The organism is Mongoliibacter ruber, assembly GCF_003003005.1.
Taxonomy (GTDB): Bacteria; Bacteroidota; Bacteroidia; order Cytophagales; family Cyclobacteriaceae; genus Mongoliibacter; species Mongoliibacter ruber.
The window spans coordinates 1-57,671 of sequence record NZ_PVTR01000017.1; the positions used below are offsets into that span (position 1 = coordinate 1).

The following is a 57,671-nucleotide window of genomic DNA, read 5'->3' on the forward strand; positions in this document are numbered from 1 at the left end:
ACACCCACAATCCACCCAACTTTTAACATTTTTAACCTTTAACACCAAAATTGTAGATTGTAGATCTTAGATTTTAGATTGGGGTTAATACTGAGTTTAAGGTTTGGTGTACTGATCTCGGTTCGTCAATTCGTCAGTTCATCAATTCATCAATCCCCCACACCCACAATCCACCCAACTTTTAACATTTTTAACCTTTAACACCAAAATTGTAGATTGTAGATCTTAGATTTTAGATTGGGGTTAATACTGAGTTTAAGGTTTGGTGTACTGATCTCGGTTCGTCAATTCGTCAGTTCATCAATTCATCAATCCCCTACACCCACAATCCACCCAACTTTTAACATTTTTAACCTTTAACACCAAAATTGTAGATTGTAAATCTTAGATTTTAGATTGGGGTTAATACTGAGTTTAAGGTTTGGTGTACTGATCTCAGTTCATCAATTCCCCAGTTCGTCAGTTCATCAAAAACCCCACACCCACAAGCCACCCAACTTTTAACATTTTTAACCTTTAACACCAAAATTGTAGAGTGTAGATCTTAGATTTCAAATTGGGGTTAATACTGAGTTTAAGGTTTGGTGTACTGATCTCGGTTCGTCAATTCGTCAGTTCATCAATTCCCCAATTCATCAATTCCCCAGTTCATCAGCTCCCTAAAATCCCCCTCGTATAGTCTCAGCTATTTCAGCCAATTCTTCCTTGCTGAGTTTTAATTTTTCTCTGTTGAAATTGATATCATCCATGCTGCGCAGGGGTACAAGGTGCACATGTACATGAGGCACCTCCAAACCAATTACTGCCACTCCTACCCTTGTACACTTGATGGTTTTGTCAATAGCCTTGGCTACTTTTTTGGAAAAAACATGCAAACCCGACAACACCTCGTCTTCAAGGTCAAAAATATAGTCGACTTCTACCTTTGGAACGACCAAAACATGCCCTTTCACCAAAGGCATGATGTCCAAAAAAGCAATGTAATTGTCATCCTCTGCTACAATGTGAGCAGGAATTTCTCTATTGATGATTTTTGTAAATATGCTTGCCATAGCGCTAAAAATAAAAAATCCCGATTGGGAATACCAACGGGATTGAAGAATTTAATAGGATATTTCCAAAACTTCGAACTCCAACGTTCCTGCAGGAGCTTTGATTTCGGCTACATCACCTACTTTCTTACCCAATAGACCTTTGCCAAATGGCGAGGCCAAAGAAATCTTACCTGCCTTAAGGTCAGCTTCTTCTTCTGACACCAAGGTATAGGCTACCGTCATTTTATTTTTGAGATTTTTGATCTTCACTGTACATAGAATCCCTACTTTGGAAGTATCCATTTTGGAATTGTCCATTACACGGGCATTACCTACCACACCTTCAAGTTTGGCTATTTTCAACTCCAACAAACCTTGAGCATCCTTGGCAGCATCATACTCTGCATTTTCACTAAGGTCACCTTTGTCTCTCGCTTCAGCGATCTGCTTGGCTATATCAGACCTACCTTTGGTCTTCAACTCATGAAGCTCATCTTTCAGCCTCTTTAATCCTTCTTCGGTGTAATACTGTATCTGACTCATGCTTTATTTTATTTGCTATGGCTATGAAAAATAAAAGAACGGTCTCATTGCTGAAACCGTTTCTTTGTCTTTGTTTTATATGTAACTCTACAAAAGTAACAATTCTTATCACACAAACCAATCAATAAGGTTTGAAAAGATTATTTTACCGAAATGCCTATTTCCATCTTGTGAATTTTCCACTAAACTCTCCAAAACCATAAATTTTATCTAAAATTTCAAAACCGGAGGAAGGTATTTCGCAACTAAATCTTCATAATAAGGCATTAATGCTTTGACATTAGGTTTTTCCGGAAGTTTGGAATAAAGATCATATGGATTGAATTTATCAACCCATTTAAACATCTCCCGGTCCTTTTTATTTAGAAAATGTCCATAAGCCCCTTCCCTGTGTTGGGCATAAAAAGAATGGTAGCGAATCATGTAAAGTGCCTCCTCAGGAAGATGATCCTTGACCATCTGATAAAGGTATTCATCATGTCCCCAAGACATCTTTATATTGTCAAGACCGCAATGTGGTTCATAGATACCGTATTTGGTATTATACCTTTCATCTTTGCTGTCAGGATTCAAATCAAAAAACTCAGGAAATACTATTTTTTCAGCGTGCTGACAACCTACCGGAAAAGTATCTCCAACTACTGCCCATTGGGGTTCTCCAAACAAGCAAAGTACTTTACCCAAATCATGGATAAAGCCTGTCAGCACAAACCAATCAGGGTGTCCATCCCTTCTGATCGCCTCTGAAGTTTGCAATAAATGTTGGAGTTGGTCCAAATCCGTATCCGGATCGGAATCGTCTACAAGAGTGTTCAGAAACTTGATCGCTTCCCAAAAGGGCATTTCCTTTTTATCGAACTTTAAAAACTCTTCTTCCTTGTTACAGACAAAATCATAAGTTTGATAGGTATGATTGAGCTTATAAAAATCCCTCACCGTATCGACCCTTTCTGTATTGCTGTAATCTCGATATTCCTTCTTGGTTTTTGAACTTTGAGTTTTTGGTTCAGGATATCTTTGTAACAAGTCATCCTCCCAATCTTCTAGAGATGACAATGGAGAATTGATATTTGATTGCGATTTTGATACCATGATTTCTGTCGACTTTACTTCAAGTTAAGCATTATAAGGTTGAAAGAAAAAAACAGGGTATCGAAATGGTCTGTTGAGTTTTACTCCTCGAAAGCTTTCCTTATTTTCTCCACCAAGACCTCATTGATTTTTTCATAAGACTGAAAAGTCCAACCCGCAATATGTGGGCTAAAGATCACATTGTCTCTGACTGCCAATTTCTCAAAGGCTATTTTCTGATCAGCTGTGAAAGTTGCAAATTTCTCATTTTCCAACACATCCAAAACCGCTCCTTTAAATATCCCTCTATCCAAAGCCTCATTCAAGGTATCAAAAGAAATGATCTCCCCCCTTGCTGTGTTGATAAAGTAGATGGGTTTTTTGAACCTTTCCAACAAATCGAGATTTAGAAAATTTCTCGTTTCCAAAGTCAATGGCACGTGCATACTCAGGATATCAGCTTCTTCAAGTACCTGCCCCAAAGAGGCTTCTCTGACGTGAAAATTCCCGAAACCGGATTTGTACTTATCATAGGCCAGAATATTAACATCAAATCCAGCCAGTTTCTTGGCAAAGGATGATCCCATATTTCCATAGCCAAAGATCCCTACCGTTTTACCAATCAACTCTTCTCCTCTGTTTTCTTCTCTTTTCCAGACACCTTTTTTTACTTCAGCATCAGCTTTGTTGATATGGTTAAATAAGGCCAAGAGCCCTCCGACCGCATGTTCTCCCACCGCGTCCATATTGCCTTCAGCTGCATGGAAAAGCTTGATGTCATGTTGGACCAAGTAATCCAAGTCAATCTTGTCCAAGCCCGCTCCTGCCCTTCCAATAAATTTGAGCTGTTTGGCCTTGAGCAGCAATTCCCGGTCAATAGGAGTTTTGGAACGTATGATAATCCCTGTGTACTGATCAATTTTGTCTAAAATTTCACTTCTTTTTATCTCCGGGTGATAATCCACCACATATCCTTCTTTTTCAAGAAGAGGGATGATAGAAAGGTGCATTTCATCAATAATAAGTACTTTATCAATCGGCATAAATGGGGGTGATTTTGAAATTTATAGATTATTGTTTCTAACATTGGGGTTGATCTGTGATTTTCCCTTACTGGCAAAAACGCAGGTAATCATATCTATCAGGTTTAAAGATTAAGTAAGTACATGGCGACGCCAAAGTATACAGCCAAACCCAAAAGATCATTTGCTGTGGTGATAAAAGGGCCGGAGGCAATTGCGGGGTTGACGCCAAACTTATCCAGCACCAATGGGGTCACAGTCCCCATAAATGAGGCCATCAATACCACGAAAAACATGGACAGACCAATGGTAAAGCCAAAAATAGAATCAAATCCATAAATGAATTTTACCACCGAAAAAACAAAAAGTCCAAGTACTATCCCATTGACTAAGGCAATCAGCAGACCTTTGACAAATCTCTGCCATGGAGAGTCATCAAAAACAGACTTTGAGGCTAGTGTCTGCACCACAAGGGAAGAAGATTGAATCCCTACATTCCCACCAGTTGCCGCCACCAAAGGTATAAAAGAAGCCAAGGCAATGTATTTGCTGAGCCCTTCTTCAAAAAAGGTGATGATCTGTGCACCCATCAATCCTCCCACAACACCGATGATCAACCAAGGCAAACGGGCTTTGGAAATTCTCCAAATACTGTCAGATTCCTCTACATCTGCCGAGATACCGGTCATTGCCTGAATATCCTCTTCCGATTGTTCGCGGATCAAATCAAGGATATCATCCACCGTAATTCGCCCTACAAGCTTATTTTTGGCATTGACCACCGGCACAGATTCCAAATCGTATTTTCTCATGATTTCTGCCACCTCTTCCCCTTCCATATGAGTAGGAACTGAAATGAGTTCGGGCTCATAAATATCCATGATCTTTGTATTGGAAGCGGCTAGAATGATTTTCTTCAGAGAAACTCTTCCCAGTAGGTGTTGCTTGTTGTCTACTACATAAATGGAGTATATTTTCTCAACATTTTCCGCCTGCCTTCTGATTTCCTCAATTGTCTGTATGACGCTCCAATTTTGGTTGGCCTTGATATATTCTTTGGCCATCAGACCACCTGCAGAATCTTCATCATAGCGAAGAAGGTCTAGGATGTTGGCAGACTTTTCTTTTTCCTGAAGGTGACTGATGACATCCTCTCTGTCCTTGGAAGGCATCAATATCAAAATATCAGCAGCATCATCAGAGTCCATCTCATCGATAAGGGAAGCCAGTTCTATGGCTTCCATTTCCCGGATGACTTTGTTGACAGAGACTTCATCTAACTCTATCATGATATCAGCTGCTGTCTCATGTGACAACAACCTCAAGACATATATTGCTTCTTCTAGGTTTAGCTCATCCAGCAATGCAGCGATATCAGCCACATTGACTCCCTCCAGAGATTCCAGAATAAAATCATTCTGTTGCTCTTCGATACCGATTCTAAAGCTCTCCAGGTACTCTTTGGATAATTCAAATGTTTTTATTGGTTCCAAGATTCCTGTATTTTATTGGTTAGTGAAATAAAATCCTGCACATCCAGTTGTTCGGCCCTCAAGTCCAACATAGGGTCTTCGTGCAGTCCATCTTTAAGCCCCATCCCTTTCATACAATTTCGGAGCGTTTTTCTCCTAGTACTGAATGCCTGTTTGACCACCTTGAAAAACACTTTTTCATCACAGGCCAATTCATTGACAGTGTTTCTGGTTAAGCGGATCACTCCCGAATTGACTTTGGGAGGAGGATTAAACACATCAGGCGGGACAGTAAAAAGGTATTCAATATCATAGAATGCCTGAAGCATGACAGAAAGTATCCCATAGCTTTTATTTCCCTTGGGTGAAGCTATACGTTCCGCCACTTCTTTTTGCAGCATGCACACAACCTCTTTGACTGAATTTCTTTCCTCCAAGACTTTGAAGAAAATCTGTGAAGAGATATTGTATGGGAAATTACCCGCCACTATGTAAGGCCCTCCCATGATCGGTGCAAAGTCTTTTTTAAGGTAATCAGCCTCAATGATTTTTTCACCCAAATCAGGGTATTTATTATGTAGGTAGGCAATAGATTCTTTGTCTATGTCTACAAGATACAAGTCTCTTTTTTCCTGTAAAAGAAAATCAGTCAATACCCCCATTCCAGGACCTATCTCCAAAACCTTGTTAATCCCCTCATGTCCAGTTACAGCCTTTGCAATTTTTTCGGCTATACTAAGATCAATTAAAAAATGTTGTCCAAGGTGTTTTTTGGGTTTGACCTTCTCCATATGCTTTCCTTTGATTATTTTCTATAAATTGCATCTCAAAATTAAGAGAATTATCACAAAGCACTATAAATAATTCTAATTCCCTGGAAAGCGTGAGGAAGAGGACAATAAAAAAGTCGGTTTTCTAAAGTTTTGTTCACTGAGGGATGAAAGAAGTGGTATACCTCTTAAAATTCTTGTCATTTTGAATAAGTTAACTTAATGAATCAAAGAAAAAATAAACCCGTCATCGGAATCAGTATTGGAGATATCAACGGAATCAGCGCGGAAGTCACCATCAAAGCACTTTTGGACAATAGGCTTCAGCGTCTTATCACACCGGTAATATATGCACATGGTAAAGCACTGACTTTTTACCGCAAACAACTGGAATTGGAAGATTTCAATTTCATGCAGATCAAATCCATTGACGAAGTTCACCACAGAAAAATCAATCTGATCAATGTGGTAGAAGAAAGTCCTGAGGTGATTCCTGGGGTAGAAACCCAAGAAGCCGGTAAAATGGCCTTGGCAGCACTGGAGCATGCTATAAATGACCTGAAATCCGAGAAACTGGATGCTTTGGTCACGGCTCCTCTCAATAAAAACAATATCAATACCCCTGAAAAGAAATTTATTGGTCATACTGAGTTTTTGACAGCAGCATTCGAGGTAAAAGAAAGCCTTATGTTTTTGGTGGCAGAAGACATCAGGGTAGGATTGGTTACTGGTCATATTCCTATCAAGGAAGTTTCACAGAAAATCAATCCCGAGAGTGTCAGAAAAAAGCTGCAATTGATGTTGGACTCACTTCAAAATGATTTCGGTATCAACAAGCCTAAAGTAGCTGTTTTGGGACTTAACCCTCATGCCGGTGAAGATGGATTATTGGGTGATGAAGAAGAAACAATCATCAAGCCTGTAGTAGCAGAGTTTAAGGAAAAAGGTCATTTGGTATTTGGTCCTTACCCTGCTGATGGCTTTTTTGGAATGTTGCACCACAAAAAATTTGATGGTGTATTGGCTATGTATCATGATCAGGGATTGATTCCATTCAAGACTTTGGCGTTTGAAACCGGGGTCAATTTCACAGCTGGTTTGCCAATTATCCGTACCTCGCCGGACCATGGAACTGCATACAATATTGCTGGAAAGAACCTGGCCGACGAAGGATCCATGCGCGCTGCCATCATGCAAGCCTATGATATCGTCCGAAGCCGCGGAGCTTGGGAAGAGGAAGAAGAGGAAGGATGAGGGGAAGGGAAAGGATGAAAGCCTGTCCCGAAGTATTTCGGGGGAGTAGCGAGTTTAGAGATAAGATACAAGATACAAGAGACAAGAAACAAGAATTAAGATGGGTTGATGTTGACCTTTGGGGCTTCCAAAACGCCGAAGATTCTTTTCAGTAAAAAAGCCTTTTATTGTTTCTACTTTTTCTGACAAAAAAACCTTCGAGGTTCAAAAAAGACCTCAAAGGTTAGCAGTCCCTGACCTTTGGGGTTTTCAAAAACCCGAAGGTCTCGATGGAGGCAAAGAGTGATGAAGAAATATAGTGGAAATAGGATAGAAATACAGGAGAAATATAATGGGAATAGGGCTTAGAACTCAATAGAAATGAGGGTATCTTTTTTAATTAACGGCCCAAAAAAACCATTAATTGGTAAAGTTGGTGCGATATCCGAAGGTTGCACCTTCGGATTTATGATTCTTGAGCTTGTAGCTCAAAAAGGTATTAAAAGTCCGTTTACGACAGTACCACATCCACAATCCGCCCAATCACAATTAATCGATTCTACAATCATTAATACCCTCACCCCCGACCCCTCTCCCTTAATGGAGAAGGGAGAAACCCTCTGTTTAGAGTTCTTTTGTAGTTGGAAATACAACAGGAATAATCTCTAGGGAATAGATTATCTGAGACCCCAAAGGGGTCAAATGTTAATAGCCTCGGGTTGAAACCCGAGGATTATGGTTGATAATTTGATTTTGGTTTTTGGCCGCATTATGCTTGCTATTGAACAAAGCTTTCCGCCAAAAACAGGGATGTGGAAGGATCATCTATCACAAAATTCAGGAAAAACCGAAATGTCAATGGCATGAGTTAACATTCACAGTGGTGAAGAAATATAGGAAATATGATTGAAATCGAAGTGTAACGTAGATCCCGAAAACGAAGAGAATCGGTATAAAATTAAGAACCTAGCGTATTGAAGGTTCCGAACGCTTAAATGGCCATGAGTGGGGACACTCAAGGCGGGGAAAGAAATAAAGTAGATACATTGTGGAAATACAGTAGAAATACAATAGAAATAAGTCTAAGGAATAAAGCGAATTGATGCTCTCAATGCTTTTTGTTTTTTATTTTAGACCCTTAAAATTCTATTTATTGTTAAAGGTGGTGCGATATCCGAAGGTTGCACCTTCGGATTTATGATTCTTGAGCTTGTAGCTCAAAAAGATATTAAAAGTCCGTTTACGGCAGTACCACATTCACAATCCGCCCAATTACAATTAATCGATTCTACAATCACTAATACCCTCACCCCCGACCCCTCTCCCTTAATGGAGAGGGGAGAAATCCTCTGTTTAGAGTTCTTTTGTAATTGGAAATACAACAGGAATAATCTCTAGGGAATAGATTATCTAAGACCCCAAAGGGGTTAAATGTTAATAGCCTCGGGTTGAAACCCGAGGATTATGGTTGATAATTTGATTTTGGTTTTTGGCCGCATTATGCTTGCTATTGAACAAGGCTTTCCGCCAAAAACAGGGATGTGGAAGGACTACCTTCCTCAAATTTCAGGAAAAACCGAAATGTCAATGGCATGAGTTAACATTCACGGTGGTGAAGAAATAGGATTGAAATCGAAGTGCAACGTAGATCCCGAGAACGAAGAGAATCGGGATAAAATTAAGAACCTAGCGTATTGAAGGTTCCGAACGCTTAAATGGCCATGAGTGGGGACACTCACGGCGGGGAAAGTATTTATTTCCCACAGATATCGCAGATGAACGCTGATAAGCTTCGCTTTTGACACAACAATTGTAGAGTGTAGATCTTAGATTTCAGATTTCAGATTGGGGTTAATCCTGAGTTGAAGGTTTGGTGTTCTGGTCTCAGTTCGTCAGTTCATCAGTTCGTCAGTTCATCACTTCCCCAATTCATCAGTTCCCCAGTTCATCAATTCGTCAGTTCGTCAGTTCGTCAATTCCCCAGTTCATCAATTCCCCAGTTCGTCAGTTCGTCAAAAACCCTACACCCACAATCCACCAAACCTTTAACTTTTTAACCTTTAACAATCTAGTCTCCAGTTCATCACTTCCCCGGCGTCAATACAATTTTTCTAAACTCCACAGGTCCGTGGTCTCCCTGCAACATAAGAGGACCGGCTTTTCCCTCGTGGCTATCCAATGCTCCTCCTGTAATTCCAGGAATGATCTGATCACAGATAATTGTTTTCCCATTCGCTACTATGGTGAGTCTTCTGCCTACCAAGGTAATGTCAAAAGTCTGCCATTCCCCTGCTGATTTGGCTACCATCTCATTTGGTGTCAAAAATCCATAAATCCCCCCAAAAAGCACCGAAGAAGGTTCTTTCCCCTTGTCATCCTGGATCTGCACTTCATACCTACCTCTCAGAAACAGTCCACTGTTACTTCCTTCTGGATAACGGAATTCTACATGAAGTTTGAAATCATCATACTTTTCGTCAGTGATCAAATTGGCTCCTGAAACTTCACTTATGAGATTACCATTGACTACTTTCCACTGATTTTCATCTTTGTCCGCATGCCAACCATCAAGGTTACTTCCATTAAAAATATTGATTGGTTCAGCCCATTGAGGCGCTTTATCCCTAACCAAAGAAGGAGCCCTTTCACCAACAAATTGGTATTTCTCTCCCATTGGATGTTGAATGGTGCCTACAAGTTTTCCATTCTGAACCATTCCCTCAAAGACCAAATCCTGTTCTGTGTTTTGCCACTGCGGAGGAATAGTAAAGGATACCTTTCCATTGTCAAAATGAACCTTGGATACAGGTCTTGCACTGCCGTCATCCCCGACAAAATACCCAACCAAAACTTTAAACCCCGAAAGTTTAACTTCAAGCCAAGAAGGAGCTTCTTTTCCATTCTTGTCTAAAGTGAGGTTCCACCGCCCAATGATCTCCTCAGATTCGGGAGTACTCATTTGGGTAGTATGGGGGCTGGGCTCCTCAACTTGAAACCCAACCCTCATATTGCTTACAGAATTCCAAGTGTTGTTGACATCTTCCCCTTTTTCAGGGTAAGCTTCGGACTTCAGTTCTGAATAACTCTTTTTTGCTTTTGTCTTTACTTTTTGGGCATTGGCTTGAGGTTGCATGTGCAGAAAAAAAGTGCTTGCAACTAAAAGTACTACCCCAAACTTCAAAGTGCTATTGATTCCTATTTTCATCATTCTTTGGTTATTTCATGTGTTAATTTTTCAAGTTAGGAAAATCAACTCAAAATCGAAATCAAATTTCAGATAATAGAGAAAGCAAACAACTTAGCTTTTACTTAATACTATAATTTTAAAACCACTCCAAGGTTAAGCCAAGCCCAGGTGTTGCCAATCTCACCATAAGCCCCAAATTTTTCTGAAAAATAATACCTGGCACCGGCATGAAAAGACGGGAATAAGCCACTATTCGAAAAGATTATCCCATCAAAATTAAAGTTTCTGTAATACAGTCCAATTCCACCATACAGGTCTAGGTTATCTTGTTCTAGATCTAAAAGCTCTGCAAAGTGATAAGAGCCTCTAACGCCGAAAGTACTGACTGAATAGAAATTGTAACTGGCATAACCAAATTCCGCCCCTACTCCGATGACACCTTTTTCAAGGGTGGCAACACCGTATTCAGCTCCCACTCCCAAAGGAAGTCCAAATCCACCACCCCATCCAGCAGCAAATGTACTTCCTAGACCTAAACCACCATTAAGCACCAGGTCTTTTTCTTTAAATACCTGCCCTTGCACCTGCGATGCCATAGCAATTAAAAAACATAAAATAAGACTGAATTTTAGTAGATGTTTCTGTACCATGATTAAAATGTTGATTGAAGTTTAAAATTGATTTTATTAAAAATTGGAACAATATTAATTCAAATATAAACCAATATTTATTGTGTAAAAAATAGATATGTGTAAATAAAAAACCGTATTATGCTAATATCCGCAATCAATAACTTAAACCCATTGAATTCTCGCCTATCTTCGACCAATTCTAATTAAGCTCCATTCTTAAATTTTTTGTTCTATTTGTGAAAATCCAATTTTTCTCCAAACAAAAATGGAATTAATACTTGAAAAGTAGATCTAGATTTTTCAATCATAATTTTTTGCCCAATCATCTATTTTTAACTTGCGAAACCCGATTAATTTTAGTTGATTAAAGAAATATTTATCTTATTTGAAATGAAGTAAGCACCATACTCCTGTCCCTAAATTCATTAATTACCAAGTAAAATGTACCTCCGACTTTTTTTCTTGTACTTGATATCAGTTTTTATTCATTTTTCAGCCTCTGCCAATTCCGATTTGGATAGCCTGAAAAGTGTCATGAATCTGGATATCAATGATTCTAGCAAAATTAGAACTGCTATGTATCTATCAAGGCAGATCCACAGATTGGATCCGGCTGATAAGGACGATTTTCACTATGCCGAAATTGCCTTGGAGTTGGCAGAAAAGCACACTGACACTTTACTATTGGCAGAAAGTCTGGATAACCTTGGCCTCCTTTACAGGTATCACTCCCGGTATGCCAAGTCTACTCCCCTTCATGTAAGAGCGCTTGAACTTATAAAAAACCGAAATGTAGATCCTTATTTCAAAATGCGATTTGCAAACAATGCCGGCGTGTCGGCAAGGTATGATCAAGCCTACGATTTGGCTGTAGAACATTACCTGTATGCACTGAAGATTGCTGAAGAGGAAGAGGATTTAAGGAATATCGCTATCGCCTCCAATGGCTTGGGCAATTCCTTGAGCTATATGGAAGGTAAGAGCGAAGAGGCTTTGCAGTTTTACTTGAAAGCATTGAAAACCGAAGAGCAACAAGAGAACACACTCGGTATGGCAATGAATTACCTGTCCATAGCGAGTTACTATTCGAGAAAAAAAGATTATCAGACTGCTAGAAAGTACCTTGACGACCTCCTGATCATCAATAACGAAAGAAAGGATCAACACGGTATTGCTATGACTTATGAATATTATGGACATTCATATTTGGAAGAAGGGCAAGACCTTGAGTTAGCACAAAATTACTATGAGAAGGCTATTGATATTTTCAAAGAGATAGATCAGCAACATAAGGTTGCGAGTATGATGATTGCACTCGGAGAAGTCAGCAAACAAAAAAATAACCTGACTAAAAGTTTGAATTATTTTCAACAAGCCTTTACCCTCTCTAGGGAAGTCAATAACAAGGCCTTGATAATGGAAAGTGCACGTTTGATGTCTGACACTTATGAGCGAAGAGGAGATTTTGGCCAAGCTTTGACCTACTTCAAAACCGCCAGCGCATACAAAGACAGTCTTAGCCTGATTGACCAAGAAGCAACCATTGAAGGCTTGCGAATGGAATATGATTTTGAAAAACAAGAAGCTGAGCTCAACTTACTTCAGGCCGAAAAAGAAGTGCAAGAACAACAGTTTTTATTGTCTGAGGAAAGGTTCAAAAGGGAACGCACCATTCTTTTCGGTTTGATCTTAGCCATATTAGCCATCACCTTGGTGATCATCTTGAGTCTAAGAAACCTCAACTTGAAAAAAAATCTGGCTATACAGCAAGAAGAGCAGAAGAGAAAAGAGCTTGAATCTGCATTTCAAAATGACTTGTTACAGGCCGAAATTCTGGCCACACGTATGCAGATGAATCCGCATTTTTTATTCAACTGCCTCAATTCCATAAAATTATTGATTCAAAAAGAACAGAAAAAAGAGGCTATCAAATACCTCACTACCCTGAGTAGGTTTGTAAGGGATATCCTTCAAACCAGTAAAATGCCCACCGTCTCATTGGAAGAGGAACTTGAACTGACAAAAAAATACATCATGCTCGAGGAGAACAGGTTTGAAGAAAAACTAGACTTTGAAGTTTGTCTCAATCAAATGGCAGATGAGGATCTCAAAAACATCAAAGTACCACCAATGATTTTACAGCCCTTTGTAGAAAATTCTATTTGGCACGGCCTGCTGCCAAGTAATTCCGAACTCAAAAAACTCAGTATTTCCATTGCAAAAGTTGAAGAAGGTGTGACCATTTCTATCAGGGACAATGGTGTGGGGAGACAGCCAAAACCCGCACATCAATTAAACGGTCATAAAAGCATGGGAGTCACCATTACCCAGCAAAGAATAGACCTATTCAACAAAATAACCAAGCAGAAAATGAACCTGACCACTCTGGACCACAAAGATGAAAATCAAAAGCCTCGAGGAACAGAAGTGCAGATTCAATTGGCATAAGCCTTTCACCCCATAAAAACCAAAAAACATGAACATAGCCATTGTGGATGACGAAAAACACTGTATTGAGAGCCTTGAAATGGATCTTGAAACTTTAGAACTCGGCCATCACATTATTTTTAAAACATCGAAACCAATGGAAGCCTTACTTGAATTGCCAAAACTCAAGGTGGACATACTGTTTTTGGATGTGGAAATGCCTCTACTTAATGGGTTTGAGCTGTTAGATCAATTGGACAAAATTGATTTTGATGTCATATTCACCACAGCATACAGCGAATATGCCCTTCAGGCATTCAAAAATAAAGCCTTCAATTTTTTACTAAAGCCTGTAGATATCGATGAATTAAAAGATGTGTTGGAAGATTGGAAAAAGGAACAACAAAAAAGGTCCTACCTATTGGATGAAACAGCAGTAAAAGACTTACTGTCCAAGATAAAAAATGAGGGATTTGTAAAAAGTAAAATTGCCATCCCTACTGTTAATGGGTTTGAGTTTCTCAAAACGGAAGACATTCTGTATTGTCAAAGTGAAAACAATTACACAAAAATTTTCTTACAAACAGGCGAAAGCAAACTGATCAGCAAAACGCTAAAAGACGTGGAAAAAACGCTATGCAATTATTTGTTTTTAAGGATTCACCAAAGTTATCTCATCAACCCTAAATACCTCAAGCAATACAATAAAACCGATGGAGGCTATGTCATCATGGATAATGGAAACTCACTACCGGTAAGCAAGCAAAAGAGACATTTACTCATTGAATTTTACGATATCATCAGTAGAAACTGATCAGTTCTGATATTCAGTTTACTTTACCTCTATTTGAAAAAGGCCAAATTCTAATCCGAAGTACGGCTACAATAACCTTCTGTTTCTAACAAGCGATCTATTGCGCAATTTGTACTAGAATTCAAATTAATCAACTATATTGTAATTAGATTAAAAAACAGAATTTTACTTATTGAAATATTTGATTTCAAACTTAATCAATAAGTAAATTGCGTAAAACAAATTTTATCATCTTAAATTTTCAATTTATGAAAAGTACATTTTACAGTTTTCTCTTTGCAGGTCTTCTTATGATCAGTACGAGCTCATGTTACACGTATCAATTCAGTGTAGGAAATGGTGCTCAAACTGGTGCTACTGTAACACAAAAGAATCATTATCTTATTTATGGATTGGCTCCTATAGGAACTTCTGATCCAAAGTCAATGGCAAATGGTGCTGCTGATTACGATGTGCACATTCAACACACTTTTGTGGATGGGTTACTGAACATGATTACATTTGGTATCTACACACCTACCACTACCAAAGTCACAAGATAATTAAAGATCGGGGGAGCCCGTACCTCCCCCTTTTCTACATTTTCAATGAAAAACCTTTTACTCGGCTTGGCCCTCCTGATGCTTACCATCGGATTGTTTAATTTCATTAAATACGTCGGTCATTTTGAAGAGCTAAGTGCATACGGAAAGGGCTATCTAACTGGCAGTTTAGTGTTTATTGTAATTGGTTTTGTAATATCGTACATCATCATTCGTCAGAAAGTCCGCTCTTCCAAAATTTCAGAATAAATCCTTCGCTTTAGCTTTGGATTACATAAAAGATTTCCAAAAAGAAGCCTTAAGGGGACTTCCATTTCAAAAAATTACAAATGAAAAAGTACTATTTTAAATTCTACATATCACTTTTCTGTTTACTCTCATTTTCTATCCTGACTTCATGTCTGGAAGACGATGGAGACTCGGGAAATGCATTGACATCCAATACAAGTTTTGAAGCAAGAGATGCCATCACAGGAGAGTTTGAAGCTACAGGTGAGTTCGTTACGCAATACATTTCCGAGTTTGAACTTCATGTCGCAGGACTTGACATCTGGGACAGTTCAGACCCTGTCAATCCTCAATTTCTTATCGGCATTCAAATGTATGATGAAGAAGAGATTGAATTGACTACAGGACTTTACACGCTGAGGGATTCATTTTTGGCTGGAGGAGATCTCGGAAGGTTTGGTGTAGGTCTCACTTGGTGGGATGAAAGCCGAAATGCCACTATTTTCTCAGAAGTAGAACAGGGTTTTATAAGGATACGTGATATAAGCGAAACAAGGATAAGGGGTGAGTTTGCTTTCGATGTCAAGTCGCCTGCGACCGGCGAGAAGATCGTCGTCAGAGAAGGAAACTTCGACATCAGAAGGTGAACGATTTTTTCAAACATAGTGAGGTCGGAAGACCTCGCTATTTTTTTGCTTTCATCATTTTTCAATTCAGCCACAATAGTTATGGTTTTGCCTAATTTTTAAACTATAATTACCCTATGGCTTTTTATTTAAGAAAAGGAATAAATTTTGGGCCCTTGAGGGTAAACCTATCCAAGAGTGGGCTTGGACTTTCTGCCGGGGTAAAAGGAGCAAGGATTGGTATCAATTCCCGAGGCCGGTCATATGTTCATGGTGGTAGACATGGACTCTATTATAGAAAAAATTTAGGCAATATTGGTGCACAAGCAAATCAAGGCACAAGCAATAGACAAACCCATCCCGAAGAGGAAATTTTCACAGATACGGGGCTAACATATCCTGCACTCCCTGTTTTAAACCGAGACGCATTTGTTTTTACTGATATTTTCCAAAAGAATAACCCACTACTTCTTATAGGAGGCATTGTCTTGTTGGGAGTCAGCTTGTTGGTAAGTAATCTGAGTATCAAGCTAGCCATTGCTGTCATTGGCTTGCTGATGTTGATCTTCTATAATAAACAACGAAGTAAGCGGAACAACCTGATGCTGGCTTTCGATTCCTTACAACATTTAAAACCCCTTGAGCAAAACCAGGGTAATTGGGAAAAATATACTGAGTCATTAGATGAAAAATCCAAAGTAAACCTTGCCCCAATGATTCTCAATAATTGGTTGGAGAAACAACTGACAGAAGGAGAAATTTTAGATTTATCTGTCTTACTTGTTTTTCTGCCTATTGATAGAGAAAATGCTGTAGACATTGCTTTGGGACAATACACCGATGCTGTGGAGTTTGTGCTTGCAGATCACCAACTTAGTCCTGCAGAGCAAATACTAATTTCGCAGATCGAGACTTCTTGGCAAATCCCAAGTGAAATGATCAACGCAGAAAAGGAGTTGATAGAAAAATTTCAGGCGTTGAGGCAATTACAAGTCCAGCCTTTGACAAGGATTGAAATCAGCAGAGCACTTGTAGGTAGTGAACGTGCTTTTTTTGAAGGTCACGGACGATTATTAAATCAACGAATATTAGACAGTTGGCAAGCAAATAGAATCCGTTACAAATCCGTTGGTTATCAATTGGATATGGAAGGATTAATAAGGGTTACCGATAGGGTTTTGGAAATACAGGAAGGTAGAAATACGAGGTCTTATCCTATTAGAAAAATACAGGATATATACCTGAATACAGACGGTGGCACAGTTGAGATTTTTGTTGAAAATAGAAAAAATCCTTTAGTCATGACTAGCCCACACTTATTCGAGTTGGCGGGAGTACTCCAAAAAGTCACCACAGACGAAATCGGTGGATGATATTTACATTTTATGAAAGATTATCTTAGCGTTTAGAGTCCCGAAACTGGTATTTAAGCTATTAATTATACTTGAATTTTGGCAATCATGGCTTACTGCCTACTTTTACAAAAAATAAAAAATCTATGTTTGACAGTCCTGACTACCCCCAATCTCTCGAAGAATCACTGTTTGAAAATTGGCTAGAATTGGGGAGAAGTAGTAAAATCCCGTATGCCTATTTATTGGTCGTTTGGGATGATTTGGACATGAAATACTTGGCTGTCTATGTAGAAAACCGGTCGGAAATCAAAGAATTTGCGCGATATGGAAATTCACCTGAACACAGAACCTTAGTCGCTGCATATGATTTGTATTCGGAGGGGAGGATATTGTAAGCTGAGATAATAATCTTCAAGTCTGGGTTTCACAGCCGACGAAAATTCAAATTTTTCTTAACGCTGCCATCAGATTGTCTTTATACATTTTACTGATTGGAATTATCTTTCTCTCAATTTCCAAATGTGCTTCTGCCACGGCATCAAGTTTTTTGATATTGACCACATATGACCTGTGAACACGTAAAAAATCTTTGCACACCATCTTTTCACAAAAACTGTGTAAAGGACTTACAATCGTGTAATTTTGGGTGGAAGTAACAATATGAGAGTAATTTCTTTCTGCTTCTATATAAAGGATTTCATCCAGCATGATCTTGATCAGCTTATGTTGATTGCGAATAAAAATCCTGTCTTCTAAGGCTTCTACTATTTCTTCTTCTTTTTTGATTTCCTTTTTTTCATCTATTATTTTTTCAATTACCAGAGCGATTGTTCTTTCTAAGTTCAGTTTATTGAAAGGCTTTGAAATGAATGCATAAGGATGGGTTTCCTTGGCTTTTTGAAATGAAGCTTCATCTGAATTTGCAGTCAGGTAAATCAATGGAATGTCTGCCTTTTTTTGAATCAATTTTGCAGTTTCCACTCCATCAATCACACCCTTTAGATGGATATCCATTAAGATGATATCAGGATGATTATCCAAAGCATGGTTGATGGCATCCTCTCCCCTAGACTCTATGCCTGTGACATCGTACCCCAACTTGGAAAGTTGCAATGAAATATTGGCTGCAATAATCATATCATCTTCCACGATCAATATCCTGCTTGTACTGCTCATGCTGCTGAATTTATTTGGAATTCAAAAAATACCTTGGTGCCGCCATGCGTTGTCAATGTAACTTTTCCATCGAGTTGTTGTGTCAGTAGTTGTACAAGTTGGGTTCCAAACCCGGTTCCCTTTATGTCCATATTTTTATCCATTCCCACTCCATTATCAGCTAATTCCAAATATAAATGGGAATCAGTTTCTTTTAGGCAAATGGTAATCGCACCAATCATTTTATCTGGAAAGGCATATTTTAAAGAATTGGTAATCAATTCATTGACAATAAGCCCAATTGGAATGGCTCTATCAACATCCAGCTCCAAGGGGCTCATTTCACATTTCAAAACAATTCTATTTGTCGCATTAAATGAATCAATTATAAAGCCTCCAAGGTCTTCAAAGTAATTCTTCATTTCTATTGCTGCCAGATTTTCCCCCTGATAAAGGTTTTGATGAATCATCCCCATACTCTGTACCCTGTTTTGACTTTCTATCATAATATCATGAAGCTCTTGATCTTCAATCTGTGAAGTTTGCAGAGAAAGTAGGCTTGATATGGTTTCCAGGTTATTTTTTACCCTGTGGTGTATCTCCTTTAACAAAAATTCCTTCTCCTTGTTTTGCTTTTCCAATATCAAACTATACCTTTTCCTACGGATAAAATATCTGTAAAGAATAAACAAGAAAAGCAACATGACACCAACCAAAACAAGTGTAAACACTTGAATTACATTTTGTTGCCTCAACCTGGACATTTGTAGCAAAATGGTATTTTCTTTTTGGCTTACTTCCATTTCAGTCTGCAGTTGAGCAATCCTCTGATCTGCTTCTGCATTGAAAACAAGTTGGTTCAATTCATGATATTTTTTATAAGCTTCGAAAGATTCTTTGAAGTTATTTCTTCCCTCAAAGGCCTTACTCAACTCCTTATACATCAAACTTAAGTAGTACATGTCTCCAAAATCATCCCCAGCAGTCCTTATACTACTTTGTAAATAGGCTATAGAAGATTCGAAATTGCCTTCTTGATTCTTCAATTTCCCAAGGGAAAGCAAAGACCGAGTGACCATAAAATCATTTTGAAGTAATTCAGCATATTTCAAGGCTTCTTTACCCGATTTTTCCGCTTTTTCAAGCTCTCCAGTCTGGCTATACAATTCCGATAGTGCAATATATGTATCACTCAGATTGTTATAGAAACCATATTTTTCACCTATCATGGCAGATTTTTGAAAATATGGCAATGCTTCATTAAATCTATGAAGCTCCACCAGGTTGTTGCCCAAAACGTGTAAGGTAAAATCGAAATCAAGATCATGCAATCCCCTTTCTTCAAACAATGCAAGAGACTTTTTCCCATATTCTACTCCCTTTTCGAACTTCCCTTGCTTCCAAAAAAGGTTGCTCATATCGGAATAGGCTATCGCTATTGCTTTTTTGTTTTGGTATTTTTCTCCTAGTTTCAAAGTTTCAGTCGCAAACTCAAAAGCTTTAGCTAATTCACCTCTTCTTTCATACACATACCCTAAGTTGGTAAATAGAAACCAAGTTTCAGCTTCTGGAATTTTTTGAAGTGCACTCCTCAATACCAGTTCTGCATGATCCAATTCCTCCATTCGGAGTAAAATGGCACCTTCCGAGGCTTGCATTCTTCCTTCCCATAATACGTTTTCGGCAGACCTGACTTCTTCCAATCCCTGATTGATAATTTCCAATGATTTTTGAAGATTTCTGGTGTGGTAATGATAACCTAAATCATTAATCGCCATAAATCTTATTGTGTCAGTTTTGATCTTTTCAATGGATTTTTCTAAATCTTCAAGGTATTCTTTACCAAAATTATCAGTATCTACAAAGTAACGAAGAGGATATAACTGTAAACCACCGTTCGGTTTTTGGGCCTGAAGATGCAAACAAATGATAAAAAGCACCGGTATAAAAAGTCTCTTCATATGATAAATATAAAATAAAAAGCTTTTGAATATCAATTATTTGCATTTTAAAAAATAAATCTCGGAAAGAAAATAATCAGTTTGGGACAATAATACAGTGGTTTCGTCCAACTCTGTTAGCTTATCTTCTGCTTCTTGATCAAATTCATTACCTCAACACGATATATAAAATTATGAAAAATGCCCTAATACTTATCTTCTTCCTTTTTGGAAGCCAATCTATGTATGCTCAGGAATACTTTCTTCCAATATCTACCGATTCGGAAACAGCGAAACAGCATTACAAAGAAGCCTTACATGCTGCACAGCATGCAGATATTGCAGGCTACAATGAATCCATCAAAAAAGCCGTAGCAGACGATCCTGAATTCTTTATGGCCTACGCACATTTGGCTTTAGGCATGGCAAGTATGAATCAGGAGGAAGCCTTTAAAGAAGCTGCCTCAAAAGCCTTGGCTATCTCGGAAAACAAATTAAACCCTGCTGAAAAATCTATTCGAAAAGGGGTAAAGCGTTTGGTAGATAATCCAAAAGCTGATCTTACTCCAGTCTTGGATGAATTGAAACAAAACTACCAAGAAGTACCACAGGTGTATGAATTAGGATTGTTTATCAATTATTGGATCAATCAAGACTATCAAGCAGCTGCAGAAAACGGAAATATGCTCGTCAAATTAAGCCCAAAAAACGCTGGTGGATACAATATGTTGGGATATGCCTTGATGGAATCCGGGGATATGAAATCTGCAAAATCTGCCTTCGAAAACTACATCAAACTGGCTCCTGACGAAGCCAATGCCTATGACAGCATGGGAGAATATTATATGAATGTCAAGGATTATAAAAAGTCAGCAAAGCACTATGAAAAAGCCACCCAACTCGGGATGGAAGCCTCTCGGGAAAGAGCCGAGGAAGCCAAGCGCTTAATGGCAGTGAAAAAATAAACTTAAAATAAATGGATCAGACTGGGGTATATCAGTTTTGAATCTCAGTCTAGCCATTTAATTACTTGATCTTATCAAAAAAAGCGCATAAAATGAATTCTAAAAAACCAGTTTTTTTCCAACTCCGCCCAGAAGTTGAGCAAGCCTACGGCTATTCTCATGCAGTCAAAATCGGAAACAGCATCAAAGTATCCGGTGCCGTCAGCATGGACGATGAAGGTGGTCCGACGGCGGTGGGCGATTTCTTTCAACAGATGAAGAACTGTTATTCCGATCTGGACAAAGTGCTAAAACACTATGGCTGTACCTTTGACGATGTGGTGGTAGAGAATGTATTTACAACTGATATGCCGGCATTTCTAGAACATGCGGCCTTCAGAAACAGCATATACACGAAGCAGTTTCCCACTGGATCCTGGATAGAAGTCAAAGGCCTAGCTTTGCCTGAACTTTTGATCGAAATCGAATTGGAGGTGCTTAAACCATGATAGCCAACTTTCCCAAAGTTCCAAACTTTGGGAAAGTTTCAAATTGCTATTTTCACAGATAGTATTCTTCAATGAATTGAGGAGAATTTAATTAATTGGATTTTCATATATTGATCCATCATAAGTCAGAGAGCAGATAAATTATAATTTTGTCTCCCACTTTGGCTATTTCTAAAAATTCAGAGCAAACATCTTTTGATTAAATTATCAATTCAAAATGAAATCACCCTTACTTTCAATCTTCTTTTTGCTGTTTGTCAATTCTGTCTTAGCCCAAGTCAGCTTTTCCACCGACCAAATCAGGGTCAATGAGCAACGCATCGAGCAACGGATTCAGGAGTTTGCCAAATTCGGAATAAATGAAAAAGGAGAGCCTTTTCGGGTAGCCTACAGCCAAGGTGACATTGAAGGGAGAGCATACTTTATGGACCTGATGAAAAAGGCAGGATTGGAGGTACATATTGATTACGCCGGCAATATCATTGGAAAAAAAGCAGGAAAAGACCCTTCCAAAAAACCTATAGCTTTTGGTTCTCACCTTGACATGGTCCCCAAAGGGGGAAATTATGATGGTACTTTTGGTTCATTTACTGCGCTTGAAATCATTGAAGTATTGAACGAACACAATATCATCACCAACCATCCCTTGGAAGTTTTGATTTTCCAGAATGAAGAAGGGGGATTGGTAGGCAGCCAGGCTATGACAGGAAATCTCAAAAAGGAGGCATTGTCACAAAAGAGCGCCAGTGGTTTGACCATTGAAGAAGGTATCAGGGCAATAGGTGGAAACCCCGAAAGGCTGGATGAAGTAATCCGGAAAAAAGGTGATTTGGCCGCATTTCTGGAAATTCACATTGAGCAAAGTAAGGTCTTGGAATCCCAAGGCATCGATGTGGCAATCATAGAAGGAATCGTCGGAATTGAAGATTGGGACATTACTGTCACAGGAATGGCCAACCATGCAGGCAGCACCCCCATGAACGACAGGCAAGATGCGCTTATAGCTGCGTCCAAATTGGTGTTGGCAGTCAATGAAGTGGTCAACAGCTACGATGGAGCCCAAGTAGGGAGTGTAGGTAAAATTTCAGTGCCATCAGGTGCCCCCAATATCATTCCCGGAAAAGTGGAAATGAGCTTGCAGATGAGAGACATTTCTACCGAAAAGATCATGAAAATGTATGCCGATATCGAAAAACGGGCAGAAGAGATTGCGAAGGAAACCCATACTGAAATAGGATTTAAAAACCTCAATTTGGGTACCACGCCAACCATAGCAAGCAAAGAAATCCAGGACAAAATGATACAGGCTGCCGAATCACTCGACATATCTTATATCAAAATGCAAAGCGGTGCCGGACACGATGTACAGGAAATGGCTTTATTGGGTCCGATCGGGCTAGTTTTTATCCCGAGCAAAGACGGCATCAGCCACAACTCTAGCGAATATTCCTCCCCATCCCAAATGGCCAAAGGCGCTGATGTGATGTTGCGTACAGTGTTACTGTTGGATGAAGGTTGAAATATCCATTCTTAACTTCCTAAAATATAACAAAAACAACCCTCCTACTTTCGTAGAAGGGTTGCGCATTAAAATCGAATTTCTCTGAATCTTAGAGCACTCGATTAGGCTGAAGTTCACACATTAAAGCCCCGTACTTTAATAATGGCTTTCATATCAGCTTTACGTTCAATTTCAATTATCTCTTCGTTTCTTGGTTTCTTTCTCCGGAAGAACCCTGACCTTTAGAAGGAGCGTCTTGTTGTCTCCTTTTTTCGTCATCACGTGCAGATTTCTGATCAGCCTCTCTTCTATTGCGTTCAGTTTGATTCATGTCGCTTTTTCCTGATTCCTGATTGGCCTGCTCTTGCTTTCTTTCTTCATTTTGGGCATTGCGATTTTGATCTTTTTGTTGGCTCATGTTTTCTGTTATTAAGGTTAGAATTAATTGTATTCAAATTTACTTTCCCTTAATAATCATTGTATTACATAAAATCTCAAAAAGGTTATAAAATTCTTGGTTTAATGGCTTTGGAACGACATCATTTTCAGTTGCATGCGACAAGTTATCTTTCGCTGTTTGGAATCTCCCACCAATTATTGGTTGGGCTAATGCCAGGTACAACTCTTTCACCCATAATGGGCGTCACCAATTCGATGTTATTTTCTGCTGCCATATCAGCAACCATTAGAATTGATTCATCCCAGGAGTGCATTGCCAAATCAAAGGCGCCCCAATGTATGGGAAATAGGAGCTTTGTATCTATATCCTGACACAACTGAATGACCTGATCAGGAAAGAGGTGGGTCAAAGGCCATCCTTTGTTCCAGCCATCTATTTCCACAAAAGCCAAGTCAAAGGGGCCATATTTTTCTCTTATCTCTTTCAGATGTGTGCCGTATCCGGTATCGCCACTTACAAACAGGTTTTTGTCAGCACCTTTAATAACAAAAGAGGCCCAAAGAGTTTTGTTTCTATCATTATAACTTCTGCTTGTGTAGTGTATTCCCGGAAGAGCAGTGATTTGCAAAGAACCAACAGTCTTGGCATCATGCCAACCCAACTCGCTGATGTTGTTTTTCTGAATACCCCAGCCTTCCAATCTTGCACCTACACCAAGAGGCACGAGAAATTGTGTGTTTCTAGATGCGAGGAATCTCATGGTAGCAGCCTCCAAATGATCATAATGGTCATGGGTAATGACCACCAAATCAATCTCAGGCAGTTCTTCTCTTTTGATAGGAGACTCATCAAACCTTCTTAAAATAAACGGTAGAGGACCTCCATTTTCCAAGACAGGGTCGAATAAGATCCGCTTTCCATCAAGCTCCAAAATAAATGAGGAGTGACCAAACCACCAAGCAGCAAAATCCGAAGGTATTTCTGAAAAATCACTTTTGGAAATCATCTTTTTGGGTAATGGAAACCCCGGCGCATTTGGTGAAGTTTTAAAAAACCGTGCAGGACCTGCATCGCCACCTGTAGTTTGTTCCGGATAATAAGGCAATTCCTCTGGACTTAAAAACTGGTCGGTATCTGAATCATAATATGACAGCCCGGAAAATCTTGCTTTACGGTCTTCCAAGGAATCCAAACTGCCCATCTGTCTACTTACATAATATGCCAAGCTCCCTATTACCATCAAAAGTATGGCTAAGGTCCATAGTGCTATTTTCAATATTTTCTTCATTCCTGTAAATGATTATTTTGGTGATTCAGTTTTGGAAAAGGTGTATTCGGAGCAGTACCCATCAAACTTACTCCTAGATTCTTTAAGATACTGATTTTAATATTTACTCGGTTCCGCTCGCTTGCCTACGGTAGGCAGGCTGTATCTATTAATGGAAGGACAAAAAAACACAATAAATGCCTTTCCATCTGCCTCTGTGTAAGGAAATGAAAATTTGAATAATTGATTTCAATTTTAGGCAAGAATTTTAATTAACAAAACTACTTTGCAGCCAAGAACTTATTCACTTCCAGCCAGTACATAAAAGCATCAAACCAACGGTTGCTGGTCCTGTCAGGGTTTCCTAGACCAAAACCGTGACCACCGTTCTGGTAAAGGTGGAACTCAACAGGAATTCCCGCCTTGTACCAGGACTCGATTACACCTGTCTGACCTAAAAATAGAAAATCATCAGTAGCGATCACATTAAACATAGGTGGGGCATCCTCAGGTACATCGACCGCGCCCATACCCCCATAGATAGGGCCTATAAAGGCCAGCTTCATGGTCTTGGAGTGAAGTGTGGAGTGCATGGTCAGGCCAGCACCCGCTGAGAAACCGATCATCCCTATCCTATCAGTATCGACCCCCCATTCCTCAGCCCTTGAGACGATCATGGCATAGGCTGCTTCCGCATCTTCGAGTTGGTTTGATAGGTTTCGCTGTGGCGGTGTTGGTGCGGGAGTACTTGATGTAGCACTAGAAGAAGGTGCAGGGGCCGGAGTTCGGGGACGGTTCATCCAAGCCGAAAAATCTTCAAGTTTTTCAGGAGTTGGGTTGAGCCGGTATTTGAGAACAAAGGCGGCGATTCCCTGCTCTGCAAGGGCCTCTGCGACTTCCCACCCCTCATTGCCCATTGACAGCCAACTGAAGCCCCCACCTGGCGCTACGATCACGGCTGTTCCGTTTGCCTTTCCCGGTTCAGGAAGGAATGGAGTAAGCGTGGCTTTAGAAATGTTTCTGGCCATCGGGTCACCCCACTGAAGGAACCATGTTTCAGGTGAAGGCTGATTATCAACACTTCCCGTCCCTAGCGGAATTGCATTTGGTTCTTCGGGTGCTTCAAGTGGATAAATTGTCCCGTCCTGCGCCATAGCATTAGAAACAAAGAAGAGTAATAAGACCATTATGGCCTGTCCGGCAATGATTTTTTTTAGGTAAGACATGGTAAATAGGTTTATTGATGAGAGAAATACTTTTAACTTAGATCACCACCCTTTTTAGATAAAATGTTGTGTTCTGAAGTTTAATGTTGATGAATAAAGATACATAAAAATGTCAATTTTACACTTAATTATTTTTGAGGTGATCTTCCAGTGACATAAAATAAAAACCACAGGCACAGAAGTTTTGATAGTGGAGATAACCTATACCTTTCAAAAATCACTTTTCAAATTTCCATGTCATATTTCTTCTAGGTAAGGTATCCAAAACATCCTTTAACTCTTCCTGATTTTTATATTTCGTTTGTTCCAAAATTGTTTCTTCAATAGAGAGTTCAAAGGAGTCTGTTTCAAAACACCAAGGTTCTATACAAAGAGTTCCGTTTTTTTGACGGTGTATATAGTAAGTCTTACCATCAATTGAGGTGTTGATTTCGAGTTTTCGTTCTGTATCAGGAACTTCATCTTTACACAAAATCAAAGAGCAACGGTCACAAAAACTAAGGAGGGCATAATGGGCTAAAGCTTTCTTTTCTTCAATCCCAAAATAAGCAATAGCTTTTTTGCGAAAGGCCTTTTGTGCATTAAGAAATAGCTTTGCTTTTACATTTTTTTCCTTGAGAGATCCATATAAAAAGTCTAAGTGAAAGGAAACCAGCAAAGCTGTCCATATAGATTTACTTTTTGCTTGGACAAAAACCCTTTTGGCTCTTTTTATGGATTTTATGGCACCTGTGGAATCTTCCGAAAAATCCAATGGTATTCCAAGTTCTGATAGATAGTTTTTTTCCTTGTAATCGAGTTGTTGGTCATCGTGTTCAACAACTGCCACCAAGGTTTCAAGCCACAAAGGAGGTCTATATTTAACCATTAACTGTTCTGCAATCTTCCCTGCTAATAAGCCATGGCTTGCCTGAAAAATGACATGCAATCCTTGATGTGTTTTTCTTACAATCATCTTTATTTCTTTTAATGCTAAAAAAATTCACCTATTCCAACACCTGTATTTTCAAAAATATATCAGTATTGATCTTAATATCTGATTCAAAAATATTCAGACTGGGTTCAACAAAAAATATAAACCACAGATCATGCCAATCACTTTCATTATGGAACCAAGGTATAAATTGTAAGGCAAATGCGATTTCTGAAGTGCTCGCCGGCCTGGGAGAAATAAATTCAATTAGCCCCACATGATAAGGTGGGATGAACATAAAATCAACCACTAATTAAAGAAATCAAATAAATGTCGGCTCAGACTAACTGCAGAAATAATTTCAATCTATTTGATAACCAAATAAACTCTTCTGTTACAATCTGGTTCTTCACAAATGGAACCTTATGCAATCATTGAAGAATCTGATTTCCCAATTATTTGGATTCGTTTTACAGGCAATAAAAGCACTGACCAAAACTTTCAAACTTATCTGGACCAAACTAAATCCTGTTATCGGTTCAAAAAGCCATTGGCTATTATTTTTGATGCTTCAAACGCGGTCATACCCTCACTTTCACATCAAAAAATGCAAGCTGATTGGCTCAGGGAAAATAAGGAACTGATGACAACTTACTGCACGGGGACAGCTTATGTTATCCCCAACCCAGCCATTCGAGTCCTCTTAAATGTGATTTTTTCATTTCAAAAGCAACCTGTTCCGTACAAGATTTTCGAAAATGTGCTTGAGGCAAAGGCATGGGTGCAAGTCCTAGTTCTGAAATAGGCTTTTCAATACTTTGTGGTTGAGGTGCATTCGTTTTTTTCACACCGAAATTGGGTAGCTGCCTATGAGGAAATCTTTAGGTGTATCCGGAAAAAACATATGGAGATTAGAAGTTAAAAGGGCTTCATGAATAGGTCTTGCAAGACAAATTCCAAAGATTGAAAAAAAATGTGCATATTTAAATAGTTGACTAATTGACTATTTTAGGGAATAAGTAACATAATATATAAAAATATTATCCTCTTCGCTATAATTCCCCAATTTAAAATTAAGTTAATCCCAATTAATTGCCCTGATACAAACAACTGATAAGGCCATAAATTCAAATGAAAAGCTACTTTTTTTTCTTTCTTGTTCTATTGTTTAGGACAAGCTTAGCTCAAAACCATTCGCCTGAGCAAGTTGTAGCTTTGAGCAAAACCTACCAAGAAAAGGGATTGTATTTTAGAGAAATGCCCCATTTTGATCGGGACAGCACTGTTTATTATTTTGATAAGGCAGCAGCTTTACTCCAAAACAGTGAACCCCTTCAATACAAGATCTTGGCAGAATTGTACCGTGACATCACTGACAGGGCTAATCGCTCGCATAATTTTATCATTGTAGATTCGCTCGCACCGATCGGCTGGTCCTATTATGAAAAAATCCCTGACGACCAGAAAGATAAAGTTTTGGGTTATGATTTGTTGATCAATTGGGCTTTGATAAAAATTATAAGAGGTGAACCAAAACCTGGGCTTGAGCTATTTGAAAAAGCCATGAATTTGCTTAAAGATGATCCCCGACCTGAAATTCAGCTCAAGGTTTTGAATAATAAAGGAAGGTTCTATTATCAATATGGTTTGCCTGAAGAAGAAGAAATAGGAATTCAATACCTGAAGGAGAGTATAAATGGTTATCAGAATTCAGATTATCCGGAAAAAAGAGAGGCCTTAGTCGTTGGCTATAAACTTTTGACTTATCATTTTGGAAATTCAAACCCAGATTCTACTGACTTTTATATGGATCGATTTCAAGAGCTCTTACCCGAACTGACCAATCCCTTTCATCATGCTTGGTACTATTACTCCATAGGAAATAACTTAATTGACAGGGGAAAATTTGTAGAAGCAAAACCCTACCTGATTGAAAACATAAAACTTTTGGAGGACTATAACTTGACTACAATTGATATTTATCAATTTTCACATTCCCTTTTGGGCGACATTGCCAAGGAAGAAGGTAGGTTTGATGATGCAATTGCTAATTATCAAAAAGCCAAGAATTCGTCTATTGCAATCGACACAAAATCAAATACGGCCTATTTTATATGGAAATTATACGGTGTTTATGAACAAATGGGCGACTACAAAAAAGCACTTGAACACTACATTGAGTATTCTGAAGCTAACAATATTATCGAAGTAGAAAGAAACGAAAGAAGCCTTCGCGAGAGTGAATTGCAGGTGAATCTTCTCCAACAGGATAAAAAGCTGATCGCAAAACAACAAGAACAAACCATTTATATTGTTGCTCTTTTCATTGGTACACTATTGCTCGGGCTTTTATTTAGAAATTATAGGCTGAAACAAAGGAGCAATCAAAAATTAGAAGTCCTGAATGGAGAATTAGCCCAAAAAAACACATTGCTAGATAAGCGGAATGCAGAAAATGAATTGCTATTGAGGGAAATTCATCATCGAGTGAAAAACAATATGGAAGTCGTATCAAGCTTATTGCAACTACAGTCCTCTCAGATAAATGATCCATCGGTACAAGAGGCCATGATTTCCAGCCAAAACCGGGTCCACTCCATGGGGATCATTCACCAAAAACTCTATCAGGGAGATCACCTTTCTTCGATTGAAATGCGTGATTATTTCATCAATCTGAGTGAAAACATCTTAGACTCTTTCAATGCCAGTGGTAAAATCAAAGTGGAGTGTAACATGGCAAAATTAATTCTTGATGTAGACACAGCAATTTCTATTGGGCTGATTACAAATGAGCTGTTGACAAACTCTCTAAAGTATGCTTTTGAGGGGAAAGATTCAGGAACGATCAAAATCAGTTTAAGCCCTATCTCCAACGAAGAGGAAGGTGAAGTTGATCTCCAGCTGATCATCAGGGATGATGGTATTGGGAAAGCTGACAATCAACCCTCCAAAGGGACTGGGTTTGGCACCCAGCTCGTCGATCTCTTAACGAGGCAATTGGGTGGCAAATTGACTTACGAAAACAATAATGGAACAGTGGTTTCTTTGCTTTTTAAGAAAACAAATATTGCTTAAACTGATTTTTCATCAGCATTTAAAATCAGATTTTTTTTACAAAAAAAGCAACTCCCTCTTTTTCCCAAAAAACACTCGGGAAGTTTATTATATCATTCGGACATTTTTTAAGCCTGTTCGTCCTTGATGGGATTTAATGTAAAAATTCAAAGTGTAAATTATTACTACACATTACAAACAAAACTAAAAATGAAAACAGTAGGCATCATCGGAGGCTCCGGCTTTATCGGAAGCTACAACACCCAAAAGTTCTTAAATGAAGGATACAAGGTAAAAGTTTCTACCACAGACCTTTCCAAAAAAGAAAAGTATAAACATTTGCTCAGCCTCAAGAATGCTGAGAACCTTGAAATCGCTCAATTGGATGTGGAAAACAAACAGGAGCTTATGGATTTTTTAAAAGGTTGTGATATAGTGATCCACGGAGGGACTCCATTCCAATTGGATGTGAAAGACCTTCAGAAAGAACTGTTTGACCCGACCATCAAGGGTACCGAAAACTTTCTCGAAGCAGTTCTCAAGACTCCCGGGATTGAAAAAGTCGTTTTCATTGCATCCGTGGCGGCATACAACACAAGCTTTCCATTTTTACCTGCAGGAAAAACTGAAGGTAAGCAAATCACTGAAGAGGATGCACCATTTATGAGCGAAGAAGGCATTCCTTACGCCCAAGCCAAGTTTATCGCCAATCAGGCCGTCAATAAATTCATCGCAGACCACCCTGATCTAAGTTTTGAAATCACTTCAGTTTCACCGACGGGTGTAATGGGGAAATCTTTGTCAAGCAGACAGGATTCCACCTCAACAGGTATACAATTTCTGTTTAAAAATAAAATTGCCCCCAATCCATTTATCCAAATGATCTATGATGTGGATGTATTATGGGCATTGGTAGATGTAGAGGATGTTGCTGATGCGATTTTCAAAGCCGCTACCACCAAGAACATCCATGGGAAAAACTATCTCTTATCAGGTGAAAGTTACAAGGTATCGGATGTGACCTTGATGCTCAACAATCAACCTCCAATAGGCAAGCCTGAAATTGTGTACAGCTCTGCTTTGGCAACAAAGGACTTGGGAATAGCATTTAAGCCTGTCAGCATTCCTTTGAATAACTATTCTTCTTAAGAAAAGGGTTATTGTTAAAGGGAGTTTAACTGATTGATCAAAAACAATTAAACATGGAGGAAAAAATGCTATACATCATGGGGGCGGTTTCTCAGGTTTCATTTCTAACACTGCATATTATAAAGAAGAAAATTTGACTATAATAATTTTGAGTAATTGTTGGTGGGCTGACAGCAAAATAAAAGATGTATTAATTGAAATAGCGCAAATTGTCACCAAATAAAAGGTATTTAACAGGTAACTTTTAAAGACACATTAACCTGAATGGAATGCAAAAAATGTATGAATATATAACCACTATCAACCCAGACATTTTTCTGGCAGTAATACTCACCTTACTATTTTCTGTAGAACAGATTTTTTTCTCTGCAAATTCTTTCCTCAAAAGAAGCCCACATTTGATAGGCAATATTTTCCTACAAGTAGGATACTTTATAATGAATTTTGGATTGGCAACATTCGTTATCAAAGCGTTAGAATGGGCAGGAAACGAACATATTGGACTATTCAACTGGATTTCAGTTCCCTTTTATTTACAGGTTATTGCAGGTATCGTTTTCATAGACTTAGTAAATTACTGGGCACATAGACTTAATCATACTTGGGCTCTGCTTTGGCGTTTACAAAGGTTACATCATAGTGATACGACTATGGACAGTTCTACAACATACCGATTTCATCCACTGGATGCATTTTTAGACAATTTAGCAGCCATTGCTGCAGCTTTTACATTTGGACTTGATGGGACAGTTCTTGTATTCTGGTTAATTGTTTATCTGCCGTTATTGGTGCTACATCATACTGATGTTATAATGCCTAAGTGGTTTGACAAAACCTTTGGAAGAGTAATTGTATCACCTAATTCGCATAAAATACATCATCACCAACAACAGGTATTTACTGACTCTAATTACGGTTTGCTTTTTATTTTTTGGGACAAGCTATTTAACACATATCAAGAACTGCCAGTAGAAGAAATAAAATATGGTCTTGAAGAATTTGATATTCCAGAAAGGCAAACGTTTTGGTACCTGCTCAAAAGCCCTTTTATCAATGTAAAAAAATAAAGCAAAAACGAATAATATCAATAACAGGTGAGGTGGTAAAACCTGCCTACCTGCAGGTCAAAGTTTCTGCATCCTATAAACTTAGAAGCTGACGGACAGGTAATCGCATTGAAATCCCCGCCCGCGGCAGGCAGACGCTACTGCTCTTGTATGCTTCTGTTGTACTTTCTCCAAATAACTATCAGGAAAAACCACTAACAAATAATTAAATTTTTTTAGAAAATAATGATTAATAAGATCAAAACATTTCCTGCAAAGCCTCTCCCCTCTTCATATTAAAAAAGCTTCGGACAGAAAACCATTTCCTTCGGACAGTAAATCAAGAGTTTCGTCCTTGATCGGTTTCTAAATTTATAGATAAGCATTTAATTAGTTTGAATAATTGAGTTTACAGCTTTTGGGAGCATCGATGTTTTAGATAAATAATTATCAGAAGGAAGAGAAGAACGAAAAATTGCGAAAGCATAAAAAGGTATGATGAAAACTTTTAAGCCATTAGCCAATTGTTGAAACCAATTAAAAATTTATGAGCCAAACAGCATCCACATTAATCGCATTTCTTCTTCCGTTAATCGGCATTTGTCAGCAAGCCGAAAGAGATTCAATTAGGGTTTTCTATTTAGGAGAAAAATTTGCCGAAGCTATTTATTTGCTGAATAAGAAATAAACTGCTTTCATGGTCAATTTAGTCATAGATTACATGGAATTGGATGGGAAGTAGCAAATAAAATTAAAGGATAATTGCAAATCATAACTTTTATATAAAGACAAAATCTGGATGATGATAAAAAACATAATACTCCCAATCCTATTGTTAACTGGCCCTCTTGTTTTCGCTCAAAGTCCAAAAGACAGATACGCTCAAGATGTACAATCCATCGATGCCATCATCACTGCTTACTACGAAGTGGTCTCAGGATCAAGTGAAGACCCTTGGCAATTTGAACGAGACTGCTATATCCATTCCCCAAATGCCATAATTACCAGATTAGATGAAAATGGAAAAGCGGAATCGCATACTTTGGAGGCGGAATATATCCCGCTTGCTTTATCCCCAAAGCAAGATTTTTATGAGATAGAACTGAAAAGAACAGTAAGCCAGTTTGGAAATATAGCACAGGTTTGGAGTGCTTTTGAGATCCGAAATGATCCCAAAATTGAATCCACTATACGTGGATTGAATAGCATTCAGCTGCATTATGAAAATGAGAGGTGGTGGATTGACAGTTGGACTTGCGAAATGGAAACTGAAAGAAGTCGGGTGGTCACAGAGTTTTTGGCCGACAAGTAAGGAGTTCACCTTTACTCGGTTTGGATAAGTTTAATTTTCTATAAATAAACCAAATAGAAACGACTAAAATTTAAAATGAAATATATGAACCGATTATTTTTAATTTTCTTCTTAATCTTAATTTGTTCTCCATCCTTTGGTCAAAAACCACGGGCAAGAGATTTGGGGATACCTCTTGAAGGAAAAACAGGGAAACTGAATGCCATCACCGATGTCAAGGGCATTGAAGTCGGGCATACCACCTTGATATCAGGAGAAGGGGAATTGGTCGTGGGAGAAGGTCCTGTCCGGACGGGAGTAACGGCAATTTTTCCAAGAGGTAAAACTTACGATCCGGTTTTCGCAGGCTGGTATAGTCTCAATGGAAATGGAGAAATGACAGGAACCACCTGGGTGGAAGAATCAGGCTTTCTTGAAGGACCGATTGCCATTACCAACACCCACAGTGTCGGCGTGGTACGTGATGCCGTGGTGGAATGGCAATTTAAGAACAAGCACTTTGACCCACTTCCTGACGAACTCGATATATTTTGGTCTTTGCCTGTAGTTGCTGAAACTTATGATGGAGACTTGAATGACATCAATGGCTTCCACGTCAAAAAAGAACACGTTTTTTCAGCATTGGATCATGCACAGGCTGGCCCCGTAGAAGAAGGAAATGTCGGTGGGGGTACAGGAATGATTTGCCATGAGTTTAAAGGTGGTATTGGCACATCCTCACGGGAAGTAGTGATTAATAATACCACTTACACATTAGGGGTCATCGTGCAAGCCAATTATGGAACACGTAAGACACTGACCATCGCGGGGGTCCCAGTAGGCAAGGAAATTTCCGATCTGCAGGTTCTTTGGGACCCGCTAAAACGTCAAGAAGAAAGAGGTTCCATCATCGTGATTGTTGCAACAGATGTCCCTTTACTTCCCCATCAATTAAAGAGACTGGCCAGACGGGTACCTATTGGTATCAGCAGGCTGGGTGGATATGGAGGAAACAGTTCTGGTGATATTTTCATAGCTTTTTCTACCGCCAACTCAGGAGCAGCCCATCGGGTAAACGATCAGCAAGTTAATATGCTCTCCAATGACAAAATATCTCCTCTTTTCGAAGCAGTTGCACAGGCTACCGAAGAATCTATTTTAAATGCACTTGTCGCTGCTGAGACCATGGTTGGGAAAAACAATACTACAGTCTATGAACTTCCTGAGAATGAAGTAGTAGAAATCTTAAAAAAGTATGGAAGAATAAAAAAATAACGTGGTATTTACTTCGAAAAACTTCAAAAATATAACTAGAGCAAAGAACCATTACTGCCATGAAAATAACCACATCATACCTGATCCTTATAATTTCAATAATTCTCTCCTCCTGCTCTAAAAAACTGACATCCACGCTAGACCTGTCGGACACTGAAATCGAAACAGTTTACAAAGTGTTGAAAGATGTCTCTTACGGTTCAGATGCAGAACAGGTGATGGACGTTTACCTTTCTCAAAATGCTACATCCTTTGGTATACGGAATTACACTATTGTCTTCCTTCATGGAGGAGCATATTACGGCAGCGATAAAAGTCAGGAGGAGAGATACATAGAACCGTATCTGAAAAAGGGCCTGAATGTAGTCAACATGAATTACCGCCTCAAAAGAGGGATACCCATGGCCACAAGTGACTTGACAAATGCCCTGAATTTTCTCAAAGCCAACAATGCTGACTATAAATTAAATTTGGACAAGGTAATTCTAACTGGCTTTTCTGCGGGGGCGCAAATTGCAACGAATGTAGGATTAGCTCAGAATAACCCATCCTTTCCGGATAAATTGAATACAGGAATAAGCATTAAGGGCATCATAAACTTCTCTGGTCCTGTAGATGACTTAGATGTTATAGAAAAAATATTCGTAGATCACGAAAACGAGCTATTTAGTAAAGCCGGTAAAGCGCTTTTCCCCTCAGAAGGCTATACCAGCAATGAGGTATTATCTGTTTATGCACCAGTTAGCTACTTTGATGCCAATGACCCTTCTATTTTCCTTTGGCATGGTGGCCTGGATGACCAGATTCCTTCGGAGACTTTTGAAAATTTTGTTGTCAAGATGAGAAAGAATAAAGATTTTATCATGTTTATACCTAATGGCAAACATAGTCCTACAGAGGAAGAATTAGCCACTGCCTATGTGGAAATATTTAGATTTTTAGAGGGATTATAATGTAAATCCAATACCTGCCGGATTGCACAAATACCCTTGATAAATCATGAAATATGAGACAAAAACACGAACCCCTGAAATGAACAATAGAAATGATATCAAATTTCAACTAATTGAATAACTAAAAAACAAAAACCATGGATTTACAACTCAAAGGGAAAAACGCGATTGTTACAGGTGGCAGTAAGGGCATAGGGAGAAGTATTGCTTTAAATCTTGCCGATGAAGGTGTTAACGTGGCCATTTGTGCTCGCGGTGAAGACGCCTTAAAAAAGACAGAGAAAGAACTAATTGAAAAAGGCTTAAAGGTGATTGCACTCACCTGCGATGTCGGAAATACCCAACAATTAGATGATTTCCTTGACCAGGTAAAAGACCAGTTTGGAACTATAGATATTTTAGTCAATAATGTTTCAGCATTAAGTTTGGGAGATGATTTCAGCGACTGGGAAACATCGATCAATGTAGATTTATTAGGAAGTGTGCGAGGCACAAGGAAAGTGATCCCATGGATGCTTGAGGCGGGCAGTGGAAATATTTTGTTCATTTCATCAGGTTCAGGACTTGAAGCGGGTTCGCCTCCTGCCTATGCCGCGGCAAAAGCTGCTCTCATTAGCTATTCTAAAACAATGGCTATTCAATTGGCGCCAAAAAATATCAGAGTTAATACGCTCGCTCCGGGTTCAGTAGAGTTTCCCGATGGACTTTGGGAATTAACCAAAACACAAAATCCACCTTTATACGAATGGGCACTTAATGCGATTCCTTCCGGAAGACTGGGTACTCCGGATGAAATAGGCAAGGTAGCGACATTCATTGTATCACCTTGTGCCAGTTGGGTTGTTGGAACCTGCTTGGCTGTAGATGGCGGACAACATAAAGCAAATTTATAAAAACAGTGATGAGATTTGAGTATGAAAGAAATCCATGAAAATAAAATCAAATTTTCTAATAATTCTAACAGGTCTAACGCTTTTCTCTTGCTCCCAGAAAATAGATTATGAAGCAGCCAATGCGTTTATTTTAAGATCTGCACAAGAATGGGCAGAAGCGATAAATGAGGGCGATTCCTTAATAATTGTTCGGATTGTAGACCACACATGGCGATGTGTGGCTAATTACATTCAACTACTTTGTAGTTGATGGATCGAATTACCCCATTAATCTTGGGTCCACACAATTCTTGTGTGGCTAATCATATTTTTAACCACTTTGTGGTTGTAAATTCCTGATCCATGAATCCTAAATAATTTGCAGACGTGACGGGGAAATCAAGATAACACTTTGCAATTGATTGGCTCATCTTGATTCCCAAGGGGAATCAATTCGATTAGCCCCACATGCCAATGTGGGGTTGAGAATACATATGTACACCTGATTTCCTCAACCACAACGTGGTTGAATTTGAAAAAACCGGATTGACCAAAACACAATCACAACAAATATTTCTCATCAAACCGGATCCCGTTCTCTTCCAAAATCCTTTTATATTCCGTGATAAAATCAATTTTTTGATGATGTTCCTGTTGGCTTTTGATGTATTCGATCAGTTTGTCTTTGGAAGAATAATTGACGGAGAATGCTCCGTATCCTTTTTGCCAGCCTTCAAAATGATCAAATAACCTATTCCTCTTAATCATATCTGAACTGGCCAGTTTGATATCCTTGATCAATGATGAAACCTGAATGGTGGGGTGAATATGTGTGAAAATATGAATGTGGTCTTCCATCCCATTGATCCTGTACAAGTGACAGTTTTTGTTTTTCAGAAGGCCAAAGATAAATGCGAACAATTCAGGTCGCCCATTTTCTGAAAGAGATGGTGTCCGCTGGTATGTTGAAAATACGATGTGATAGAGGAGTTGTGTGTAGGTACTCATAGTAAAAAGTTGTATGGTTAAAAATCATTTTTGAGTGAATTTAAAAATTGGTATTCAGATGTCGGTTAAAATAAACGGATAAATTTGGAAAGGTCTTTCAAATTCAACCCCGTTAGGGTTGAAAGGATAAATGGATACGGTTATTTCAACCACACATCATGATGTGTGGCTAATTACATTCAACTACTTTGTAGTTGATTGATAGAATGGACACGTCAATTTTAGATCCACACATCATGATGTGTGGCTAATCGTATTGAATCACTTTGTGATTGATGGATAAAATTGGCACGTCATCCATACATTTCATGTGAGGTTAGTCGAATTCAACTTCCCGATTTTCGGGACAGGCTCTCCAGAGTTGAAAGGGTAAATGGGTATGGTTATTTCAACCACACATCATGATGTGTGGCTAATTACATTCAACTACTTTGTAGTTGATTGATAAAATTGGCACGTCAATCTTGGATCCACACATTTCATGTGCGGCTAATCAGGTTCAATCACTTTGTGATTAATGGATAAAAAGGAAACATCGATATTAGATCTATTCATTTCAGTATAACCATCGCTGTTTCTATGATTCCTGAAGGGAATCAATTCGATTAGCCCCACATGACAATGTGGGGTTGAGAATACATATGCACACCTGATTTCCTCAACCACAACGTGGTTGAATTTGAAAAAACCTGATTGACCAAAACACAATCACAACAAATATTTCTCATCGAATTGGATCCCGTTCTCTTCCAAAATCCTTTTATATTCCTGGATAAAATCAATTTTTTGATGATGTTCCTGTTGGCTTTTGATGTATTCGATCAGTTTGTCTTTGGAAGAATAATTGACAGAGAATGCGCCGTACCCTTTTTGCCAGCCTTCAAAATGATCAAATAACCTATTCCTCTTTATCATATCTGAACTGGCCAGTTTGATATCCTTGATCAATGATGAAACCTGAATGGTGGGGTGAATATGTGTGAAAATATGAATGTGGTCTTCCATTCCATTGATCCGATAGAGATGACAGTTTTTGTTTTTGAGAAGACCGAAGATGAATGCGAACAATTCAGACCGTCTATTTTCTGAAAGAGTTGGTTTACGTTGATGAGTTGAAAATACGATGTGGTAGAGGAGTTGCGTGTAGGTGCTCATAGTAAAAAATTGTATGGTTAAAAATCATTTTTGAGTGAATTTAAAAATTGGTATTCAGATGTCGGTTAAAATAAACGGATAAGTTTGGGAAGGTCTTTCAAATTCAACCCCGTTAGGGTTGAAAGGATAAATGGATACGGTTATTTCAACCACACATCATGATGTGTGGCTATTCAGATTCAACTACTTTGTAGTTGATTGATAGAATGGACACCTCAATCTTGGATCCACACATTTCATGTGCGGTTAATCAGGTTCAATCACTTTGTGATTGATGGATAAAATTGGCACGTCATCCATACATTTCATGTGCGGCTAATCTAATTCAACCCCTGTCAGGGTTTATAGGATAAATGCAAACCGTGATTTCATGACCACACATGGCGATGTGTGGCTAATTACATTCAATCACTTTGTGATTGATGGATCGAATTACCCCATTAATCTTGGATCCACACATTTCATGTGCGGCTAATCAGGTTCAATCACTTTGTGATTAATGGATAAAAAGGAAACGTCGATATTAGATCTATTCATTTCAGTATAACCATCGCTGTTTCTATGATTCCTGAAGGGAATCAATTCGATTAGCCCCACATGCCAATGTGGGGTATAATGATAAGACATTCGTGAATTTCCCAACCCTGAATGGGTTGAATTTGAAAACTGTCTGTTCAAAACACAACCACAACAAATACTCCAGATGAAACTGATTCCTTTTCTCCTCCCAAACCCTCCTTCGGGAAATAAATCCCCTCTTTGGGGAAGAAAATATTGCTATTCGTCCTAACTCGACGTTCTCTAACCATTGAATTTTTTATCTTAATCCCAAATGCATTCATCAAACATTTGAAATGTAACACAAAGCTCTTTCCCTCAAATAGCTTAAATTCCTATTTACCTTGAAAATGATCAAAAATTCCATCCATCCCCATTTTACAAACCCACTATGCAAACCAGCCAGGAAGGATTAAAAAGAGAAGTCGGCGTATGGGGGCTTTCGGCCAATATTGTCAATATCATGATCGGCGCAGGCATATTTGTATTGCCGGCCATTATTGCAGAGACGATGGGTGCAGCTGGGGTGCTTGCCTACCTTTTTTGCGGGCTTTTGATAGGCCTGATCATGCTGTGTTTTGCGGAGGCGGGGAGTAAGGTGACCCATTCCGGTGGTGGATACGCCTATGTGGAGACTGCATTTGGACCATTTCCGGGGTATCTGGTGGCTATTTTTCTCTTGATGGGCGGAATCTTTTCAGATGCAGCCGTTTCCAATGCCTTGATTGAAATTTTAGGTTTGGCTTTCCCTGTTTTCAAAAATCCAACTGTCCGGATTCTTACCCTATTTTTGATTTTTTCAGGATTGGCCATGCTCAATGTGATTGGAGTCAAACAGGGCATCGGCTTGGTCAAAATCAATACTGTGGCCAAGTTAATACCGCTTTTGCTATTGGCGTTTTTTGGTTGGAAAGATGTCGAATGGCTCAATTTTTCCTGGGAAACCGCACCCACGATCGAAAATCTGGGAGAGGCTTCCCTAATCTTATTTTTTGCCTTTCAGGGAGGGGATAGCGGATTGGTCATAGGAGGGGAAATCAAAGACCCCCAAAAGACAATCCCTAGGGCGATTTTCATAGGCATTTCTGTAGTACTGGTACTTTACATCATGCTTCAACTGGTTTCACAAGGGATTTTGGGGGCCGATTTACCCAATTTCAAAGAAGCACCATTAGCAGAGGTAGCAAAAATCATATTTGGTCCAATAGGTTTTACCTTGCTTATGGTCGGGGCGGGAATTTCCATGTTTGGAATGCTCAGTGGGGAAATCCTCAATATTCCTAGACTGTTGTTTCGGGTTTCCCGTGATGGGGTGATTCCCTTCAGAAGGTTGGCCGCTATCCATCACCGATTCAAAACGCCCTATTTAGCCATTTTGATCTATGCAGGGCTTGGTTTCACCTTCGCTGTTATTGGTGGTTTTAGGACTTTGGCAGCTATCGGGGCAGCGAGTATGTTGCTGCAATATTTCTTGGTTTCACTTTCGGTACTAAAGCTTCGCAAAATGAAGGATTTGGAAAATGGGGGATTTAAAATCCCTTTTGGACCCACTGTTCCCATCCTTTCGGCCGGAATCATTGTCTTTTTCCTCTCCAATCTCAGCACCTTAGAGAAACAGGCAATGATAGTAGGAATTGTGGTTTTGACAGTAGTGTATTTCTCGGGGAAGCTGTATAAGAAATTGGTGAAAAACAAGGTTTAAAAAAATTGAATTATGCTGACAAAAAACCATATATTATGTATTGATCATTAAAGGATTAGCAAACTTAAATTTCTTAATCTTGTCAACAGAGAGATTTGATTCAATATTCACCCCTAAGAACCGTTATTCCCGCTGGCCGAGCGAAATCGAAGCCATTTGATATAGTATGAGACAGTGTCAGCTTTGCGGATATACCCATAGCAATTAATTCTAATCCAATTTATGCTATCAAAAAATGAATTTCACATGAATAATCAGGTAAGACCAATTATCCTCATTGCATTTTTAGGAATCCTCCTTTTTTCCTGCCAAAAGGAAATACCGGCCCCTAAGCCTCCCAATATCCTCCTGATTATGGCAGACGACTTGGCCTATGCGGATTTAGGATCCTTTGGAGGAGATATTTCTACCCCAAATTTAGATCAATTGGCCAAAGAGGGAATTCGTTTCAGCCGCTTTCACACTGCCCCATTTTGTGCGGTAAGCAGGGCCATGTTGCTTTCGGGTAATTTTAACCATGTGGCAGGTATGGGTTCACAGGATTTGGTCACGGGTGTGCCCGGATATGAAGGGCAACTTAGTGACCGGATTATTCCTATTCCTGAACTGCTTCGCTCGGCAGGCTACCACACTTATATGGCCGGAAAATGGCATTTGGGAGATAATCCTGCAGCCAATCCCGCAAACAAAGGTTTTGAAAAATCCTTTGCAACTATGGAAGGTGGGGCCAACCACTACAGCGAAAGAGGTATTTTCCGGGATGTTCCGGTTTCTATTTATACCGAAAATGGAAAAGAGGCCAATTGGCCAGCAGGGGCCTATTCCACGGATTTTTATACAGACAAACTGATTTCCTATATCAATGCTGACCGCGAAGATGGGCAGCCCTTTTTTGTTTTTGCCGCTTACACTTCCCCGCATTGGCCACTGCAGGTGGATTCAAGCTACTGGAAAAAATATGAAGGGCGATATAATGAAGGTTACGATGTCCTGCGCGAAAAAAGACTGGAATCCCTCAAAAAAGCAGGTATGATTCACCCATCATCGCAAACACCTCCCCTTCATCCAAGGGTCAAACCCTGGGATTCGCTTTCTCACGAAGAACAGAAGAAGGAAGCCCGAAAGATGGAACTCTATGCCGGCATGGTGGACAATCTGGACTTCAATATCGGGCGTTTGATTTCCCACTTAAAGGAAACCAGTCAATATGAAAACACGATAATTGTATTTCTGTCAGATAATGGCGCTGCTGCCGAAGATTTTTATTATTCTGACTATTTCGGCCCCTTTATCCGGGAGAATTACTCAGATGCATTTGAAGATATGGGAAAGGAAAATTCCTTTATTTCCTACGGTGCGCAATGGGCGGAGGCAGGTGCTTCTCCTTTCAAATACTTCAAAGGATACACCACCGAAGGTGGAATGAATGCCCCGATGATTATCTCAGGTCCGGGAGTCAGCCCCCAAAACCAGATCAACCACCAATTTCTCAGCATCATGGATCTGGCCCCAACTTTCTACGAACTTGCAGGAATTACCTATCCGAAAAGCTGGAGAGGAAAAGAAATAGCAGCATTAGCAGGAAGTTCACTGCTACCTGCTTTAAAAGGAGACCCTACTCCCATACATGATTCCTCTTATGTATTTGGCTTGGAACATCGGGGCGATGCAATGCTCAGAAAGGGGAATTGGAAACTTTTGAATACTGAAAAACCTTTTGAATTGAAAAACTTCGAGCTATATCATCTGGAAAATGATCTATCCGAGCAGCAGGATCTGAAAGAGGTGAATCCTGAAAAATACCAGGAACTACTGTTGGAATGGGAGAAATTTTCCAAGCAAGTCGGAATCGTCACCCCTACCCCAAAACAAGGAGATGGACTAAAATAAAAACTATAATGGATAACCATGAAAAAAACACTTCTTTCACTTATAGGGCTTTTGGTAATCACCTTCTCCTATGCACAGGAGGCTGAGATGTCTCAGATTCTTGCGCAACGTCAAGCGTCGAATCAGGCCCTTCGGGACTTTGATGAGGAGTTGGAAGCGACCTTTTCAACCCAAGCCGCCTTCATTACCACAGGGGCAGGTACTCTGATCGCCGGAAAGGAAGCGCTTGACGCTTATATCAAATCCCAAGAAGGGCCGAGAATGTATTGGATCCGGACTCCGGATGAAGTACTGGTCAATCCCAAAACTATGTTGGCTTGGGAAACAGGAACCTGGAAAGGATATTTAGAAGGTGCGGATGAGGCTGTAGTGGGCGGAAAGTATTCCGCCCAATGGACCAAGGCATCAGGCACTTGGCTGATTCAATCGCAGTTGTTTGTCACACTGGAAAATTAAGCTGATGGAAGAAAATCAAGTATCCGAAAACGAGAAAGATCTTTCCAACAAAGAGGTAATTAGCTCCCTTAAAAAGAAAAACTGGAAATCCTATTTCAAGGAGTTTTTTATGCTGTTTTTGGCTATTTCCCTAGGGTTTTTTGTAGAAAATCAGCGGGAAGCCTACGTCGAAAACAAAAGTGCCAAAGTCCTTGCGCAATCCATGTTGGAAGATTTGGAACAGGACAAGAAAGCCTTGCATGAAGGGATCCGGTTTATGGAGGAGAAAGACCAAAACATGGATAAATTCCTTCGAATGCTTCATGCTCCCGGTGCTGATTGGGATACGGTGGCTTTTTATAAAAGCATGACGATGGTTTTCTCCACTTTTCCTTTTTCCCCGACAGACGGTACCTATTCCCAAATGAAATCCTCGGGTACCCTACGGTATTTTGATCAGAGGCTGGTCAATCAAATGAATGCCTATGACAACCAATTGAAGAAAACAGTATTCCGGGATGAGCTTGTAGAAAAGGCAGAGTGGGAATTGGTACCATTAGCCGCAACTCTGATCAATTTTGAGGTCACAGGTGAATTACGGTTCAACAAGCCCATTACCAAAGAGACCTACATCAAGATCCGGGACGAAGACACCTTGGACTTATTTATCAATAAAGTAGTGACCGTCCGGACTATGATGGGGCGTTCACTTCAGGAGTATAAGGTGCTGCTGCTTCTAAATGGAGATTTGATCCAAGAGCTAAAAGACGAATACCGGTTGAATTATGCCGATAATCCATAAAGAATGCTATGATAAAATTTTTCCGCAACCTACCTGCCGACAAGGCAAGAATCTACCAAAAACTCCTTGAGGAAAATAAAGCAGGCAGTCCCTTTAGGGACTATTTATGGGTAGAACAAACAATTAGCGCTGACCCTGCCGTGCCTTTAGGTACGGAATATATGAGTAACTTTTTCGCATTAAAAATCATATTGCATACCTACGGCACGCTAATTCCTGCTATCCACCCATTTTCTACCGATATGCTTTCCCTATTGGGACATTGTTTCAATAAAGCATTCAAATCCCCAATTCCTATACTAATATTCTTCCGCAAAATCCGCCAAAAACTCCTTCAGCAAAACAAGGTTACCCAATACTTAGCTTATGCGCTAGGTGAAATTTTCCTCGTCGTTATCGGCATTCTGATTGCCTTGCAGGTAAATAACTACCGGGAAGCACTGCAAACCAAAGCACGAGAGACGGCTTTTCTCCACGGTTTGCGCTCAGACCTCTTACTCAATTTCGATGAACTCCAACGGAGCATCGACCAGTACAGCAGGGCCGGAAGATCAGCCGAGGTGATGATCAGCTATTTTGAAGGTGCGCCTATTACCAATACGGATTCTCTGAATTTCCACACGATGGAAGTGTTGTATTGGGATCCATTTATCCGGAATAACAGCACCCTCAGGGAAATGATCAGTTCGGGAAGCCTCGGCATTTTATCGGATGACAGTTTGAAAAATGAACTGCTGCGCATGGAACTCAGCTATGACAAAATCGACGGTACTCAGGAGCATATGCGCTATGACTACCAAGAATACCTCTATGGTCCATTCTTCCGAACCGGGGATATGGGGCAAGCCTTAAAAGATTATATGGCCATATTGGGTGGAGTTGAGCAAGCAATTAAAAATACAAACAACGCGGATGTCATTAAAGTATTGCTAAACGATCCAGCTTATAAAAATGGTTTTTCTCTTTGCATTCTCAATGCCAAAGATTTGATTAGCAACTTAGAAGAAATGGTGATTTCCACAAAGCGCTCACTGACAAGAATCGATATACAGTTAAACAAAACTAGTACGCTATGATCAAGTTCTTCCGAAACCTGCCCGCAGGCAAGGCAGGAAACAGGGTCACCCGCTACCTAGTCTACGCGTTGGGAGAAATCATCCTTGTGGTCATTGGTAGTTTTTAAAATTTGGCATTTACAGAAAGGGAATGACAGTTGATGTACGTCAACCTGAGCCGGAGCCTACCTCGTGTAGGCAGGCTTGCGGAGGTGAAGGATATCCTTCCCTTGAGAGTAGGAGACTCCCCGCAATACTGCGGGACAGGCTTTCACTGCGTTCAGAATGACGGTCCCTACAATTCTGTCATTGGTATTTTGATCCCAATGACTATCAAAATCTCATAAAATCCATCTGAAAAATTCAAGTATTTTTTCTCCCGGAAAATTTAAGTTGGGTTTAGGACAATAAAACCTATCATTCGTCCCTGATTGATTTTTTTCTTCTTCCATAATGAGGAGATTTTAGATATAGAATCCTTTCACTTAAATCTACTTTTATGAAAAACTTAAAAATCACACTGTCTGTAGCAATTTTAATGATGTTGCTGCCAATGATTTCGAATGCACAGGATCCAGTGGTGACGCTGGAATTTCAAAATGCTGAAACAGCAATAGAGGTGGTACAGAAATATACCAAAGCACTTCAGGCGGGGGATGTAGCTACCATGAATGCGCAATTCGCACCAAATGCGATGATCTATGGTTTGGGAGGAGGCTTAGACTCTCTCACCGTTGCCCAGCACAAGGAATATTATACCAATAGTACCAATCAATTTAAACATACCCTTTCACAAGAGCTCTATCTGCCCGTCAAAGTGACCAACAACTGGAACGAGGGAGAATGGGTATTATCATGGGGTACCAATACGATACAGAACAAAGCAAATGGTCAAACCATAACAGTCCCATATCATACTGCTGGAGTAATAGTAAATGGTAAGATTGCCAGATTACACTATTGGTATGACATGTTGAATGTTCTGAGAGGTCAAGGTTACGAAGTCAAACCACCAACCAATTAATTTATATCTTTTAAACCATTTTACTTTTTCAAAGCATTTGGAACATGGGCTTCCAGATGCTTTTTTTATGAGATATCATTTGCCCCCTTTAATAAATGCTTAATAATCTCTTTGAAAACTTTTTCAATACTTTGGGACAATAAAACACTGCTTTCGTCCCAACTTAGTTTCTAGACACTATCAATTTTTTAATTTGAATCAATTAGTAAAAAGTAAATCTTTTCAATAAGCAAAAACATAAATTTATTAAATATGAAGTTTTTAGTCGTAGATGATGAGAAAGATGTTGAAATGTTATTTCGACAAAAGTTCAGGAAAGAAATCAGAAGTGGTGCTGTAGAACTGGAATTTGCTTTTTCGGGTCAGGAAGCTTTGGATATTTTGGAAAATACCCAACCTCCAGAGGTAATGTATATTTTTTCGGATATCAATATGCCAGGTATGACAGGGCTACAACTACTGGAAAAAGTCAAAGAAAAATTTCCCAAAATCCAGGTAAGTATGATTTCAGCTTATGGAGATACAGAAAACCACGACAAAGCCATGAGCTCAGGTGCAAAGGAGTTTTTTATCAAACCTATAGATTTTAATACACTCAGGAATGAAGTAGAACAAATACTCAAAGAACAAGCCTAAGCCATTTATCTTTTCGAATAAGCCTCGCTTTTCTCATGCAAAAAAAATTAAATAAGGTGTCAGCTGCCAGAAAGACCTACGAAATCTATTGGGAAAGCTACCATAACGGAGACTTGGAAACTTTTGCCTCCACTTTGGATGATCGATTTGAAATGATCGGAACTTCTGAATCGGAAGTTTGCCATTCTAAAACTGATGGGATCGCTTTTTTCAAAGTCCAAATGAAGGAGGTAGTCGGAAAAGCAGAAATGCGAAACCGACAGATTGAGGTCATTCCAATAGATCAATTAATGTTGGTCAATGAGCAATGCGATATTTATGTCCTTGTAGATCCGGACCTGCCTGCCGGCAAGCCATACCTATCGGCAGGCAGGAAGGGTTGGAATTTCTATTCAAAGATCAGGATTTCCACTTTTCTAAGAGAAACCAAATCAGGATGGAAAGTATTTCAGCAACATGGCTCGCTACCTGATATGCGGGTGCAGAAAGGTGAAACCATGGCTCTGGAAAAAATCAGCAAGGAAAATCTAGAACTCCGGGATGCAGTCAAGCGACGCACTGCCGAACTGGAAAATAAAAACCGTGAATTGGCCATCGAAGCGGCACTGGAGAAAGTGCGTGCAGTAGCCATGGGCATGAAAACCCCCAAGGACATGCTCGATGTTTGCCGAGCAATTTCGGATCAGTTACAGCAATTTGGGGTAGAAAAAATCCGAAATGTTCAGACTGCGATCATAGACGAAAACATAGGTCAATACCTCTGCTACCAGTATTTCACTCCTTATGACAAAACCACCATTGAAAAAACCGAATACCTTAAAAGTCCGGTAGAGAATGGTATGGTCAAGCAGATGCTGGCCTCACGGGACGGGTATTTCATCGGTAGACTCAGTGACAAAGAGCTGGAAGATTTTAGGATTCACCGAAAAGAAGAAAACCATTTTCCCGATCCATTTTTGGATAAAGCCACCGAATTGGATTATTGCTTTTTGTCCATTGGGGAAGGGGGACTTGGACTGACTTTGTATCAGCCAATTACTGAGGATATTTTGACCTTGTTCAAGCGTTTTTATCAGGTTTTTTCCCTGGCTTACCAGCGGTTTCGGGATATCCAAAAAGCAGAGGCGCAGGCGAGAGAAGCGCAGATTGAAGTTGCGGTGGAACGTGTTCGTGCCCAATCCATGGCAATGCTCCATCCCAATGACCTGGATAAAGTAAACAAAGAAATACTGACTCAACTTAACTTACTTCAGATTCAAGGACTTTCAGGAGTCACTTTTTATCTGGTCGATCAGGATGGATGGGTGAAAGCCTGGGATTTTTCAAGTCCGGGAAATATAGGAAACCAGAAAAGTTATACCCTTCAATTCGACTTCAAAAAGTATGAAATGTTGGGATACCCATTTAAAATCTTCCAGCAAACTGACCTGAACTACTTAGTTGCTGATTACCCTATTGAAAAGTTAGAGCGAGCTGTTATTGAGTTAGAAGAAATAAATCAGGCAGCTGCCAACGCTTTTAAAGAAGCTATAGCAAAGGGAATCCTAACCCATCAATGGAGTGCTTGCGCTAGAATTTCTGATGGAATTCTAGGGGTTGACCTGGTAAGTCCTCCCTCCGAGGACACCAAAACTATCGTTTTGAAAATCGCGGGAGCATTCAACCAAGCCTATCAGCGATTTCTTGACCTTCAAAAAGCCGAAGCCCACGCACGGGAGAGCGAAATTGATCTTGCCCTCGAGAGGGTCAGAGCTCAGACCATGGCCATGCACAGCAGCGAGGATGTGGGGAAATGTGTTGTCAAGATGTTCAGTGAACTTACAGCCTTAGGGGTGGATGAAGGTACCCGATTCGGTATCGGCATCCTGAACCATGACAATGAAAACAATCAGCTTTGGACGGCCCGCAAAACCGGAGAGGAAGTCAATATGCATATCGGCAACATCAATATGGCTTGGCACCCCATGCTAAAGAGAGCCCGTCAGGCTTGGCTAGAGCAGGTTCCATTTCACAAGTATGTATTGGAAGGGGAAGATTTGTTGGATTACTATCAAATGCTCAATAATGCGCCTGACTATAAAATACAGATACCTTTTGAACAATTACCCAAAAAAGAAATCCAACATTGTTTCATTTTCGAGCATGGATTTTTTTACGCCTTCAGCCCCCGTGAATTCCAACCCGAATTAATTCACATTACCAAGCGGTTCAGTGCACTTTTTGAACAGACTTACCGACGGTATCTGGACTTGGTAAGAGCGGAAGCACAGGCACGGGAAGCAGAAATCGAGTTGGCACTCGAACGGGTAAGGGCAAGGACCATGGCCATGCAAGAGAGTGATGAATTGGCGGAAGTATCCTCCTTATTGTTTCAACAAATGGAAGCGCTGGGAGTAAGCACTTATAGCAGTGGATTCACTATTTGGGATGAAGACCAGGATGAACTCATTTCCTGGATGTGCAATGCGGATGGTTCTATGAATCCGCCTTTCAGAATGCCTATTGAAGAAGATAAATGGCATAAAGAACAGTATGATAGCTGGAAAAAAGGAGACGATTTCATCGTAAAAAACCTGAACGGTGAAGAGATGCAATCGTATTTCCGGTATTTACGATCCTTCCCCCTATTAGACGAAGCTTTTGAAAAATCAAAAGCTGCCGGGCACCCAATGCCCGATAGACAGGTACACCATGTGGCCAATTTCTCTCATGGCAATCTTTTGTTCATTAACCTTGAACCATACCCTAAGGCTCATGAACTATTTAAGCGGTTTTCCAAAGTATTTGAACAAACTTACACCCGCTTCCTCGACCTGCAAAAAGCAGAGGCACAGGCCAGGGAAGCTGAAATCCAATTAGCGCTAGAAAGAGTGAGAGCTAAGACCATGGCCATGAAAACCCAGTCTGATCTCCTCGGTATCATAGAGTTATTTGGCGAACAACTGAATGCTGTAGGTATAAGGTTTCACAACGTCACGTTTATCGAAGGACCCATCACAAAAAAAAGAGATTGGGATTTATGGAGCTATGCGCCGGAGGCAGAAAATACAACCGATAAAATTCTCATTCCTTATATAGAGACTCCGTATTTCACAAAAACAGCAAAAGCTGTAAAAGAGCACCAAAAGACCGGCCAGCCCATCCATGCAAAAACATTCACAAAGAAAGAGAAGAATGAATTTCTCGACCACTATTGGAAGCATGCACCAGCTGTGTCAGATGAATTTGTCAATTATGTTAATGCCACTCCAGGTTCAATAATAGTAGATGCATTTTTGGAAGAGATAACTGTTTCTATGGTAAAATGGAATACAGAACCCTATACAGTTGAGGAACTTGAAATTTTCGAACGCTTTGCAAAAGAGTTCAGGCAAACCTATATCCGCTTTCTTGATATCAAAAAAGCAGAAGCTCAGGTCAGAGAAGCTAAAATTGAAACCTCCCTTGAAAAAGTCCGCTCCCGAACCATGGGCATGCAGAACTCTGATGAATTAGCAGAAGTGGCCAATGTGCTTTTTGCAGAAATGAATGACCTGGTGCACAATCTATGGACTTGTGGATTTGTGCTGTGCGAAAAAGGTCGCGAAGAAGATGAATGGTGGTTAAGCCTGGAAGATGGCTTTTCCCGTGGTTTCTATTTACCCAATGTAAACGATTATGCCCATGCCACACTTTACGAAGGCTGGCTTGAGGGAGATTCATTCCGGACGGTTCAGTTGGATGGGGATAAATTGCAAGAGCACTATGACTGGCTCATGGAAATTCCGGTTGCCAAAAATATTTTTGATGAAATGGAAGCGGCGGGTATGCAGCGGCCGGAATGGCAAAAACTGCATGCGGCCTATTTTTCAAAAGGTTATTTGGTCATCATTACCCGTGAGCCCAGTCCTGAAGAGGAAATCTTCAAGCGATTTGCAAAGGTATTTGACCAGACCTACACCCGCTTTCTAGACTTGCAAAAAGCAGAGGCACAAGCCAGAGAGTCAAAAATTGAAACCGCTCTAGAAAAAGTTCGCTCCCGTACCATGGGAATGCAAAGCAGTGAGGAATTGCCTGAAGTAGCCAACCTGCTGTTTACAGAAGTGAGGTCGCTTGGTATCCCTGCCTGGAGCTGCGGCTACAATATTCTTGAAGAAGATAAAAAAACAGCTACTGCCTGGATGAGTAGCGAAGGGATCATGCAAACGCCATTTCAGCTTCGCTTGTTTGGTGAAGCATCTTTTGATGAAATGGGTGAATTCATCCCGAGTGATCATATAATGTTTGTTCAGGAACTCGGTGGTAAAGCGTTGGAAGATCACTATACCTACATGAAAACCTTCCCCGACCTGCAATCTACATTTAAGAACATTGAGGAGCAGGGACTCTCTCTTCCCACCTATCAGATCAACCACCTCTGCAAATTCGGCCACGGATTTCTCCTGTTCATCACCTATGAGCAGGTTCCGGATGCTCATGGTATATTTAAACGCTTTACCTCGGTATTTGACCAGACCTACACTCGGTTTTTAGATCTAAAAAAGGCTGAAGCGCAGACCAGAGAAGCTCAAATAGAAAATGCCTTGGAAAAAGTCCGCTCCCGCTCTTTGGCCATGCAAGATCCGGAGGAGTTGACCGAAGTGGCACAACTGCTACGGGAGGAAATGGGCGCATTGGGAGTGGAAGAACTGGAAACCAGCTCCATTTACATCCATGATGAAAGCAGCGGATTGACCCAATGTTGGTTTACCATCAAGAATCCGGATAACCCTGACAAAGCGATAACAGACCAAATGGTTATTGACCTTCAGGATACCTGGGTAGGCCGAAAGATGGATGAATTTTACCAGTCCAAAGCAAAACAAACTTCCATCCTGATGCAGGGTGATGGAAGGATAGAATGGATCCGATATTGTGAAGAAAAATCTGACCTGTTTGGGACCAGCAATTTCTATGGAGAGACTATTCCCGATCGTACCTATCATTTGTACAAATTTTCCAACGGCTACATCGGTGCCGCTGCTCCCGGAGAGATTTCCTCAGAAAGCTGGGAACTTTTGAAAAGGGCCACAGCAGTATTCTCTTTTGCCTATACCCGTTTCAGGGATTTGCAATTGGCCGAAGCCAGCGCCCGAACCGCCATGCGACAGGCTTCTTTGGATCGGATCCGTGCAGATATCTCATCCATGCGAAATGCCGATGATCTTGACAGAATTACCCCGCTTTTCTTTCATGAATTGACTACACTGGGTATCCCCTTTATCCGCTGCGGAGTATTTATTGTACATGAAAAAGAGAGAAATGTGGAGATTTACCTTTCCACATCTGAGGGCAAGTCCCTGGCAGCAATGAACCTCCCTTTTGAGGCAAATGAGATGACTGCCCGATCGGTGGAAGCCTGGAAAAAGGAGCAGGTTTATATTCAGCATTGGGACAAGGCTGATTTTATCAATTGGAGTAAATCCCTGCAGGAACAAGGACATGTCAAAGACCTTAAAACCTATCAGGGAGCGGACGCTGCACCTGAATCACTTCATCTACACTTTGTCCCTTTTGCTCAAGGATTGCTGTATGTAGGTTCACCCAGAACTTTGGCCGAAGAGCAGATTGATTTGGTAAAAGCACTGGCCAAGTCGTTTGCCATCGCTTATGCCCGATATGAGGATTTTGTCAAACTGGAGCAAGCAAAAGCTGAAGTAGAATCGGCCATGACCGAACTCAAAGCCACCCAATCCCAACTCGTTCAACAGGAAAAACTTGCTTCACTCGGGCAACTTACTGCCGGCATCGCCCATGAGATCAAGAACCCGCTGAATTTTGTCAATAACTTTTCGGAAGTGTCGATTGAGATGATTGAGGAAGTGTTAGAAGCGAGAAGCGAGAAACAAGATGAGAAGCGAGAAACGAGAGGCGAGAAACGAGATGAAAGTGAGAAGATGGAAGATGAGATTTTGGAGGATATAAAAGAAAACTTGAAGAAAATACATGAGCATGGTTCGCGGGCAAACGGTATTGTGACTTCCATGCTCCAACACTCACGAGGAGGTTCGGGGAAAAAAGAACCTACAGATCTCAATGCCTTGATCAAGGAATATGTCAATTTATCATTTCATGGAATGCGGGCAGGGAAGAACCCGATCGATGTGGAAATCGCCTTGGATTTGGATCCTGATGTAAAGGAAGTATCCTTGATCAAAGAGGACTTTACCCGAGTGATCATTAATCTCTGCAATAATGCTTTTGATGCCATGAGAGGGAAAGTAGACCTGCCAGGTTTCAATCCCGCACACGCGGGACTGGCAGGTCTTGAAGCCTACCATCCCAAACTTACCGTCAGAACCAAAACTGATAATAACCACATCCTTATCGAGGTGGCCGACAATGGCCCCGGCATCCCCAAGGACATCAAAGACAAAATCTTGCAGCCTTTTTTCACCACTAAGAAAGGGACAGAAGGAACAGGACTTGGGCTAAGTATTACAAACGACATCATCAAAGCACATGGGGGCGTGTTGGAAATTGAATCATCCACGGATGTTGGATCAAATTTTATAATCAAACTTTCCAGAAGTCCATGATTATAAGGAATATTCATCAATTACTTTATTTTACTTATAAATTACATATTACATGGTTTAAAATAATTTGTTTAAGTATATTTATAATAATCAAGACAATAGATTTTCTCAATATTTCATAATGAATGAAAGATCATACAATCCATCTTTAACCTAAATACACAGATTATGTACTTCAAAAAAATTTTAGTTTTTGTATTGCTAAGTCCCCTACTATTCTTTTCTAGTCAAGACTTCCAAAATGTCAGTGAGCTTTTCCAACCTGAAACTGATCAGGGTAGAACGGAATATAGAGTCGTCGTAAAAATCATCGGAGATGAGTGGCGTGTTGTGCTTGAAGGAGACAATTCTAAAAGTGATGTCACCTTGAGAAGAGGAGATCGCATAAGGTGGGTAGTTGAAGGCTCTAGTGCTTCTTTTGCTTTTCCTGACACACGTATTTTTGGTCATGAAACAAGAGAAGTAAGGGCGGGCAATCCACTTGTGATGGCAGTATCAGCAAATAGTCCAACAGGCACTTTTGCCTATACTGTCTTTGTTCATGAATCAATGACCTACGCAAGAGGCCAATCACCCCCAAGAATCATCATCAGAAACTAATTAGGAATACCTATTCGGTCAGTGTTTTCTGACCGAATATTTTTGAATTAAGCCTCAGACAATAGAAAGTGATAAGCCTTAAAGTTCAAGTTCTATATTCACCTGTGATCCAACATTAAAGATATGCTTGCTGAAAAAATAGCTTTTTGTATTATGTTCAAAGTTGATGTCAGCAAATTAAAATACTCAACCTTGGGCTTTCTCAGCTTTCTGGTTTTTACTATCTCTTGTCAAGGAAGTATCAAAACGGATAGCCCTCAAAATAATGTACTGACAACGATCCCCTCGCCTAGTAGCAGATATTTAGACAGTCTCGATGATTCAATTCAACCCCGCAAGGTTTGGATCAATGAATTCCAACACCCTGTTCCAAGATATATACCTACCAGCCTAAAGGAAGAATACACCTATCAGGATGAAGAAAAACAAACCCAAACCATTTCCCCACCTACAGTAATCCAAAGAGCATTTCTTAAAAATGAAAAGGGAGAAGCAATTTTAGATCCCGAAGGAAACTATTATTACTTGGGAGACGGGGGAATTTCCCATTTTTCCGTATTCACCACTGACGATGGTTTAGGACTGGATAACATTACATCTTCTTTGCTGGATAATTCAGGAAACCTATGGTTTGGCACTTGGGGTGGAGGGATTTCGAAGTTTGACGGAATATCCTTTACCAATTTTACCACGGCACATGGTCTATCAAACAATTTGGTCCATTGCCTGGCAGAAGATGCAAAAGGCAACATCTGGATTGGAACGGAAGGAGGAGGACTATCTATTTTTGATGGATTTTCTTTCACTACTAAAACCAAAACCGATGGATTAGCCAATGATGTGGTTTATGGGATTACCCCTGACAGTAAAGGCAATATTTGGATAGCAGCGGGCAATGGTGGCGCATCTAAATATGATGGCGTTGATTTCGTCAATTTTAACAAAGAAGATGGTTTACAGGCTAATTCAATTATAAAAATTGCAGAAGATAAAAATGGTTTTATCTGGTTTGGAACAGGCAATAATGGAGTTTCAAAATTTGACGGTGCTAATTTCCTGCACTTCACTATTGAAGATGGTTTGGCTGAAAACCCAATTCATTGTATTGCCCAAGATCAAGCAGGAAATATTTGGTTTGGCACCAATGGTGGTGGTGTTTCGAGGTACCAAGAGAGTGATGATCTGAATACGAAAGGAAAATTCACCAGCTTCACAGTTGCAGATGGGCTTGGTCACAATGATATCTGGGATATCAAAGAGGACTTACAGGGCAATTTATGGTTTGCTACTGGCGGAAATGGAGTTTCAAAATTTGACGGAAAGAATTTCACCAATTATACTACTGCTCAGGGATTGCCGAAAGACGTAATTTACAGTATTTCAGTCGATGGGTCAGGCAATATCTGGTTTGGAACAGCCGGAGGTGGTGTTGCACTTTATAAAGGTGCTGCTTTTACCAACTTCACTCCAGATGTTGGCTTGGCTAAAAATGGGGTATATGGCATTCTTGAAGACAAAGATGGCAACTTATGGTTTGGAACGGATGGTGGAGGTGTTTCAAAGTATGATGGCAAATCATTCACAAATTTCACCACTGATCAGGGACTCCCCCACCCTCTGATAATCAGCGCTATTAAAGATAAAAAAGATCAGCTTTGGTTTGGGACAGGAGGTGGTGGCCTGGCACTTTACAAAGAAATGTCTTCAGGCAACAACAAATCAAGCATAACCACTTTCAACACCAGAAATGGTTTGCAAAACGATATCATTTATGCCATCACAGAAGACAGGTTTGGCAACCTATGGCTAGGCACCGGCGGTGGTGGTCTGGTGAAATTTGATTGGAATATCTTGCCCGAAAATGAGTCAGGATTTACGGCTTTTACCACAGATCAGGGTTTGGCCAGTAATTATATCTACAGCATCATAGAAGACAGTAAAGGGAATCTTTGGATAGGTACAGGTGGAGGAGGTATTTCCAAATTTGACGGAAAATCTTTTACGAACTTTACCACTGAGGTTGGACTTTCCAATGACATCGTCTGGAGCATCTTAGAGGATAAAATCGGAAACTTGTGGTTTGCCACACAAGGCGGTGGGGTCTCAAGATTTGATGGTGAAACTTTCCAAGCCATTACGACAAGAGAGGGATTGATTGATGATACAGTCTATGATTTGTTGGAAGATGAAACCGGAAACATTTTTATAGGTACCAATAGAGGTTTTACCGTTGTTCCAGCACAAGTAGTCGCCCTTCCTTTCGAAGAAATGAGAGGAAAATTAGAGTACTACAACACATCTAATGGATATCCCATCAAAGATGTCAACAAAGGAACCTTTATAGACAGTCAGGGGAATATTTGGGCAGGAAATGGGAGTGATAAAACAGGCTTGGTAAAAATGAATTATAAAGCTTTGAGAAAAAAGAAAAAAAAGCCCGTCACCAAAATAAAAAACATCAGCATCTATGAAAAACCTATCAGTTGGATGTCACTGCACAGTAATTCCGATGTGAAAAATGTAAACAGTAATTCAAAAATCAGTGAATTCCTTGCTGATGAAGTTCGGGTATTTGGGAGGGAACTCACTGCTGAGGAGCGAGAATCACAACGTAAAGAATACTCTAAAATTCAATTTTCGGAAATTGGAAGATTTGAAAATTTTCCTAAAAATCTAACCCTGCCATATGCTCAAAATCAGATTACAATAGATTTTGGTACAGATGAGTTGGTCAGGCCCAACTTAATGGAGTACCGGTATATTCTAGAAGGGTATAACAAAGACTGGAGTCCTGCTATTAAGAAAACCAGTGCCACTTTCGGGAATATCAGAGAAGGGAATTATGTATTTAAAGTTATTTCAAGATATACAGGGCCATCAGAAGGAGATGGAAAAGAATGGTCCGAGGAGGCTATTTACAGATTTTCTGTTCTTCCTCCTATACATCGTACATGGTGGGCCTATTTGATCTATTTTTTAATTATTCTGGCAATCATAAAACGAGTACACGATATTCAAAAAAGCCGTACCATCCGAAAAGAAAGGGAGAGAATTCAACAGAAAGAACTGGAACAAGCTAAAGAAATTGAAAAGGCATATAATGAACTTCAAAAAACTCAAGCCCAACTGATCCAGGCTGAGAAAATGGCTTCGTTGGGAGAATTGACCGCTGGAATCGCTCACGAAATACAGAACCCTTTGAATTTTGTGAATAATTTCAGTGAGGTGAGTACGGAGTTGGTGGAAGAGATGAAAGAGTCAAGATCCAAGAATCAAGAGTCAAGACCAAGGACAGAAGAGGACGAAATCGAGGATGAGATTCTAGAGGATATTAAGCAGAATTTGGAAAAGATCAACCACCACGGCAAGAGGGCGGATGCCATTGTCAAGGGGATGCTGGAGCATAGTCGGACTGGTTCAGGTAAAAAGGAACTGACTAACCTCAATACCTTGGCGGAGGAATACTTGAAAATTGCCTACCAAAGCTTTAAAAACAAATACAAGGATTTTACGGGAATAACCCAAACAGATTTTGATCCTGCTTTACCAAAAATTGAGATTGTAAGACAGGACATCGGTCGGTTGCTGCTCAACCTGATTAACAATGCCTTTCAGGCTTGTGCTGAAAGTAGTCGAAGTACTAGTGCGATAAAAGATATACCAGATTTTGTTAACAACGACAAAGAAAACCGGGCAGGTCTAAAGCCACTTGTCACCATTTCCACCAAAAACCTTGGCGATAAGGTTGAGATTTCAGTCAAAGACAATGGTCCCGGCATTCCCGATGCCATCAAAGAC

At 39.9% G+C, this 57,671-nt stretch carries 48 protein-coding genes (1 of these 48 running past the window's edge); 32 read left to right on the forward strand and 16 right to left on the reverse strand.

Annotated elements, in window-relative coordinates:
- Positions 1–659: 659 nt before the first annotated feature.
- The 6 genes from CLW00_RS19425 to rsmA form a co-directional block, all read right to left on the reverse strand.
- Positions 660–1,052: an HIT family protein gene (locus CLW00_RS19425; protein WP_106135380.1), complete on the reverse strand. Its 393-nt coding sequence runs from the start codon at positions 1,050–1,052 to the stop codon at positions 660–662.
- A gap of 51 nt (positions 1,053–1,103) precedes the next feature.
- Positions 1,104–1,577: a transcription elongation factor GreA gene (gene greA / locus CLW00_RS19430; RefSeq protein ID WP_106135381.1), complete on the reverse strand. Its 474-nt coding sequence runs from the start codon at positions 1,575–1,577 to the stop codon at positions 1,104–1,106.
- A gap of 210 nt (positions 1,578–1,787) precedes the next feature.
- Complete coding sequence (locus CLW00_RS19435; protein ID WP_106135382.1) at positions 1,788–2,669, reverse strand: inositol oxygenase family protein; 882 nt, start codon at positions 2,667–2,669, stop codon at positions 1,788–1,790.
- Between the two features lie 80 nt (positions 2,670–2,749).
- Positions 2,750–3,691, reverse strand: coding sequence for an NAD(P)-dependent oxidoreductase (locus CLW00_RS19440; protein WP_106135383.1), 942 nt, complete (start codon positions 3,689–3,691; stop codon positions 2,750–2,752).
- Between the two features lie 104 nt (positions 3,692–3,795).
- Positions 3,796–5,163 carry a magnesium transporter gene (mgtE, locus tag CLW00_RS19445; protein ID WP_106135384.1) on the reverse strand — a complete coding sequence of 456 codons (1,368 nt, stop codon included), beginning with the start codon at positions 5,161–5,163 and terminating at the stop codon, positions 3,796–3,798.
- Positions 5,151–5,933 (reverse strand): 16S rRNA (adenine(1518)-N(6)/adenine(1519)-N(6))-dimethyltransferase RsmA, encoded by a 783-nt coding sequence (gene rsmA, locus CLW00_RS19450; RefSeq protein WP_106135385.1) that lies wholly within the window; start codon positions 5,931–5,933, stop codon positions 5,151–5,153. The genes mgtE and rsmA overlap by 13 nt, the downstream gene beginning before the upstream one ends.
- A 201-nt stretch (positions 5,934–6,134) precedes the next feature.
- On the opposite strand from rsmA, the gene pdxA reads away from it, so the two are divergent.
- From pdxA to CLW00_RS21795, 4 genes are all read left to right on the forward strand, one after another.
- Positions 6,135–7,166 (forward strand): 4-hydroxythreonine-4-phosphate dehydrogenase PdxA, encoded by a 1,032-nt coding sequence (pdxA, locus tag CLW00_RS19455; protein ID WP_106135386.1) that lies wholly within the window; start codon positions 6,135–6,137, stop codon positions 7,164–7,166.
- Positions 7,139–7,321 (forward strand): hypothetical protein, encoded by a 183-nt coding sequence (locus tag CLW00_RS21295; RefSeq protein ID WP_146131462.1) that lies wholly within the window; start codon positions 7,139–7,141, stop codon positions 7,319–7,321. Before pdxA ends, CLW00_RS21295 begins: the two co-directional genes overlap by 28 nt.
- A 559-nt stretch (positions 7,322–7,880) precedes the next feature.
- Positions 7,881–8,012: a hypothetical protein gene (locus CLW00_RS21790; protein WP_281257460.1), complete on the forward strand. Its 132-nt coding sequence runs from the start codon at positions 7,881–7,883 to the stop codon at positions 8,010–8,012.
- A 597-nt stretch (positions 8,013–8,609) separates the two neighbouring features.
- Positions 8,610–8,741 (forward strand): hypothetical protein, encoded by a 132-nt coding sequence (locus tag CLW00_RS21795; protein WP_281257462.1) that lies wholly within the window; start codon positions 8,610–8,612, stop codon positions 8,739–8,741.
- Between the two features lie 487 nt (positions 8,742–9,228).
- Here CLW00_RS21795 and CLW00_RS19465 read toward each other — a convergent pair whose 3' ends face one another.
- Together CLW00_RS19465 and CLW00_RS19470 are read right to left on the reverse strand one after the other, a co-directional pair.
- Complete coding sequence (locus tag CLW00_RS19465) at positions 9,229–10,353, reverse strand: 3-keto-disaccharide hydrolase (RefSeq protein ID WP_425437982.1); 1,125 nt, start codon at positions 10,351–10,353, stop codon at positions 9,229–9,231.
- Between the two features lie 107 nt (positions 10,354–10,460).
- Positions 10,461–10,928 carry a hypothetical protein gene (locus CLW00_RS19470; protein WP_106135388.1) on the reverse strand — a complete coding sequence of 156 codons (468 nt, stop codon included), beginning with the start codon at positions 10,926–10,928 and terminating at the stop codon, positions 10,461–10,463.
- Between the two features lie 477 nt (positions 10,929–11,405).
- Here CLW00_RS19470 and CLW00_RS19475 point away from each other — a divergent pair, with 477 nt between their 5' ends.
- The 6 genes from CLW00_RS19475 (at position 11,406) to CLW00_RS19505 (ending at position 17,351) form a co-directional block, all read left to right on the forward strand.
- Positions 11,406–13,412, forward strand: coding sequence for a tetratricopeptide repeat-containing sensor histidine kinase (locus tag CLW00_RS19475; protein WP_106135389.1), 2,007 nt, complete (start codon positions 11,406–11,408; stop codon positions 13,410–13,412).
- 28 nt (positions 13,413–13,440) lie between these two features.
- A complete protein-coding gene (locus CLW00_RS19480; RefSeq protein WP_106135390.1) occupies positions 13,441–14,205 on the forward strand; it encodes a LytR/AlgR family response regulator transcription factor in 765 nt (254 codons plus the stop codon).
- A gap of 248 nt (positions 14,206–14,453) precedes the next feature.
- A complete protein-coding gene (locus tag CLW00_RS19485) occupies positions 14,454–14,747 on the forward strand; it encodes a Bor family protein (protein WP_106135391.1) in 294 nt (97 codons plus the stop codon).
- 329 nt (positions 14,748–15,076) lie between these two features.
- Positions 15,077–15,622, forward strand: coding sequence for a hypothetical protein (locus CLW00_RS19495; protein WP_106135393.1), 546 nt, complete (start codon positions 15,077–15,079; stop codon positions 15,620–15,622).
- A gap of 116 nt (positions 15,623–15,738) precedes the next feature.
- Positions 15,739–16,974 (forward strand): DUF4236 domain-containing protein, encoded by a 1,236-nt coding sequence (locus tag CLW00_RS19500; protein ID WP_106135394.1) that lies wholly within the window; start codon positions 15,739–15,741, stop codon positions 16,972–16,974.
- Between the two features lie 125 nt (positions 16,975–17,099).
- The gene (locus tag CLW00_RS19505) at positions 17,100–17,351 is read left to right on the forward strand and encodes a hypothetical protein (protein WP_106135441.1); all 252 of its coding nucleotides are present in this window, start codon (positions 17,100–17,102) and stop codon (positions 17,349–17,351) included.
- A gap of 46 nt (positions 17,352–17,397) precedes the next feature.
- Here CLW00_RS19505 and CLW00_RS19510 read toward each other — a convergent pair whose 3' ends face one another.
- Both CLW00_RS19510 and CLW00_RS19515 read right to left on the reverse strand, forming a co-directional pair.
- Complete coding sequence (locus tag CLW00_RS19510) at positions 17,398–18,132, reverse strand: response regulator (RefSeq protein ID WP_106135395.1); 735 nt, start codon at positions 18,130–18,132, stop codon at positions 17,398–17,400.
- The gene (locus CLW00_RS19515) at positions 18,129–20,072 is read right to left on the reverse strand and encodes a tetratricopeptide repeat-containing sensor histidine kinase (protein WP_106135396.1); all 1,944 of its coding nucleotides are present in this window, start codon (positions 20,070–20,072) and stop codon (positions 18,129–18,131) included. The genes CLW00_RS19510 and CLW00_RS19515 overlap by 4 nt, the downstream gene beginning before the upstream one ends.
- 173 nt (positions 20,073–20,245) lie before the next feature.
- Between CLW00_RS19515 and CLW00_RS19520 the strand changes: the two genes are divergently transcribed.
- The 3 genes from CLW00_RS19520 (at position 20,246) to CLW00_RS19530 (ending at position 23,023) form a co-directional block, all read left to right on the forward strand.
- Positions 20,246–21,016, forward strand: a complete 771-nt coding sequence (locus CLW00_RS19520) for a tetratricopeptide repeat protein (RefSeq protein WP_106135397.1) — start codon at positions 20,246–20,248, stop codon at positions 21,014–21,016.
- Positions 21,017–21,108: 92 nt separating this feature from the next.
- Positions 21,109–21,504 (forward strand): RidA family protein, encoded by a 396-nt coding sequence (locus CLW00_RS19525; protein ID WP_106135398.1) that lies wholly within the window; start codon positions 21,109–21,111, stop codon positions 21,502–21,504.
- Between the two features lie 217 nt (positions 21,505–21,721).
- Positions 21,722–23,023, forward strand: coding sequence for a Zn-dependent hydrolase (locus CLW00_RS19530; RefSeq protein WP_106135399.1), 1,302 nt, complete (start codon positions 21,722–21,724; stop codon positions 23,021–23,023).
- 178 nt (positions 23,024–23,201) lie between these two features.
- On the opposite strand, the gene CLW00_RS19535 is transcribed toward CLW00_RS19530, so the two are convergent.
- The 4 genes from CLW00_RS19535 to CLW00_RS19550 form a co-directional block, all read right to left on the reverse strand.
- Positions 23,202–23,423, reverse strand: a complete 222-nt coding sequence (locus tag CLW00_RS19535; protein ID WP_106135400.1) for a hypothetical protein — start codon at positions 23,421–23,423, stop codon at positions 23,202–23,204.
- 145 nt (positions 23,424–23,568) lie between these two features.
- Positions 23,569–24,693: an MBL fold metallo-hydrolase gene (locus tag CLW00_RS19540; RefSeq protein WP_106135401.1), complete on the reverse strand. Its 1,125-nt coding sequence runs from the start codon at positions 24,691–24,693 to the stop codon at positions 23,569–23,571.
- Positions 24,694–24,953: 260 nt separating this feature from the next.
- Complete coding sequence (locus CLW00_RS19545) at positions 24,954–25,859, reverse strand: alpha/beta hydrolase (protein WP_425437983.1); 906 nt, start codon at positions 25,857–25,859, stop codon at positions 24,954–24,956.
- A 256-nt stretch (positions 25,860–26,115) separates the two neighbouring features.
- Positions 26,116–26,853, reverse strand: coding sequence for a DUF3891 family protein (locus CLW00_RS19550; protein WP_106135403.1), 738 nt, complete (start codon positions 26,851–26,853; stop codon positions 26,116–26,118).
- Positions 26,854–27,226: 373 nt separating this feature from the next.
- Between CLW00_RS19550 and CLW00_RS19560 the strand changes: the two genes are divergently transcribed.
- From CLW00_RS19560 to CLW00_RS19595, 9 genes are all read left to right on the forward strand, one after another.
- The gene (locus CLW00_RS19560) at positions 27,227–27,616 is read left to right on the forward strand and encodes a hypothetical protein (protein WP_106135405.1); all 390 of its coding nucleotides are present in this window, start codon (positions 27,227–27,229) and stop codon (positions 27,614–27,616) included.
- A gap of 326 nt (positions 27,617–27,942) precedes the next feature.
- Entirely contained in the window at positions 27,943–29,886 is a 1,944-nt protein-coding gene (locus tag CLW00_RS19565; RefSeq protein ID WP_106135406.1) for a tetratricopeptide repeat-containing sensor histidine kinase, read from the forward strand.
- Positions 29,887–30,075: 189 nt separating this feature from the next.
- Positions 30,076–31,014, forward strand: coding sequence for an NAD-dependent epimerase/dehydratase family protein (locus tag CLW00_RS19570; RefSeq protein ID WP_106135442.1), 939 nt, complete (start codon positions 30,076–30,078; stop codon positions 31,012–31,014).
- Between the two features lie 269 nt (positions 31,015–31,283).
- Positions 31,284–32,081 carry a sterol desaturase family protein gene (locus CLW00_RS19575; RefSeq protein WP_106135407.1) on the forward strand — a complete coding sequence of 266 codons (798 nt, stop codon included), beginning with the start codon at positions 31,284–31,286 and terminating at the stop codon, positions 32,079–32,081.
- 526 nt (positions 32,082–32,607) lie between these two features.
- Positions 32,608–32,748 carry a hypothetical protein gene (locus CLW00_RS21570; protein WP_211300231.1) on the forward strand — a complete coding sequence of 47 codons (141 nt, stop codon included), beginning with the start codon at positions 32,608–32,610 and terminating at the stop codon, positions 32,746–32,748.
- 111 nt (positions 32,749–32,859) lie between these two features.
- The gene (locus tag CLW00_RS19580; protein WP_106135408.1) at positions 32,860–33,372 is read left to right on the forward strand and encodes a hypothetical protein; all 513 of its coding nucleotides are present in this window, start codon (positions 32,860–32,862) and stop codon (positions 33,370–33,372) included.
- Between the two features lie 84 nt (positions 33,373–33,456).
- Positions 33,457–34,626: a DmpA family aminopeptidase gene (locus tag CLW00_RS19585; protein ID WP_211300232.1), complete on the forward strand. Its 1,170-nt coding sequence runs from the start codon at positions 33,457–33,459 to the stop codon at positions 34,624–34,626.
- Between the two features lie 59 nt (positions 34,627–34,685).
- On the forward strand, positions 34,686–35,579 hold the full coding sequence (locus CLW00_RS19590; protein ID WP_106135410.1) for an alpha/beta hydrolase: 894 nt from the start codon (positions 34,686–34,688) through the stop codon (positions 35,577–35,579).
- 137 nt (positions 35,580–35,716) lie between these two features.
- Positions 35,717–36,472 carry an SDR family NAD(P)-dependent oxidoreductase gene (locus tag CLW00_RS19595; protein WP_106135411.1) on the forward strand — a complete coding sequence of 252 codons (756 nt, stop codon included), beginning with the start codon at positions 35,717–35,719 and terminating at the stop codon, positions 36,470–36,472.
- Between the two features lie 540 nt (positions 36,473–37,012).
- On the opposite strand, the gene tnpA (CLW00_RS19605) is transcribed toward CLW00_RS19595, so the two are convergent.
- Together tnpA (CLW00_RS19605) and tnpA (CLW00_RS19615) are read right to left on the reverse strand one after the other, a co-directional pair.
- Entirely contained in the window at positions 37,013–37,459 is a 447-nt protein-coding gene (tnpA, locus tag CLW00_RS19605; RefSeq protein ID WP_106135413.1) for an IS200/IS605 family transposase, read from the reverse strand.
- Positions 37,460–38,167: 708 nt separating this feature from the next.
- Positions 38,168–38,614 (reverse strand): IS200/IS605 family transposase, encoded by a 447-nt coding sequence (gene tnpA, locus CLW00_RS19615; protein ID WP_106135415.1) that lies wholly within the window; start codon positions 38,612–38,614, stop codon positions 38,168–38,170.
- Between the two features lie 949 nt (positions 38,615–39,563).
- Between tnpA (CLW00_RS19615) and CLW00_RS19620 the strand changes: the two genes are divergently transcribed.
- The 10 genes from CLW00_RS19620 to CLW00_RS19670 all read left to right on the forward strand — a co-directional run.
- A complete protein-coding gene (locus tag CLW00_RS19620; RefSeq protein WP_106135416.1) occupies positions 39,564–40,874 on the forward strand; it encodes an APC family permease in 1,311 nt (436 codons plus the stop codon).
- 246 nt (positions 40,875–41,120) lie between these two features.
- Entirely contained in the window at positions 41,121–42,764 is a 1,644-nt protein-coding gene (locus CLW00_RS19625; RefSeq protein ID WP_106135417.1) for an arylsulfatase, read from the forward strand.
- A gap of 18 nt (positions 42,765–42,782) precedes the next feature.
- Complete coding sequence (locus CLW00_RS19630; RefSeq protein WP_245917404.1) at positions 42,783–43,220, forward strand: nuclear transport factor 2 family protein; 438 nt, start codon at positions 42,783–42,785, stop codon at positions 43,218–43,220.
- A complete protein-coding gene (locus CLW00_RS19635) occupies positions 43,201–44,001 on the forward strand; it encodes a hypothetical protein (protein WP_146131463.1) in 801 nt (266 codons plus the stop codon). Before CLW00_RS19630 ends, CLW00_RS19635 begins: the two co-directional genes overlap by 20 nt.
- Positions 44,002–44,009: 8 nt before the next feature.
- On the forward strand, positions 44,010–45,077 hold the full coding sequence (locus CLW00_RS19640) for a hypothetical protein (RefSeq protein WP_106135419.1): 1,068 nt from the start codon (positions 44,010–44,012) through the stop codon (positions 45,075–45,077).
- Positions 45,078–45,555: 478 nt separating this feature from the next.
- Positions 45,556–46,080, forward strand: a complete 525-nt coding sequence (locus tag CLW00_RS19650) for a nuclear transport factor 2 family protein (protein ID WP_245917406.1) — start codon at positions 45,556–45,558, stop codon at positions 46,078–46,080.
- Between the two features lie 252 nt (positions 46,081–46,332).
- Complete coding sequence (locus tag CLW00_RS19655; protein ID WP_106135421.1) at positions 46,333–46,716, forward strand: response regulator; 384 nt, start codon at positions 46,333–46,335, stop codon at positions 46,714–46,716.
- Between the two features lie 35 nt (positions 46,717–46,751).
- Entirely contained in the window at positions 46,752–53,273 is a 6,522-nt protein-coding gene (locus tag CLW00_RS19660) for an ATP-binding protein (RefSeq protein WP_106135422.1), read from the forward strand.
- Between the two features lie 168 nt (positions 53,274–53,441).
- The gene (locus CLW00_RS19665; RefSeq protein WP_106135423.1) at positions 53,442–53,873 is read left to right on the forward strand and encodes a hypothetical protein; all 432 of its coding nucleotides are present in this window, start codon (positions 53,442–53,444) and stop codon (positions 53,871–53,873) included.
- 153 nt (positions 53,874–54,026) lie between these two features.
- Positions 54,027–57,671: the 5' portion of a sensor histidine kinase gene (locus tag CLW00_RS19670; protein ID WP_211300233.1), read on the forward strand. 186 nt of this gene lie beyond the right edge of the window; 3,645 of the gene's 3,831 nt are visible here — the first part of the coding sequence; it begins with the start codon at positions 54,027–54,029; the stop codon falls past the right edge of the window.

Bases quoted from the DNA above. Each gene is read 5' to 3' on its own strand.
- CLW00_RS19585 (WP_211300232.1), top strand. From the start codon at position 33,457: ATGAACCGATTATTTTTAATTTTCTTCTTAATCTTAATTTGTTCTCCA.
- CLW00_RS19535 (WP_106135400.1), bottom strand. From the start codon at position 23,423: ATGAGCCAACAAAAAGATCAAAATCGCAATGCCCAAAATGAAGAAAGA.
- rsmA (WP_106135385.1), bottom strand. From the start codon at position 5,933: ATGGAGAAGGTCAAACCCAAAAAACACCTTGGACAACATTTTTTAATT.
- CLW00_RS19625 (WP_106135417.1), top strand. From the start codon at position 41,121: ATGAATAATCAGGTAAGACCAATTATCCTCATTGCATTTTTAGGAATC.
- CLW00_RS19580 (WP_106135408.1), top strand. From the start codon at position 32,860: ATGATGATAAAAAACATAATACTCCCAATCCTATTGTTAACTGGCCCT.
- CLW00_RS19440 (WP_106135383.1), bottom strand. From the start codon at position 3,691: ATGCCGATTGATAAAGTACTTATTATTGATGAAATGCACCTTTCTATC.
- CLW00_RS19505 (WP_106135441.1), top strand. From the start codon at position 17,100: ATGTTTGACAGTCCTGACTACCCCCAATCTCTCGAAGAATCACTGTTT.
- CLW00_RS19595 (WP_106135411.1), top strand. From the start codon at position 35,717: ATGGATTTACAACTCAAAGGGAAAAACGCGATTGTTACAGGTGGCAGT.
- CLW00_RS19495 (WP_106135393.1), top strand. From the start codon at position 15,077: ATGAAAAAGTACTATTTTAAATTCTACATATCACTTTTCTGTTTACTC.
- CLW00_RS19520 (WP_106135397.1), top strand. From the start codon at position 20,246: ATGAAAAATGCCCTAATACTTATCTTCTTCCTTTTTGGAAGCCAATCT.
- CLW00_RS19575 (WP_106135407.1), top strand. From the start codon at position 31,284: ATGCAAAAAATGTATGAATATATAACCACTATCAACCCAGACATTTTT.
- CLW00_RS19435 (WP_106135382.1), bottom strand. From the start codon at position 2,669: ATGGTATCAAAATCGCAATCAAATATCAATTCTCCATTGTCATCTCTA.
- CLW00_RS19525 (WP_106135398.1), top strand. From the start codon at position 21,109: ATGAATTCTAAAAAACCAGTTTTTTTCCAACTCCGCCCAGAAGTTGAG.
- CLW00_RS19640 (WP_106135419.1), top strand. From the start codon at position 44,010: ATGATAAAATTTTTCCGCAACCTACCTGCCGACAAGGCAAGAATCTAC.
- greA (WP_106135381.1), bottom strand. From the start codon at position 1,577: ATGAGTCAGATACAGTATTACACCGAAGAAGGATTAAAGAGGCTGAAA.
- CLW00_RS19620 (WP_106135416.1), top strand. From the start codon at position 39,564: ATGCAAACCAGCCAGGAAGGATTAAAAAGAGAAGTCGGCGTATGGGGG.
- CLW00_RS21795 (WP_281257462.1), top strand. From the start codon at position 8,610: ATGGTTGATAATTTGATTTTGGTTTTTGGCCGCATTATGCTTGCTATT.
- CLW00_RS19545 (WP_425437983.1), bottom strand. From the start codon at position 25,859: ATGGTCTTATTACTCTTCTTTGTTTCTAATGCTATGGCGCAGGACGGG.
- CLW00_RS19425 (WP_106135380.1), bottom strand. From the start codon at position 1,052: ATGGCAAGCATATTTACAAAAATCATCAATAGAGAAATTCCTGCTCAC.
- CLW00_RS19660 (WP_106135422.1), top strand. From the start codon at position 46,752: ATGCAAAAAAAATTAAATAAGGTGTCAGCTGCCAGAAAGACCTACGAA.
- CLW00_RS19500 (WP_106135394.1), top strand. From the start codon at position 15,739: ATGGCTTTTTATTTAAGAAAAGGAATAAATTTTGGGCCCTTGAGGGTA.
- pdxA (WP_106135386.1), top strand. From the start codon at position 6,135: ATGAATCAAAGAAAAAATAAACCCGTCATCGGAATCAGTATTGGAGAT.
- CLW00_RS19485 (WP_106135391.1), top strand. From the start codon at position 14,454: ATGAAAAGTACATTTTACAGTTTTCTCTTTGCAGGTCTTCTTATGATC.
- CLW00_RS19510 (WP_106135395.1), bottom strand. From the start codon at position 18,132: ATGAGCAGTACAAGCAGGATATTGATCGTGGAAGATGATATGATTATT.
- CLW00_RS19565 (WP_106135406.1), top strand. From the start codon at position 27,943: ATGAAAAGCTACTTTTTTTTCTTTCTTGTTCTATTGTTTAGGACAAGC.
- CLW00_RS19465 (WP_425437982.1), bottom strand. From the start codon at position 10,353: ATGATGAAAATAGGAATCAATAGCACTTTGAAGTTTGGGGTAGTACTT.
- CLW00_RS19570 (WP_106135442.1), top strand. From the start codon at position 30,076: ATGAAAACAGTAGGCATCATCGGAGGCTCCGGCTTTATCGGAAGCTAC.
- CLW00_RS21570 (WP_211300231.1), top strand. From the start codon at position 32,608: ATGAGCCAAACAGCATCCACATTAATCGCATTTCTTCTTCCGTTAATC.
- CLW00_RS19475 (WP_106135389.1), top strand. From the start codon at position 11,406: ATGTACCTCCGACTTTTTTTCTTGTACTTGATATCAGTTTTTATTCAT.
- CLW00_RS19650 (WP_245917406.1), top strand. From the start codon at position 45,556: ATGAAAAACTTAAAAATCACACTGTCTGTAGCAATTTTAATGATGTTG.
- CLW00_RS19590 (WP_106135410.1), top strand. From the start codon at position 34,686: ATGAAAATAACCACATCATACCTGATCCTTATAATTTCAATAATTCTC.
- CLW00_RS19530 (WP_106135399.1), top strand. From the start codon at position 21,722: ATGAAATCACCCTTACTTTCAATCTTCTTTTTGCTGTTTGTCAATTCT.
- tnpA (WP_106135415.1), bottom strand. From the start codon at position 38,614: ATGAGCACCTACACGCAACTCCTCTACCACATCGTATTTTCAACTCAT.
- tnpA (WP_106135413.1), bottom strand. From the start codon at position 37,459: ATGAGTACCTACACACAACTCCTCTATCACATCGTATTTTCAACATAC.
- CLW00_RS19550 (WP_106135403.1), bottom strand. From the start codon at position 26,853: ATGATTGTAAGAAAAACACATCAAGGATTGCATGTCATTTTTCAGGCA.
- CLW00_RS19630 (WP_245917404.1), top strand. From the start codon at position 42,783: ATGAAAAAAACACTTCTTTCACTTATAGGGCTTTTGGTAATCACCTTC.
- CLW00_RS19480 (WP_106135390.1), top strand. From the start codon at position 13,441: ATGAACATAGCCATTGTGGATGACGAAAAACACTGTATTGAGAGCCTT.
- CLW00_RS19540 (WP_106135401.1), bottom strand. From the start codon at position 24,693: ATGAAGAAAATATTGAAAATAGCACTATGGACCTTAGCCATACTTTTG.
- CLW00_RS19655 (WP_106135421.1), top strand. From the start codon at position 46,333: ATGAAGTTTTTAGTCGTAGATGATGAGAAAGATGTTGAAATGTTATTT.
- CLW00_RS19515 (WP_106135396.1), bottom strand. From the start codon at position 20,072: ATGAAGAGACTTTTTATACCGGTGCTTTTTATCATTTGTTTGCATCTT.
- CLW00_RS19665 (WP_106135423.1), top strand. From the start codon at position 53,442: ATGTACTTCAAAAAAATTTTAGTTTTTGTATTGCTAAGTCCCCTACTA.
- CLW00_RS19560 (WP_106135405.1), top strand. From the start codon at position 27,227: ATGGAACCTTATGCAATCATTGAAGAATCTGATTTCCCAATTATTTGG.
- CLW00_RS19470 (WP_106135388.1), bottom strand. From the start codon at position 10,928: ATGGCATCGCAGGTGCAAGGGCAGGTATTTAAAGAAAAAGACCTGGTG.
- CLW00_RS21790 (WP_281257460.1), top strand. From the start codon at position 7,881: ATGGTTGATAATTTGATTTTGGTTTTTGGCCGCATTATGCTTGCTATT.